47 protein-coding genes, 2 pseudogenes and 3 riboswitches (1 of these 52 running past the window's edge) are annotated in these 53893 nt (G+C 67.5%); of the genes and pseudogenes, 22 read left to right on the top strand and 27 right to left on the bottom strand.

Going from position 1 to position 53893, the window contains the following annotated elements:
• Nucleotides 1-306, bottom strand: partial view of a M24 family metallopeptidase gene (locus tag AWC25_RS18655; protein ID WP_085167254.1) — the 5' end (the start) only. It extends 861 nt beyond the left edge of the window; 306 of the gene's 1167 nt are visible here — the first part of the coding sequence; the start codon lies at nucleotides 304-306; the stop codon falls past the left edge of the window.
• 469 nt (nucleotides 307-775) lie between these two features.
• Here AWC25_RS18655 and AWC25_RS18660 point away from each other — a divergent pair, with 469 nt between their 5' ends.
• The 10 genes from AWC25_RS18660 (at nucleotide 776) to AWC25_RS18705 (ending at nucleotide 13943) form a co-directional block, all read left to right on the top strand.
• Nucleotides 776-1570: a creatininase family protein gene (locus AWC25_RS18660; RefSeq protein WP_069401806.1), complete on the top strand. Its 795-nt coding sequence runs from the start codon at nucleotides 776-778 to the stop codon at nucleotides 1568-1570.
• Complete coding sequence (locus AWC25_RS18665) at nucleotides 1557-2939, top strand: glutamate--ammonia ligase (RefSeq protein WP_085167255.1); 1383 nt, start codon at nucleotides 1557-1559, stop codon at nucleotides 2937-2939. The genes AWC25_RS18660 and AWC25_RS18665 overlap by 14 nt, the downstream gene beginning before the upstream one ends.
• A 13-nt stretch (nucleotides 2940-2952) precedes the next feature.
• Complete coding sequence (locus AWC25_RS18670; protein ID WP_158089764.1) at nucleotides 2953-3573, top strand: TetR/AcrR family transcriptional regulator; 621 nt, start codon at nucleotides 2953-2955, stop codon at nucleotides 3571-3573.
• A gap of 73 nt (nucleotides 3574-3646) precedes the next feature.
• Nucleotides 3647-4354 (top strand): TetR/AcrR family transcriptional regulator, encoded by a 708-nt coding sequence (locus AWC25_RS18675; protein WP_069401803.1) that lies wholly within the window; start codon nucleotides 3647-3649, stop codon nucleotides 4352-4354.
• Nucleotides 4355-4882: 528 nt separating this feature from the next.
• A complete protein-coding gene (locus AWC25_RS18680; protein WP_069401802.1) occupies nucleotides 4883-6235 on the top strand; it encodes a PPE family protein in 1353 nt (450 codons plus the stop codon).
• A gap of 8 nt (nucleotides 6236-6243) precedes the next feature.
• On the top strand, nucleotides 6244-7617 hold the full coding sequence (locus AWC25_RS18685) for a PPE family protein (protein WP_085167257.1): 1374 nt from the start codon (nucleotides 6244-6246) through the stop codon (nucleotides 7615-7617).
• A 159-nt stretch (nucleotides 7618-7776) separates the two neighbouring features.
• A riboswitch (guanidine-III (ykkC-III) riboswitch) is annotated at nucleotides 7777-7839 on the top strand.
• Between the two features lie 110 nt (nucleotides 7840-7949).
• Nucleotides 7950-9113 (top strand): agmatinase family protein, encoded by a 1164-nt coding sequence (locus tag AWC25_RS18690; protein ID WP_069401800.1) that lies wholly within the window; start codon nucleotides 7950-7952, stop codon nucleotides 9111-9113.
• A gap of 538 nt (nucleotides 9114-9651) precedes the next feature.
• Complete coding sequence (locus AWC25_RS27710; protein ID WP_085167258.1) at nucleotides 9652-11013, top strand: PPE family protein; 1362 nt, start codon at nucleotides 9652-9654, stop codon at nucleotides 11011-11013.
• Nucleotides 11010-12389: a PPE family protein gene (locus AWC25_RS27715; RefSeq protein ID WP_280523411.1), complete on the top strand. Its 1380-nt coding sequence runs from the start codon at nucleotides 11010-11012 to the stop codon at nucleotides 12387-12389. Before AWC25_RS27710 ends, AWC25_RS27715 begins: the two co-directional genes overlap by 4 nt.
• Nucleotides 12390-12488: 99 nt before the next feature.
• Nucleotides 12489-13943, top strand: coding sequence for an APC family permease (locus AWC25_RS18705; protein WP_232327192.1), 1455 nt, complete (start codon nucleotides 12489-12491; stop codon nucleotides 13941-13943).
• 18 nt (nucleotides 13944-13961) lie between these two features.
• On the opposite strand, the gene AWC25_RS18710 is transcribed toward AWC25_RS18705, so the two are convergent.
• The 5 genes from AWC25_RS18710 to AWC25_RS18730 are packed head-to-tail and all read right to left on the bottom strand — an operon-like array spanning nucleotide 13962 to nucleotide 17420.
• Nucleotides 13962-14597: an urease accessory protein UreF gene (locus tag AWC25_RS18710; protein WP_069401796.1), complete on the bottom strand. Its 636-nt coding sequence runs from the start codon at nucleotides 14595-14597 to the stop codon at nucleotides 13962-13964.
• A gap of 7 nt (nucleotides 14598-14604) precedes the next feature.
• The gene (locus AWC25_RS18715) at nucleotides 14605-16338 is read right to left on the bottom strand and encodes an urease subunit alpha (protein ID WP_069401795.1); all 1734 of its coding nucleotides are present in this window, start codon (nucleotides 16336-16338) and stop codon (nucleotides 14605-14607) included.
• On the bottom strand, nucleotides 16338-16649 hold the full coding sequence (locus AWC25_RS18720; RefSeq protein ID WP_069401794.1) for an urease subunit beta: 312 nt from the start codon (nucleotides 16647-16649) through the stop codon (nucleotides 16338-16340). Before AWC25_RS18720 ends, AWC25_RS18715 begins: the two co-directional genes overlap by 1 nt.
• Nucleotides 16646-16948: an urease subunit gamma gene (locus tag AWC25_RS18725; RefSeq protein WP_069401793.1), complete on the bottom strand. Its 303-nt coding sequence runs from the start codon at nucleotides 16946-16948 to the stop codon at nucleotides 16646-16648. Before AWC25_RS18725 ends, AWC25_RS18720 begins: the two co-directional genes overlap by 4 nt.
• A gap of 49 nt (nucleotides 16949-16997) precedes the next feature.
• On the bottom strand, nucleotides 16998-17420 hold the full coding sequence (locus AWC25_RS18730; RefSeq protein WP_069401792.1) for a PaaI family thioesterase: 423 nt from the start codon (nucleotides 17418-17420) through the stop codon (nucleotides 16998-17000).
• A gap of 376 nt (nucleotides 17421-17796) precedes the next feature.
• Here AWC25_RS18730 and AWC25_RS18735 point away from each other — a divergent pair, with 376 nt between their 5' ends.
• The 9 genes from AWC25_RS18735 (at nucleotide 17797) to AWC25_RS18775 (ending at nucleotide 30631) form a co-directional block, all read left to right on the top strand.
• The gene (locus AWC25_RS18735) at nucleotides 17797-18213 is read left to right on the top strand and encodes a BlaI/MecI/CopY family transcriptional regulator (protein ID WP_069401791.1); all 417 of its coding nucleotides are present in this window, start codon (nucleotides 17797-17799) and stop codon (nucleotides 18211-18213) included.
• Nucleotides 18214-18227: 14 nt separating this feature from the next.
• A complete protein-coding gene (locus tag AWC25_RS18740; RefSeq protein WP_069401790.1) occupies nucleotides 18228-19178 on the top strand; it encodes a M56 family metallopeptidase in 951 nt (316 codons plus the stop codon).
• A gap of 99 nt (nucleotides 19179-19277) precedes the next feature.
• Nucleotides 19278-20756 (top strand): NADP-dependent phosphogluconate dehydrogenase, encoded by a 1479-nt coding sequence (gene gndA / locus AWC25_RS18745; RefSeq protein ID WP_069401789.1) that lies wholly within the window; start codon nucleotides 19278-19280, stop codon nucleotides 20754-20756.
• Nucleotides 20757-20804: 48 nt separating this feature from the next.
• The gene (locus AWC25_RS18750; protein WP_069401788.1) at nucleotides 20805-22253 is read left to right on the top strand and encodes a GuaB1 family IMP dehydrogenase-related protein; all 1449 of its coding nucleotides are present in this window, start codon (nucleotides 20805-20807) and stop codon (nucleotides 22251-22253) included.
• A gap of 221 nt (nucleotides 22254-22474) precedes the next feature.
• Nucleotides 22475-23842 (top strand): hemolysin family protein, encoded by a 1368-nt coding sequence (locus AWC25_RS18755; protein ID WP_069401787.1) that lies wholly within the window; start codon nucleotides 22475-22477, stop codon nucleotides 23840-23842.
• Entirely contained in the window at nucleotides 23839-24879 is a 1041-nt protein-coding gene (locus AWC25_RS18760; RefSeq protein WP_085167259.1) for a hemolysin family protein, read from the top strand. The genes AWC25_RS18755 and AWC25_RS18760 overlap by 4 nt, the downstream gene beginning before the upstream one ends.
• A 307-nt stretch (nucleotides 24880-25186) precedes the next feature.
• Nucleotides 25187-27394, top strand: a complete 2208-nt coding sequence (locus AWC25_RS18765; protein ID WP_069401785.1) for a malate synthase G — start codon at nucleotides 25187-25189, stop codon at nucleotides 27392-27394.
• A 63-nt stretch (nucleotides 27395-27457) separates the two neighbouring features.
• Entirely contained in the window at nucleotides 27458-29599 is a 2142-nt protein-coding gene (locus AWC25_RS18770; protein WP_084229472.1) for a substrate-binding domain-containing protein, read from the top strand.
• Between the two features lie 171 nt (nucleotides 29600-29770).
• Nucleotides 29771-30631, top strand: a complete 861-nt coding sequence (locus AWC25_RS18775) for an alpha/beta fold hydrolase (protein WP_069401783.1) — start codon at nucleotides 29771-29773, stop codon at nucleotides 30629-30631.
• Between the two features lie 9 nt (nucleotides 30632-30640).
• Here AWC25_RS18775 and gcvP read toward each other — a convergent pair whose 3' ends face one another.
• The 12 genes from gcvP to AWC25_RS18835 all read right to left on the bottom strand — a co-directional run bounded on the left by gcvP (nucleotide 30641) and on the right by AWC25_RS18835 (nucleotide 44154).
• Entirely contained in the window at nucleotides 30641-33478 is a 2838-nt protein-coding gene (gene gcvP, locus AWC25_RS18780; RefSeq protein WP_069401782.1) for an aminomethyl-transferring glycine dehydrogenase, read from the bottom strand.
• Nucleotides 33479-33511: 33 nt separating this feature from the next.
• Nucleotides 33512-33633, bottom strand: a riboswitch (glycine riboswitch).
• A riboswitch (glycine riboswitch) is annotated at nucleotides 33634-33731 on the bottom strand.
• A 42-nt stretch (nucleotides 33732-33773) separates the two neighbouring features.
• On the bottom strand, nucleotides 33774-34406 hold the full coding sequence (locus AWC25_RS18785) for a MerR family transcriptional regulator (RefSeq protein ID WP_069401781.1): 633 nt from the start codon (nucleotides 34404-34406) through the stop codon (nucleotides 33774-33776).
• Between the two features lie 287 nt (nucleotides 34407-34693).
• Nucleotides 34694-35188 (bottom strand): bifunctional nuclease family protein, encoded by a 495-nt coding sequence (locus AWC25_RS18790; RefSeq protein ID WP_061555641.1) that lies wholly within the window; start codon nucleotides 35186-35188, stop codon nucleotides 34694-34696.
• Nucleotides 35189-35305: 117 nt separating this feature from the next.
• Complete coding sequence (ftsR, locus tag AWC25_RS18795; RefSeq protein WP_069401780.1) at nucleotides 35306-36058, bottom strand: transcriptional regulator FtsR; 753 nt, start codon at nucleotides 36056-36058, stop codon at nucleotides 35306-35308.
• Nucleotides 36058-36531: a glycogen accumulation regulator GarA gene (gene garA / locus AWC25_RS18800; RefSeq protein ID WP_276048400.1), complete on the bottom strand. Its 474-nt coding sequence runs from the start codon at nucleotides 36529-36531 to the stop codon at nucleotides 36058-36060. The genes ftsR and garA overlap by 1 nt, the downstream gene beginning before the upstream one ends.
• Before the next feature lie 275 nt (nucleotides 36532-36806).
• Nucleotides 36807-37205, bottom strand: a complete 399-nt coding sequence (gcvH, locus tag AWC25_RS18805) for a glycine cleavage system protein GcvH (RefSeq protein WP_069401778.1) — start codon at nucleotides 37203-37205, stop codon at nucleotides 36807-36809.
• A 26-nt stretch (nucleotides 37206-37231) separates the two neighbouring features.
• Entirely contained in the window at nucleotides 37232-37996 is a 765-nt protein-coding gene (locus tag AWC25_RS18810) for a DUF881 domain-containing protein (RefSeq protein ID WP_276048399.1), read from the bottom strand.
• Between the two features lie 134 nt (nucleotides 37997-38130).
• The gene (locus AWC25_RS18815; protein ID WP_044505870.1) at nucleotides 38131-38463 is read right to left on the bottom strand and encodes a small basic family protein; all 333 of its coding nucleotides are present in this window, start codon (nucleotides 38461-38463) and stop codon (nucleotides 38131-38133) included.
• Nucleotides 38464-38494: 31 nt separating this feature from the next.
• Nucleotides 38495-39424: a DUF881 domain-containing protein gene (locus tag AWC25_RS18820; protein WP_069401776.1), complete on the bottom strand. Its 930-nt coding sequence runs from the start codon at nucleotides 39422-39424 to the stop codon at nucleotides 38495-38497.
• Nucleotides 39417-40016, bottom strand: coding sequence for a CDP-alcohol phosphatidyltransferase family protein (locus AWC25_RS18825; protein ID WP_069401775.1), 600 nt, complete (start codon nucleotides 40014-40016; stop codon nucleotides 39417-39419). The genes AWC25_RS18820 and AWC25_RS18825 overlap by 8 nt, the downstream gene beginning before the upstream one ends.
• A 128-nt stretch (nucleotides 40017-40144) precedes the next feature.
• Nucleotides 40145-42475: an accessory Sec system translocase SecA2 gene (gene secA2 / locus AWC25_RS18830; protein ID WP_069401774.1), complete on the bottom strand. Its 2331-nt coding sequence runs from the start codon at nucleotides 42473-42475 to the stop codon at nucleotides 40145-40147.
• A gap of 35 nt (nucleotides 42476-42510) precedes the next feature.
• On the bottom strand, nucleotides 42511-44154 hold the full coding sequence (locus tag AWC25_RS18835; RefSeq protein ID WP_069401773.1) for an acetolactate synthase: 1644 nt from the start codon (nucleotides 44152-44154) through the stop codon (nucleotides 42511-42513).
• 96 nt (nucleotides 44155-44250) lie between these two features.
• On the opposite strand from AWC25_RS18835, the gene bacA reads away from it, so the two are divergent.
• Nucleotides 44251-46170: a vitamin B12 ABC transporter pemease/ATP-binding protein BacA gene (gene bacA, locus AWC25_RS18840; RefSeq protein ID WP_069401772.1), complete on the top strand. Its 1920-nt coding sequence runs from the start codon at nucleotides 44251-44253 to the stop codon at nucleotides 46168-46170.
• 82 nt (nucleotides 46171-46252) lie between these two features.
• On the opposite strand, the gene AWC25_RS18845 is transcribed toward bacA, so the two are convergent.
• The 3 genes from AWC25_RS18845 to AWC25_RS18855 all read right to left on the bottom strand — a co-directional run bounded on the left by AWC25_RS18845 (nucleotide 46253) and on the right by AWC25_RS18855 (nucleotide 49130).
• The gene (locus AWC25_RS18845) at nucleotides 46253-47746 is read right to left on the bottom strand and encodes an FAD-binding protein (RefSeq protein ID WP_069401815.1); all 1494 of its coding nucleotides are present in this window, start codon (nucleotides 47744-47746) and stop codon (nucleotides 46253-46255) included.
• A gap of 49 nt (nucleotides 47747-47795) precedes the next feature.
• Nucleotides 47796-48299 carry a VOC family protein gene (locus AWC25_RS18850; protein WP_069401771.1) on the bottom strand — a complete coding sequence of 168 codons (504 nt, stop codon included), beginning with the start codon at nucleotides 48297-48299 and terminating at the stop codon, nucleotides 47796-47798.
• 147 nt (nucleotides 48300-48446) lie between these two features.
• Nucleotides 48447-49130: a TetR/AcrR family transcriptional regulator gene (locus AWC25_RS18855; RefSeq protein WP_198166697.1), complete on the bottom strand. Its 684-nt coding sequence runs from the start codon at nucleotides 49128-49130 to the stop codon at nucleotides 48447-48449.
• Between the two features lie 102 nt (nucleotides 49131-49232).
• On the opposite strand from AWC25_RS18855, the gene AWC25_RS18860 reads away from it, so the two are divergent.
• Nucleotides 49233-49694 (top strand): nitroreductase family deazaflavin-dependent oxidoreductase, encoded by a 462-nt coding sequence (locus tag AWC25_RS18860; RefSeq protein WP_085167261.1) that lies wholly within the window; start codon nucleotides 49233-49235, stop codon nucleotides 49692-49694.
• Between the two features lie 4 nt (nucleotides 49695-49698).
• On the opposite strand, the gene AWC25_RS18865 is transcribed toward AWC25_RS18860, so the two are convergent.
• Both AWC25_RS18865 and AWC25_RS18870 read right to left on the bottom strand, forming a co-directional pair.
• Nucleotides 49699-50376: an Rv1815 family serine proteinase gene (locus AWC25_RS18865; protein ID WP_069401768.1), complete on the bottom strand. Its 678-nt coding sequence runs from the start codon at nucleotides 50374-50376 to the stop codon at nucleotides 49699-49701.
• 107 nt (nucleotides 50377-50483) lie between these two features.
• On the bottom strand, nucleotides 50484-51428 hold the full coding sequence (locus AWC25_RS18870) for a sterol desaturase family protein (RefSeq protein ID WP_069401767.1): 945 nt from the start codon (nucleotides 51426-51428) through the stop codon (nucleotides 50484-50486).
• Between the two features lie 62 nt (nucleotides 51429-51490).
• Between AWC25_RS18870 and AWC25_RS18875 the strand changes: the two genes are divergently transcribed.
• Entirely contained in the window at nucleotides 51491-52684 is a 1194-nt protein-coding gene (locus AWC25_RS18875; RefSeq protein ID WP_069401766.1) for an NAD(P)/FAD-dependent oxidoreductase, read from the top strand.
• 3 nt (nucleotides 52685-52687) lie between these two features.
• Here the strand turns inward: AWC25_RS18875 and AWC25_RS18880 are convergent, their stop codons facing one another.
• The 4 genes and pseudogenes from AWC25_RS18880 to AWC25_RS18895 form a co-directional block, all read right to left on the bottom strand.
• A complete protein-coding gene (locus tag AWC25_RS18880; RefSeq protein ID WP_069401765.1) occupies nucleotides 52688-53398 on the bottom strand; it encodes an MgtC/SapB family protein in 711 nt (236 codons plus the stop codon).
• Nucleotides 53399-53498: 100 nt separating this feature from the next.
• A pseudogene (locus tag AWC25_RS27880) lies at nucleotides 53499-53612 on the bottom strand (DUF732 domain-containing protein); the annotation flags it as partial.
• Nucleotides 53599-53781 (bottom strand): DUF732 domain-containing protein, encoded by a 183-nt coding sequence (locus AWC25_RS27885; RefSeq protein ID WP_084229470.1) that lies wholly within the window; start codon nucleotides 53779-53781, stop codon nucleotides 53599-53601. The gene AWC25_RS27885 and the pseudogene AWC25_RS27880, both read right to left, overlap by 14 nt.
• A gap of 31 nt (nucleotides 53782-53812) precedes the next feature.
• A pseudogene (locus AWC25_RS18895) lies at nucleotides 53813-53893 on the bottom strand (DUF732 domain-containing protein); the annotation flags it as partial.

Below are 53893 nucleotides of genomic sequence, written 5' to 3' on the forward strand. Positions count from 1 at the left end.
GACCATCGGCGACCACGAGGGCATCGGATGGATCTTGCTGATCCAGGGCAGGTCTGCGACGGGCGCGGCGTGCGTCTCGTCGATCCACGGTGCAAAGATCTCGGTCCGGCCGTCGCGATCGACGACGGCGGCGAACCAGTCGAACGCCTCGGCGATGATCTGCGTGCGGTAATCCGTCGCGTAGCGGATGTGATCGAACCCCGTCAGCAGCAGGTGTGATAGCCCGTGTCGGCGCATCAGATCGGCGACCGCTTCGCGGCGATCGCTGCGCAACCGATCGATGTCGACGGTAGACCAGTCGTACATGGTGATGTCCTCTCGGTGCGACCGCGGATCGCGGGAACAATTGCGATTGAACAAGACTCGGCACAGATAGCGAGCTCGACGCCATACTTGCAGAAACGTTCCGGCATGTCTACCGCGGCACCGCTGGTGGCGGTGCCCGTGCGGGCAAATCTGCGAAATGTATTGGTATTCCCCCGGTCACGCCGCACTCGGCATCCGCTGGGGGTCTTCGGTTACATCGCGGACACTTCTCGGAAATGGCGTCGACACGAAAGCCGCCTAGCGTCCACCTCAGATCCCCGACGGGGGTCCGCGCCTAGGGTTCCGCTCGCGAGAGGCCTGGACCGAGGGGGGCACCCGCACACGCTCGTGCGGTACACCAGGGGACAAAAGCCCGGAAGGATCACGGAGCCTGCGCTCCGAATTATCGGAGGGCACCAGTGCCTCTGGTAACACCCGGTAGCTGGTACCCCGGCCGGTCTGCGGTCTGATGAGATGGGGCGAATGTACGTCGACGCGGATCGGACGGCTCGAGCTGGACGGCCGCGTCGGTCTCGTGCCGGTGGGCGCGACCGAACAGCACGGGCCGCACCTGCCGACCGACACCGACACCCGGATCGCGCAGGCGATATGCGATGCTGCCGCCGCCAGCTGTGCTGCCACCATCGTGTTGCCGCCGGTAAGCATCGGCTGCAGCCTGGGTCACGGCACGGCGTTCCCCGGCACGCTGTCGCTGTTTCCGGAGGAGCTGGCCAGGTTACTGATCCGGATCGCCGAGTGGTCGGCGCTGAGCGGTCTGCGGAAGCTGATCTTCGTCAACGCGCACATGGGAAACGTTGCGGCGCTTGGGATGGCAACCGACCGGCTGCGCTTTGTGCGGCCCGACCTGAGATCGACGTGGGTCGACTGGTGGGATGCCACCCCGGCGATCACCGCCGAGGTGATGGCCGATGGTGCGGACATCCACGCCAATCGTGCGGAGACCTCGCTGGCGTTGCACTTGTTCCCGGAGCTGGTCGACCGGCCGGCCATGCTCGATGCGGATGATCCAGACCGCACCGGCGCGTTGATCTTTCGTTACACCGCCGAGGTGCTGTCGGGCAACGGTGTTACCGGTGAGCCATCGCGAGCCACGGCGTCGCTGGGCAACAGCCTGTTCGACGCTGTCGTCGAGGTGGTCGTCCACAAGGTTCTGGCCGGAGTCTCCGAAGAGCCGCCGTTGCCACGGACACTGCATCCGCCGCGCGCACTTCGATTCGAGGAGGCAACCGATGGACACCGTTAACGCCGTGGAGCCCGCACACCGGGAGATCGCGGAGGCGTTGGGACGCCAAGGGGTGAAGTACGCCATGAGCTCGTGGATCGATGTCCATGGCCGGCCCAAAACGAAGGTGGTGCCCATCGAGCGGCTCCCCGAGATGCTGGCCGGGTCCGAGCGATTCACTCCCCGAGGCATCACCGGCTTCGGCGCAATGGACCCGCACGAAGAAGAGTCCGTGGCGCTGCCGGACCTTGCGACGCTCCGGCAGCTTTCCTGGGACAAGCGATTCGTGTGGATGGCCGCCGATTTGCTGCTGGGCGGCACCACGGCGCATGACCAGTGTCCGCGCAGTATCTTGAAGGCCCAACTGGGTAGAGCGCGAGAACTGGGTTTTGACTTCAAGCTGGGCGTCGAGACGGAAGTCTTCGTGTTCGACCCGGCGCAGCCCGGCGGCGGTACCGGCTACCTGAATCCGCTCGCCCGGACCGGCGGACTGAAGCCCAGCCCCGCCTACGACGCCGAAGCCACGCTGGACGCCGCGGGCTTCCTCGACGACTTCGTGAGTGCCCTGCAAGACAGCGACTTCGGGGTGTTCAGCTTCGACCACGAAGGTGGTGACGGCCAATACGAGTTCGACTTCGCCTACGACGACGCGCTCGAGATGGCCGACCGGATCACCTACTTTCGCGTGATGATTCGGCAGATCGCCAAGCGGCACGGGCTGGCCGCCACCTTCATGCCCAAGCCATACACCGAGGCATGGGGATCGGGCCACCACTACAACATGAGTCTCGTGTCGTCCAGCACGGGGAACAATGTGATGTGCGACGCCGCCGATCCGCGTGGATTGGGTTGGAGCCCAACGGCATATCAGTTCATTGCGGGTCTGATGCGGCACGCGGATGCCCTCGCGGCGGTCGTGACACCCACGGTGAATTCCTACAAGAGGCTGAACCCCCGCCTGGCCGACGGTACGGCGTCGTGGGCACCGGCCTGGTCGGCTTACGGCGTACAGAACCGGTCGTGCATGCTGCGACTACCGAAAAACCGTCCAGCGATCGAAAACCGCGCCGTCGACTCGGCAGCCAACACCTACCTGGCGGCGGCCTTCCTGCTGGCGGCCGGCCTCGACGGCCTGGAACATGCGAGGGATCCCGGAGATCCGGTGGACGTGGCATTGACAGACACCCGGCCGAATCCCTCGCTCAACGCGGTCCGGTTGCCGCGCAACCTACTTGAGGCCACGGAGGCGTTTGCCCAGAGCGAACTCGCCGGTCGCGTCTTCCCCAAGCGCTTCGTCTCCGAATACGTCGACATGAAATACGCGGAGTGGGATTCCTACCACAGCACGGTCACCGATTGGGAACGTGACCGCTATCTGTATTCGCTCTGAGACGGGGTGGACCGTGGCACACTCTTCCGGATTGTCGACGCGCTCCCAACATCGCCGCCGGGCGGTGTTGCGGTCCACCGTGGCCGTGCTGCGGCGACGTGGATTCGACGCGGTCACCAGCCGGGCCGTCGCCCAGGAAGGGGGCCTGCCGGAACAGACCGTGCGGGCCTTCTACGCATCGCGTGACGACCTGCTGGCCGCCGGCTTGAAATTCATGCTGAACGGGTGGATCGAACAAGCCAACGATTTCGTCAAGCGGCTGCCCTGCCAGCTCGGCCTCAACGAAACGGCCCGTCTGATCACCGAGGTCGCGACGGTGCACCCCGCCGAGGACGGATCGTTGACCCGCGCAACGATCTCGGGCGTGTACGAGCGCTACCTACAGGCGGGGAAGCACTCCGAGCTGACCTCGTTGATCGGTGCTTACAACGAGATCCTGGCCGGCCTGGTTGCACAGGTGCTGGCCCGTAACGGCCGCTCCGTCGGTCCGCAGGTGGCCCGTGCCGTCCTCGCCGTTGCCGACGGCACCGTTCTCTACGAACTCGCGGCCGGCGAGAATCCCGTGCCCCGGGCCATTGAGATGCTCGAGTTCGCCATACCGCGGCTGTGTGCGCCGGCGTCCTCGGCACCGTGACGTGCCACGCCAGCTAGGCGTAGTGCCCAACCCACCGAGCAATTCGCGGCCAGTTGATGGCATCCTCTTGTGAATGACAGCAGTCCGCCGCGGACGTCCCAGGATCATCGATCAGCGCAGACCTGGTGAGACCCCACGAGAGGAAATCCTCGACGCCGCCGCCGAGCTGTTTACCGCGTGCGGATACACCGCAACATCGACACGGGCGATTGCCGATGCCGTGGGCATCCGGCAAAGCAGCATCTATCACCACTTCCAGACAAAGGACGACATCCTCGACAACCTGCTGGTCCGCACCGTCGACGCCTCGGCCAGGCTGGCACAGCGACTGTCCGACTACCCCAGCTCCCCGGCGAGTCGCCTCTATGTCATGGTCTGGTACGACTCGCATCAGTTGCTGGCGGGCCGTTGGAATCTCGGTGCGCTGTTTCAGCTTCCGGAGATCCGCGGTACCAAATTCCCCCATTTCGAATCTCGGCGCGAATACCTGCGGGAGTGTTACCGCACGCTTGCCCGGCAGACGTGCTCCGACTCGAATCTGTGGAAGAACAAGCACCAGGTCGAGATGACCGTCGCGACGGAGTTGCCGTTCCACTTCGTCGAGACCTCGATCCAGATCCGCGCGGATAACCCCGAGTGGGTGGCCGAGGCCGGACCCGGCGCCATCGCCGCAGGCATCGCCGACTCCTGCCTTCGTGCGCTCACCGCGGGATGTACGGCCGCTTTGAAGGTGAAGGCCCACCGCATCCGCGACGAGCTGGCGCTCGACATGGCCGGGTAGCGCGCAGACAATGTTTGCGGCAGGCCGGTTTTGAACCACCGGTCGCGCCGTCACGCTGGATGTATGACGGGCATTGCGGCGCCTGACCGATTTGCCGCTGAGGTCCGAAGTTTCGATTGCGGCACCCGGGCTCGTCGTCCACTGCCGGTGCGGCTCCGCACCTTTGGCGTCGTACGCGCGCGGTGTTTTTGAAACGCGATCGAAACACGATACTCATCAGCATGATCCAAATGACTCCTACTATTCCTATCAACCGATAGAAATAGTGACACGAAGTCGAAACACGCAGTCCGGCAGCGTGAGTCGGCGTAAGTCGGGGGGCTGGTACGGCAGCTCGGCGCTGTCGGTCGGTGCAGTGCGCAACCGTCGCGCAAACGCCGGCACGGGGGCGAGGCGGCTGTTTTCGCCGATCGCGCGTGGCGGCGCACGGTAGCCCAAAAGCCAACGCGCACAACCAGCCTGCCGCGCCATCGACTTGGCTCGGGGCCGTTTCGTTCGGCGCCGCGGTGACTGTTACGGAGGTGTTCAGTGGATTTTGCGGCTCTGCCGCCCGAGGTGATTTCGGGTCGGATGTATGTGGGTGCGGGGTCGGGTCCGTTGGTGGGGGCGGCTGCTGCGTGGGGTGCGTTGGCGCAGACGTTGAGTTTTGCGGCGTCGTCGTATCGGGCGGTGGTGTCGGAGTTGGCGGGTGGGCCGTGGTTGGGTCCGTCGTCGTTGTCGATGGTGGCTGCGGTTTCTCCGTATGTGTCGTGGATGAGTGGTACTGCGGAGTTGGTGGGGCGCACGGCTAGTCAGGTGGGGATGGCGGCGGCGGCGTATGAGGCGGCGTTTGCGGCGACGGTGCCGCCGGCGGAGATTGAGTTGAATCGGGCGTTGTTGGCGTCGTTGGTGGCTACCAACGTGTTTGGGCAGAACACTCCGGCGATTGCGGCGACTGAGGCGCAGTATGGGCAGATGTGGGCTCAGGATGTGTCGATGATGCAGGGGTACGCGGAGGCGTCGGCGGCGGCGACGAGGTTGACGCCGTTTAGTGCGCCGTCGCAGACCACGAGTTCGGATGGGACGAGCAATCAGGGGACGGCCGTGGGCAAGGCCGCCGCCTCGGCCGCGGGCCCGGGTGCGCAATCGGCACTGTCGCACGTGCCTGAGACGCTGCAGAGCCTCGCCGCCGGGTCGTCCAACCCGTTGTCGCCGATCAGCCCGGGAGGCATCTTCAGCAGTGACGGCGGCTCCGGACTCAACACCTTCACCGAGAACCTCGGAAACTGGGCGTTGGTCCTCAGCGGACCGTTGTTCACCGCATCCGGTATCACACCCATCCTGGGCGGTCTGTACGGGCTCGCAGTCCCGACGGCCGCGGCGGTGGCCGGCGACGTTACTCCCGCGGACGCGGGTCTTGGCACACTGGTGAATTCGCGCAGCGCCGGAGCGGGTGCGGTGTCGGCGGGTGTCGGTACGGCGGCCACCGTTGGTGAGTTGTCGGTGCCACAGTCCTGGGGCACCTCCCCCGCGATTCGGTTGGCCGGCAGCGCAACTGCGTTGCCGGTCGCCGGCCCGCCGGCGGTGCCGCAGGTCGAGGGGGCGGCACCATTCTTCGGCGGCATTCCGCCGGTGGGCAGCCTGGTCAATGCCCCCCGAGGGGAGCAGACACGCATTCGATCGGGCCCGGCACAGAAAGTGGTGCCGTCGTTGCCCGGAGAACCGGACGTGGCCGAGCGCCCACCCGTCCCCACCGGCCAACCTCGCCCGGCCCGCCGGCATGTATCGAGCGCGTTGAGCGAAAGCGAGCGCGAGGAACTCGCCAAGCTGCGCAAGGAACTCGCCGAGGTGTCGACCGAACGAGATGCCGCGGCACGCCTGATCAAGGAAGCGATGTTATGAGTGGCCTGATGGATTTTGCGGCTCTGCCGCCCGAGGTGATTTCGGGTCGGATGTATGTGGGTGCGGGGTCGGGTCCGTTGGTGGGGGCGGCTGCTGCGTGGGGTGCGTTGGCGCAGACGTTGAGTTTTGCGGCGTCGTCGTATCGGGCGGTGGTGTCGGAGTTGGCGGGTGGGCCGTGGTTGGGTCCGTCGTCGTTGTCGATGGTGGCTGCGGTTTCTCCGTATGTGTCGTGGATGAGTGGTACTGCGGAGTTGGTGGGGCGCACGGCTAGTCAGGTGGGGATGGCGGCGGCGGCGTATGAGGCGGCGTTTGCGGCGACGGTGCCGCCGGCGGAGATTGAGTTGAATCGGGCGTTGTTGGCGTCGTTGGTGGCTACCAACGTGTTTGGGCAGAACACTCCGGCGATTGCGGCGACTGAGGCGCAGTATGGGCAGATGTGGGCTCAGGATGTGTCGATGATGCAGGGGTACGCGGAGGCGTCGGCGGCGGCGACGAGGTTGACGCCGTTTAGTGCGCCGTCGCAGACCACGAGTTCGGATGGGACGAGCAATCAGGGGACGGCCGTGGGCAAGGCCGCCGCCTCGGCCGCGGGCCCGGGTGCGCAATCGGCACTGTCGAACCTGCCCAGCATGCTGCAGCGCGCGTCGGCGGGGACCTCCTCCGAGTCGTCGCAAACATCGTCGGCGCCCGCCTCGATCCTGGACTTGTTCAACAATTTCAGTGCGAATACCGTTGGCTACCAGATTCTTTCGGAAGGCTTGAACTTCGATGCGTCGGGGGCCCTGCTGACCCTCGACCCCCCGGTCGCCGCGGCCTGGAATCCGTTGGTCAGTGCACTCTCGGCGCCGGCCACCGCCGCGTCGGCGGCATCTGACGTGTCGGGCTCGGCGCTGGCGTCGAGCAGCGGGGTGGGCGGCCCCGCCGCGGCGGGCCTGGGCAACGCGGTATCTGCCGGTCTGGGCCAGTCGGCGTCGGCCGGCGGGCTGTCGGTGCCGCAAACGTGGGACACGTCCACCCCGATTCGGTTGGCTGCGTCCGAATCGTCCGGCGCGGGACTGGATGCGCTGCCGCGGACGGGGGCTTTCTATGGCGGTATGCCGACGATGGGCCCGGTCGCCAGCGTCGTCAATGCGCCGCGCGGCGACCAGGGTCGGCTGCGGGCAGGTGCACGCCACAAGATGATTCCGGCAGTCGCCGGAGCGTCGGGGATGCACGACGATCCCGCCGGCCGGTGGATCGAACCGACGGAGCCCGACGACGACCTGATCAGCGAGCGCGACGAACTCAACCAGCTGCGCAAGGCGATCGTCGATGTGACCAGACAGCGCGACGTCCTCAAGCGCACGGCCGCGACCTTGATTCAGGAGGCAACCCACAAGTAGCCCCACAAGTAGCCCTATGCGGCACCGGTCATGACGCTGCTCAACGACATGACGCTCACCCGAATCATCGCGTCGCACTAGACATTGCCAGGAAAGTCACAGCTGTCTGACAACGGCGCAATCTTGCCATTCATGCTCGGGTGGGTAGCTTGTATAGCGGCGTAGCCATATGGGCCGCCCGGACGAGCTCGCCGTACCCGGACAGCGACAAGACGGCGAATACGGGGTGTGTGGCGCGCCGGTGCCCAGAGCGGGTGTTTGAGTTCACTGCTGATTTGCCGGTCGCCGAGTCATCCTCTGCCGTATTTGGTACTCGACGAGAGGAAGCAGTGATGTTCAATCCGTTCGCCGGTCAGGCCGACATCCCCAACCGGGAGGGTGCGTGGGCCCAGCAGGCCGAGGCGGAACTGTCCACCCGCCGTCACCGCGAGGAGATCGAGCGCTGCCTGGCCCACGGGCTTGAAGCCGCGCCGACCATCAACGACCGCACGCTGTCGACGTTTGCGCGCGGTGAATTGCCGCACTTCGCCGGGGAGCGTGGGACGTTTCTGAAGTGCCCGTTTCTCGAGGATGTGCATGATGTGGGCGACGCCGAGGTGGCGGTCTTCGGGGCACCACTAGACGCGGGGACCACCTATCGGCCGGGCACGCGGTTCGGCCCGATGGGAATTCGCCGCTCTACCAACCTCTTTGGCACGTATTGTTACGAGCTCGGTGTGGATCTGCGCGAGCAGCTCAACATCGTCGACATCGGCGACGTCGTCACCATTCCGGCCAACATCGAGAAGTCGTTCGACCAGATCAGCACCGCGATGTCGCACGTGGTGTCGCAGGGCGTGTTTCCGGTGATTCTGGGTGGTGATCACTCGATCGGGTTCCCGACGGTGCGCGGGCTGGCCCCCCACATGGACGGCAACGTCGGCATCATCCACTTCGATCGACATGTCGACACCCAGGAGACCGATCTCGACGAGCGGATGCACACCACACCGTGGTTCCACGCCACCAACATCAAGAACGCGCCCGCCACGAACCTGGTGCAGATCGGCATCGGCGGGTGGCAGGCCCCGCGGGCCGGTGTCCAGGTGGGCCGGCAGCGCGGCAGCACCGTGATCACGGTCGGTGACGTGGAGCGAGTGGGCATCGAGAAGGTCGCCGAGATCGCCCTGGAGACCGCTTGGAAGGACGCCAAGGCCGTGTATCTGTCGTTCGACATCGACGTGATCGATGCGGGTTTCGTGCCCGGTACCGGCTGGCCCGAGCCGGGCGGCCTGCTGCCCCGGGAGGCGCTCAACCTGATCCGGCTGATCTCGGAGCCCGGGTTGAATGGCATCGAGGTGGTGGAGTGCTCACCGCCGTATGACTGGGCCGAACAGACCGCGTTGATGAGCAGCCGGGTCATCCTGGACAGCCTGGCGGTAATGGTGCGCGCGGGCAAACTGGGCAAAAAACCGGCCGCCCTCAACCGGCACGCCTGGGGACCCTACACCGATTAGCGGCGCCGGCGGTCGCGTGATCAGCCCTCGGCTAACCGCCCCATCCGTGCCCACATGCGATGAACATGCCTGCGGTGCAATGGATCTGAGGGAGGCGCCCCTCATCGCGTAACCCCGTGACCGCGGACATCCAGGCCGCTAGACATGGCCGCCCTGAGGTTGCTTGGCGGTCATGTAGCGAATGATTATTCCGAGGTGGTGCGGCCCTTCTCTGGGCGCCTGCCGGAAGTACGCGCCACCCGTTCCGATGGCTGACACGCCACCGCTGGAACATCCGAACCCCCATGATAGGCCTTGTCCTACAGCATGATTCAACCGACAGCGTTGCGCGATGCGGGCGCCGCCGGGGCCGGGCCCTGACGGGTCTCGACGGCGTCGACAGACGCCGGGGGCACGGCCTCTCAGCAAATTGCCAGTGATTAACCATAGTTATTACAGGCGCACTGGTGGATATTGCTACTCATGCGGCGGTCACAGTCCAATTCGATCCGGCCGCAGGCGATTTGGCGGCTGGGGGGCGTGTGACGGGGGTTCGGTGATGGATTTTGCGGCGCTGCCGCCGGAGGTCAACTCCGGCCGCATGTACGCCGGCGCGGGAGTGGGGACGCTGCTGGCCGCAACGTCGGCGTGGGACGCACTGGCGGCGGAGTTGAGTGTGGCGGCGGGGTCGTATCGGTCGGTGGTGGCGGAGTTGACGGGTGGGCCGTGGGTGGGTCCGTCGTCGACGGTGATGGCGGCTGCGGTGGCTCCGTTTGTGTCGTGGCTGAGTGGTGTTGCGGTGCAGGCGCAGCAGACGGCGGGTCAGCTTGCGGCGGCGGTGGCGGCCTATGAGGCGGCGTTTGCGGCGACGGTGCCGCCGGCGCAGATTGAGGTGAATCGGGCGTTGTTGGCGTCGTTGGTGGCCACGAATGTGTTGGGGCAGAACACGCCGGCGATTGCGGCGACCGAGGCGCAGTACGGCGAGATGTGGGCGCAAGACGCCGCGGCGATGTATGGCTATGCGGGGGCGTCGGCGGCGGCGACCAGGGTGACTGCCTTCAGCGCGCCACCACAGACCACCGACCCATCGGGCACCACCAACCAAACCAGCGCGGTCGGGCAAGCCGCCGGATCCGCGGTTGGGCCCGGCGCACGCTCGGCGCTCGCGAACGTCCCCAACCTGCTGCAGAATCTTTCGGCGGGCTCGATCGCCACCCCGGCGGACCTCGACCCCGGCCTGGGCGGCCTGCTCGACGCCCCGAGTGGCGGCCCCACCGGACTCAACCTGTTCACCCAGAATGTCGGGAACTGGGCCCTGGTCCTCAGTGGGCCGTTGTTCACCGCATCCGGGATTACGCCGCTGCTGGGCGGACTGTACGGGCTGGCGTTGCCCACAGCCGCGGCCGTGGCCTCCGACGTTTCGCCGGCGGACGCCGGACTAGGCAACCTGGTGAGTTCCGCCGGCCCGGCCGCCGGTTCGGTATCGGCGAGCGTGGGCAAGGCGGCCACGGTTGGCGAGTTGTCGGTCCCCCAAACATGGGGCTCCGCGCCCTCGGTTCGGTTGGCCGCCAGCGCATCTGCGCTTCCGGTGGCCGGGCCCGCCGGCGTGCCGGCGGGTGCGGCGGTGCCGGGCGGATTTTTCGGCGTTCCCCCGATCGGCAGCCTGGTCAACGCGCCCCGGGGCGAGCAGACCCGGGCGCGCAGCGGCTCGGACCAAAAAGTCATTCCGGCAATGCCCGGCGAGCCCGGGCCCGCCGAGCAGATTGCCGCGCCCACGCGGCCGCAACCGGCCCGCCGCCACGTGGCCAGCGAGCTCAGCGAAGCCGAGCGCGACGAGCTGGAGAAGTTGCGCAAGGGCATCGCCGAAGTCGCATCGGAGCGCGATGCGGCAGCCCGCCTGATCAAGGAGGCGATGCTGTGACCGCGCCGATGGATTTTGCGGCGCTGCCGCCGGAGGTCAACTCCGGCCGCATGTACGCCGGCGCGGGAGCGGGCTCGTGGGCGTCGGCCGGCGCCGCCTGGACGAAGCTGGCGGCGGAGTTGAGTGTGGCGGCGGGGTCGTATCGGTCGGTGGTGGCGGAGTTGACGGGTGGGCCGTGGGTGGGTCCGTCGTCGACGGTGATGGCGGCTGCGGTGGCTCCGTTTGTGTCGTGGCTGAGTGGTGTTGCGGTGCAGGCGCAGCAGACGGCGGGTCAGCTTGCGGCGGCGGTGGCGGCCTATGAGGCGGCGTTTGCGGCGACGGTGCCGCCGGCGCAGATTGAGGTGAATCGGGCGTTGTTGGCGTCGTTGGTGGCCACGAATGTGTTGGGGCAGAACACGCCGGCGATTGCGGCGACCGAGGCGCAGTACGGCGCGATGTGGGCGCAAGACGCCGCGGCGATGTATGGCTATGCGGGGGCGTCGGCGGCGGCGACCAGGGTGACTGCCTTCAGCGCGCCACCACAGACCACCGACCCATCGGGCACCACCAACCAAACCAGCGCCGTTGTCAGGCAAGCAGTCTCGGGGTCCAACCAAAGCGTCCAGTCGGCGCTCTCCCAGGTGCCCAATCTGCTCCGACAAGCCGGGGCGGGACCGCAGTCCGGGACACCCGCGACGCCCTCCGGGGGCTCGCTGCTGGACCTGTTCAACAACTTCAGCGCCAACACCATCGGATACCAGATCCTGTCCGAGGGGTTGAACTTCGACGCCTCCGGTACCTTGCTGACCCTGGCGCCGCCGGTCGCCGCGGCCTGGAACCCGTTGGTCAGTTCGCTGTCGGCCCCGGCGACCGCCGCCTCCTCGGTGACGGGATCCGGTTCGGCCCTGGTCAATTCCTCCGCTGCCGCGGGCTCCGGCGGGGTGTCCGCCGACGTGGGGCGAGCCGCCACGGTCGGCCAGTTGTCGGTGCCGCAATCGTGGGCCAACTCCCCCGCCGTCCGGCTGGCCGCTACCCAGTCGTCTGGTGCCAATCTGAACGCGCTCCCGCCGGCCGGGCCGATCGGGCCGGGTTTCTACGGTGGCGTGCCGCCGATGGGGCCGGTGGCCAGTGTGGTCAATGCGCCGCGAAGCGACCAGGGCCGGCTCCGAACGAGCGCACGCCACAAGGTAATTCCCGCAGCAGGTGTGGAAGCTGATCGGGAACGGGATCCCGCGCGGCACTGGGTCGAGCCCGCGCCGTCGGCCGAGGGCGACGGCGCGGTCAGCGAGCGCGACGAGCTGATCGCACTGCGCAAGGCGATGGCCGACGTCACCCGACAGCGCGACGTCCTCAAACGTACGGCCGCGACGCTGATCAAGGAGGCAACGCAGAAGTAGCGACAAACGCACTGTGCGCGTCTCGTTTTGGCCATCGACGATTGGAACTCAGAGCAGATGTTCTCCACCAAACCGGAAACCCGTTGCGCGGCAGACATTGTGACCCCCGACGACGAGGACCAGGCGCAACTCGCGGCCCTGGGATTCCAGTCCGACTTCAAACGGGACATGAGTCCCTGGGCGAACTTCTCGTTGGGGTTCACCTATCTGTCGCCGGTGGTCGGGATCTACACGGTGTTCGCCTTCGCGCTGGCGACCGCGGGCCCGCCGATGATCTGGAGCCTGCTGATCGCCGGGGCCGGACAGCTGCTGGTCGCGCTGGTGTTCAGTGAAGTGGTGGCGCAATTCCCGGTGGCCGGCGGAGTCTACCCGTGGGCCCGCCGCCTGTGGGGACGCAAGTGGGCGTGGATGACCGGCTGGGTGTACATGTTCACGCTGCTGGCGCTGTTGGCCGACGCGGCCTACGGCGCCGGTCCGTACGTGGCAGATGTGTTCGGCTTCAAGCCATCTGCGCACGCCACCGTGCTGTGTGCACTCGTCATGCTGGCGTTGGCCACGACGATCAACATGACCGGAACCAAGATACTGGGGTACTTCGCCATTTTCGGGTTCAGCGCGGAGTTGATCGGCGCCGTCGTCGTCGGGGTCTGGCTGCTGTGTACCCAGCGCCACCACAACCTCGGCGTACTTTTCCACAGCTTCGGCGCGCAAGGCCACCACAGCTACACCTACGCCTTCCTGGCCGCCAGTTTGATCGCGCTCTACCAATTCTTCGGTTTCGAAGCCTGCGGCGACGTCGCCGAGGAAGTCCGCAACCCCGGCGTTCAAATCCCAAAGGCCATGCGCCGCACCATCTACGTCGGCGGCTCGGCGGCCACCTTCGTCTGCTTGAGCCTGATCCTGTCGGTCACCGATTTCGGCGCGGTGATCAGCGGCAAGGACGCCGACCCGATCGACACCATCCTGAAGACGGCGTTCGGCGGCCTGGGCGCCAAGGTCGTCCTCTGCATCGTGCTGATCTCGTTCGTGTCGTGCGCACTGAGCCTGCAGGCCGCCGCCAGTCGGCTGATCTACTCCTACGGCCGCGACGACATGATCATCGGTTCGCGACTGTTGGCGCGGTTCGATCACAAGCGGCACGTGCCGCCGTACTCGCTGCTGATCGCTGTGATCATTCCGGCGGTGTTGATCGTCGGTTCGCTGATCTCCAGCGATGCGCTGACCAAGCTCGTCAGCTTCGGCTCGGTGGGCGTCTACATCGCCTTCCAGATGGTCGTGCTGGCCGCCCTGCGCGCCCGGGTCAACGGCTGGGTACCCAGCGGCAAGTACCGTCTGGGCCGGTGGGGAATGCCGGTCAACATCGGTGCGCTGGTCTACGGCGTCGCGGCGATAGTCAACCTGGCCTGGCCGCGCGAGCCCTACCAGCCCTGGTATGACGACTACATCATTCTGCTGATGTCGGTCACCATCATCGGGCTCGGCATCGGGTACCTCGCCCTGACCCGGGCGCACACCAAAAGCGATGCGCCGCACGCCGATGCTATCCCGAAATAGTCAGTGCCCGAACAAGGTTCACGATACGAACAGCGGCTGCTCGCGCCGCGCATGGCGTTCGGCCAAGGTGTCGAGCAAGGGGTCGGACAGATCGGCCAGTCCGGCGGCCGCCTGCGCCGCGGTGCTCTCGCACAGCTGGGCCAGCCGAAACGTCAACGCCGACACGTCGGCCGGATCGAGGGCCAGCAGCCGCTGCGCCGCGGTCGCCGAAGTCGTCATCGTGGTGTAGACGATCGCGAGGGCGTTCTGTTGCGGATCCAGGCCGCTGACTGCGCCGACCCGTCCGGATGCGACGGCAAGATGCGGCCGGGCACCCAGGTCGGTCCAGCAGGCGGTCGGCCACACGCGCCGCGCCAGTCGGATCAGCCCGCGGCCCTGGCTGCGCGATGCCTGCCGGGCCGCCAGTGCCGGTGTGCGGGCATCGGTTTCGTGCTCGGCCCGCTCGATGCCCAGCTCGCCGCGCTGGACCGCCACCGCAATCGAGGCGGTCACCAAACCATGGCTGCGGATCCTGCGGCGTAAGAAGGCCTCGAGGGTCTCGACGTTGACCACCAGGGCGCCGGCTATGGCCTCCTCGACGCCGCCGGAGTGCGCGTGCGAGCCGGCCGGTAATCGAGAATCGGCCAGGGTCAGCAGCGTCGCCAGCACGGACATGAAGATCTCAGAACAGGAAATAGCGTTGTGCCATCGGCAATTCGGCCGGCGGCTGTTCCTGCCAGACTTCACCGTCGATGCGCACGGTGAAGGTGTCCGGGTCGACCTCGATGACGGGCAACGCATCGTTGAGCGGCAAGGCCGCCTTGCCGGTCGCACTGGTGTCGCCTACCGGGACCAGTCGCCGATCGACCGCCAGTTTCTCGGCCAGGCCGGCCTCGATCGCTTGCGGGGCAACGAAATGGACCGAAGTCGCGGCCGCGGCCGCCGGCGCCGCCCCGAACATCGGCCGTGGCAGCACCGGCTGCGGGGTCGGAATGGACGCATTCGCGTCACCCATCGCCGCCCAGGCGATCATGCCGCCCTTGATCACTGCATGCGGGCGAACTCCGAAGAAGCGCGGCTCCCAAAGCACCAGGTCCGCGAGCTTGCCCACCTCCACCGATCCGATTTCGGCGTCGAGGCCGTGTGAAATAGCCGGGCAGATGGTGTATTTCGCAACGTAGCGCCGCACCCGCAGGTTATCTGCGGCTCGAGGACCAGAGCGGTCGCCGGGTAGCGCGCCGCGCCGGCGTTTCATCACGTGCGCGGTCTGCCAGGTCCGCAGCACCACCTCCCCGATGCGGCCCATCGCCTGGGAGTCGCTGCCGATCATCGAGATCGCGCCGAGGTCGTGCAGCAGATCCTCGGCCGCCATGGTGGACGGCCGAATGCGGCTTTCCGCGAACGCCAAATCCTCGGGCACCTGCGGGTTGAGGTGATGGCAGACCATCAACATGTCCAGATGCTCATCGAGGGTATTGACCGAATGCGGGCGGGTCGGGTTAGTGGAGCTGGGCAGCACGTTCGGTTGCCCGGCCACCCGAATGATGTCGGGGGCGTGGCCGCCGCCGGCGCCTTCGGTGTGATACGTGTGGATGGACCGGCCGGCGATCGCGGCCAGGGTGTCCTCGACGAAGCCCGTCTCGTTGAGGGTGTCGGTATGCAACGCCACCTGGACCCCCGCGGCGGCCGCCACGGTCAGGCAGGCGTCGATGGCCGCGGGCGTCGACCCCCAATCTTCGTGCAGCTTGAAACCCGAAGCGCCGCCGCGTAATTGCTCCCACAGTCCCTCGGCGCTGATGGTGTTGCCCTTACCCAGTAGTGCGACGTTGACCGGCCAGCCGTCGAGCGCCTCGAGCATCCGGGCCAAATGCCACGAACCCGGGGTCACCGTGGTGGCCTTGCTGCCCTCGGCGGGACCGGTGCCGCCGCCCACGATCGTGGTGATTCCGGATCCGAGCGCCTCGGACATCAGCTGTGGGCAGATCAGGTGGACGTGACAGTCCACGGCGCCCGCGGTCACGATTCGCCCGTTGCCGGCGATGATCTCGGTGGACGGCCCCACCACCAGCCCCGGATGCACGCCGGTCATGATGTCGGGATTGCCGGCCTTCCCGATGGCGACGATGCGGCCATCGCGAATACCGATGTCGCCCTTAATGATTCCCCAATGGTCGATTATCACCGCCCCGGTGATCACGGTGTCGGGCGCGCCGTCGGCCCGAGTGGCGCGGCCTTGGCCCATCGACTCGCGCAGTACCTTGCCGCCGCCGAACACCGCCTCGTCGCCGGCCAGTCCCGGTCCCCCGCTGCGGTCTTCGGTGATCTCTACCAACAGGTCGGTGTCGGCCAGCCTGATCCGGTCACCGGTGGTGGGACCGTACAGCTGGGCGTATTGCTCCCGCGATAGGTGTGCCATCAAATATCCAGTCGTCCAGGGGGATTCAGGGTCAGACCGGGCACCTCGCGGTCCCCACGCAGCGGAACCAGATCGACGGTCTTGACGACGCCGGGCTCGAAACGCACCGCGGTCGCCGCCGGGATGTCGAGCCGGTACCCCCGGGCCGCGCCACGATCGAAGGACAACGCCGAATTGGCCTGCGGCAGGTGGACATGGCTACCCACCTGGACCGGACGGTCCCCGGTGTTGACGATCCGCATCTCGATCCGGGGGACGTCCGCGTTGATCTCGATATCGCCGCTGCCGTAAAGGATTTCGCCGGGAATCATGAGATCGGGCGGTGCACGGTGACCAGCTTGGTGCCGTCCGGAAAGGTCGCTTCCACCTGGACATCGTCGAGCATCTCCGGCACGCCCTCCATCACGTCGTCGCGACCGAGAACCTCACAACCGCTGGACATCAGCTCGGCGACCGTGCGGCCATCGCGCGCTCCCTCGAGGATGTGGTCGGTGATGATCGCGATGGCTTCGGGATGGTTGAGGCGCAGACCGCGGGCGCGGCGTTTGCGGGCCAATTCGGCGGCGTAGGAAACCAGCAGCAAGTCCTGCTCGTGCGGCGTCAGGCGCATGGTTTGGGATCCTGCCACGCCGGCCTAAAGAATTCCTGTGCAGCAAAACTCAGCTCTGCCGAGGCTCAAGATTCTGCAGCCGCACCTGCCCGCGAGCGACGACGCGATCCCGGTCGTCGGTGATCGTGACCAGCCACAACTGCTGGCGCCTGCCCCGGTGAATCGGCTCCGTAACGCCGTAGACCGTGCCCGACCCGATCGACCGTAGGAAGTCTGTGTTGTTGTTCACGCCGACGACCTCGCCGCCGCCCTGGGTGGCGAGCCAGGTGTAGGCGGACACGCTGGCCATGCTCTCCACCATCGAGCAGTACACACCGCCGTGCACCAGGCCCATCGGCTGCAGCAGTTTCGGGGTGACCTCGAGCTGAGCGCGGGCGCCGTCCGGGGTGAGCTCGGTGAATCGAAGGCCGAGCTGGTCGTCGAAGGGGGCGGTGAATCCGGCCGGGATCACCGCATCGGGAATCGATGGCACGCTCTGTGTTTACACCATGGCGGGTGTGCGTCATGCCGGATCTGCACACCGGCGGCGGCTGCTCTGTGAAAACCGCACGGAAAAACCCCGGTGAAACCCACGCGAAAAACAGGCGAGCCCCGTGCGCTGTGGCACGGGGCTCGCCGATCGAGAAGACCGGGGGTCACTGCAGCCCTCAGGACGCTCCGACGGTCTGTTGCGCTCGACCTCCATGAGTGTAGGCAAGGCTGCCCTAACTTCGCAAGGGGTAGCCTGGAATCGGCTTTGCGGTCACGGAATCCGCCGCGGCATTCGACGCGGATTCGGCCGCCGCTTATACGACCGTCGGTAGTAAGCCGGAGTACGCTGGTGACGAGCCTCAGGAGATGAAGGAACTATGGCCAAGGTGACACGGCTGGGGGACCTCGAACGCGCGGTGATGGATCACCTGTGGTCCACACCGGAACCGCAAACGGTCCGCCAAGTCCACGAGTCCCTGTCGGTGCGCCGCGACCTCGCCTACACGACGGTGATGACCGTGCTGCAGCGGTTGGCGAAGAAAAATTTGGTGTCGCAAATTCGCGACGACCGGGCCCACCGGTATGCACCCGTGCACGGACGCGACGAACTGGTCGCGGGACTCATGGTCGACGCGTTGTCCCAAGCCGAGGATTCCGGCAGCCGTCAAGCCGCGCTGGTGCACTTCGTCGAGCGTGTCGGCGCCGACGAGGCGGCGGCGCTGCGCCGCGCGCTGGCTGAATTGGAAGCGAATCAACGTGATACGCGATCGGCTGGAATTTCACCGGACGCCTGAGGGACACTAGCTATGTGTCCGCGTTGGCCTTTACCTTCCTCGCGGTCCTGCTGATTGGTCCCGCGCCAGCCCTGTTAGCGCGGGCATCCTGGCCACTGCGGGCCCCGCGCGCGGCGATGGTGCTATGGCAAGCCATCGCCGTGGCCGCCGTTCTGTCGGCGTTCAGCGCGGGGATCGCGATCGCGACCCGCATCCTCATGCCCGGCCCGGACGGTCGTCCCACGGCCAGCATCATCGGTGCCGCCGATCGGCTGGGCTGGCCGTTGTGGACCGCGTACGTCACCGCGTTCGCGTTGACCGTGCTGGTCGGGGTGCGGCTGGTGGTCGCGGTCGTGCGGGTGGCCATCGCCAACCGCCGCCGGCGGGCACACCACCGCATGGTGGTCGATCTCGTCGGCGTCGGGCACGACGCGGCACGCGCCGAACCGTGTTCGCGCACCCCGGACCTGCGCGTTCTCGACGTTGCGGAACCCATCGCCTACTGCCTGCCCGGCGTGCGCAGCCGGGTCGTGGTCAGCGAGGGGGCGCTGAGTCAGCTGACCACCGACGAAGTCGCGGCGATCCTCAGCCACGAACGGGCGCATCTGCGCGCCCGCCACGATCTGGTGCTGGAGGCCTTCACCGCGGTGCACGCCGCGTTCCCGCGATTGGTCCGCAGCTCCAACGCGCTGGGCGCCGTGCACCTCCTGGTGGAGTTGCTCGCCGACGACGCCGCGGTGCGCGCGGCCGGGCGCACTCCCCTGGCCCGGGCGCTGGTCGCCTGCGCGGCGGGGCGGGCGCCGTCGGGTGCGCTGGCCGTCGGCGGTGTCAGCACGGTGGTGCGGGTCCGGCGGCTATGTGGGCGGGGCAACAGCGCGCTGCTTGCCGCGGCCGCCTATCTGACCGCGGCGGCCGTGCTGGTGATGCCCACGGTGGCGCTGGCACTGCCCTGGCTCACCGAGCTCCGCCGGCTGTTCAACCTTTAGCGCGGGCATGACGAATCCTGCGGGCGCATCAACACTGCGCCTGTGCCACAGTGTGACGGAAACGAGAAGCAGAAGTTCTCCAACATGAGAGGCGAAGACATGAGTGCCCCGGACTCCAAGGATGCTCAAGCCGGTTCCACGACTGGCACCGCGCAAATCGGCGTCACCGGCCTGGCCGTCATGGGGTCGAACATCGCCCGCAATTTCGCGCATCACGGTTACACCGTCGCGTTGCACAACCGTTCGGTTGCCAAAACCGATGCGCTGCTGCGCGACCACGGTGACGAGGGCAAGTTTGTGCGTTCGGAAACCATCGCCGAATTCCTGGACGCGCTGGAGAAGCCGCGCCGGGTGCTGATCATGGTCAAGGCGGGCGACCCCACCGACGCCGTCATCAACGAGCTCGCCGACGCCATGGAAGAAGGCGACATCATCATCGACGGCGGCAACGCCCTCTACACCGACACCATCCGCCGCGAAAAGGCGATGCGGGAGCGCGGCCTGCACTTCGTCGGCGCCGGCATCTCCGGGGGTGAGGAAGGCGCGCTGAACGGGCCGTCGATCATGCCGGGCGGTCCGGCCGAGTCCTACAAGTCGCTGGGCCCGCTGCTCGAAGAGATCTCCGCGCACGTCGACGGCGTGCCGTGCTGCACCCACATCGGCCCCGACGGTTCCGGCCACTTCGTGAAGATGGTGCACAACGGCATCGAGTACTCCGACATGCAACTCATCGGCGAGGCCTACCAGCTGCTGCGTGACGGGCTCGGCAAGACCGCCCCCGAGATCGCCGACGTCTTCGCCGAATGGAACTCCGGCGACCTGGACAGCTACCTGATCGAAATCACCGCCGAGGTGCTTCGCCAGACCGATGCCAAGACCGGCAAGCCGTTGGTGGACGTCATCTTGGACGAGGCCGAGCAGAAGGGCACCGGGCGCTGGACGGTGAAGTCGGCGCTGGACCTGGGCGTGCCGGTCACCGGCATCGCCGAGGCCGTGTTCGCCCGCGCGCTGTCGGGTTCGGTGGTCCAACGCAAGGCCACCACCGGGCTTGCCTCCGGCGAGCTGGGTGCGCGTCCCGCGGACGCGACGCAATTCGTCGAGGACGTCCGGCAGGCGCTGTACGCGTCGAAGATCATCGCCTACGCCCAGGGCTTCAACCAGATCCAGGCCGGCAGCGCCGAGTACGACTGGCACATCACGCCCGGCGATCTGGCCACCATCTGGCGCGGCGGCTGCATCATCCGCGCGAAGTTCCTCAACCGCATCAAGGAGGCCTACGACGAGGATGCCGAGCTGCCGACGCTGATCGTGGCGCCGTACTTCCGCAGCGCCGTCGAGGCCGCCATCGACAGCTGGCGCCGCGTGGTGGTGACCGCGACGCAGTTGGGTATCCCGGTCCCCGGGTTCTCCTCGGCGCTGGCCTACTACGACGCGCTGCGGACCGAACGCCTGCCCGCCGCGCTGACGCAGGGGCTGCGGGACTACTTCGGCGCGCACACCTACGGGCGCATCGACGACGAGCCGGACAAGCGTTTCCACACGCTGTGGAGCGCCGACCGCACCGAGGTGCCCGCCTAGCGGGACAACGAGCGTTACGAAGGGGCTGTGCAGGGTGGGACGACCGCGATGAAATTTCTCAACGAACACCGGCCCGGCTACGACCTGACCTACGACGACGTGTTCATTGTGCCGAACCGGTCCGAGGTCGCGTCCCGGTTCGACGTCGACCTGTCCAGCAGCGACGGCTCCGGCACCACCATCCCGGTCGTCGTCGCCAACATGACGGCGGTCGCCGGGCGGCGGATGGCCGAGACGGTTGCGCGGCGCGGCGGCATCGTGATCCTGCCGCAGGACCTCCCGATCACCGCCGTGCAGCAGACGGTCGAGTTCGTCAAAAGCCGCGATCTGGTGCTGGACACCCCGGTGGTGCTCGAGCCCGACGACTCGGTATCCGACGCGCTGGCGCTGATCCACAAGCGGGCCCACGGGGCCGCGGTGGTGGTCTTCGAGGGCCGACCGATCGGGCTGGTCACCGAGGCGTCGTGCGTCGGCGTGGATCGTTTCGCCCGGGTGCGCGACGTGGCCGCGACCGACTTCGTGTCCGCGCCGCTGGGCACCGAGCCGCGCAAGGTCTTCGACCTCCTCGAGCACGCCGCGATCGGCGTCGCCGTGCTCACCGCCGCGGACGGCAAGCTCGCCGGCGTGCTGACCCGCGCCGGGGCGCTGCGTGCCGGTTTGTACACCCCGGCCACTGACGCCGTCGGCCGGCTGCGGATCGCTGCGGCCATTGGCATCAGCGGCGACGTCGGGGCCAAGGCCCGGTCGCTGGTCGAGGCGGGCGTCGACGTGCTGGTCATCGACACCGCGCACGGACACCAGGCCCGGATGCTGGACGCGATCGAGACGGTGGCAGAGGTCCTTTCCGAGCTGAACCTCGGTGTACCGCTGGCCGCCGGCAACGTGGTGTCGGCCCAGGGCACCCGCGACCTGCTCGGCGCGGGTGCCGACATCGTCAAGGTCGGCGTGGGGCCCGGCGCGATGTGCACCACCCGGATGATGACCGGCGTCGGTCGTCCACAGTTCTCCGCCGTGCTTGAATGTGCCAGCGCGGCAAGAAGTCTCGGCGGCCACGTGTGGGCCGACGGCGGGATCCGGCACCCGCGTGACGTGGCGCTGGCACTGGTCGCCGGGGCGTCGAACGTGATGATCGGATCGTGGTTCGCCGGTACCTACGAGTCCCCCGGTGACCTGATGCGCGATCGCGAGGACCGGCCGTACAAGGAGAGCTACGGCATGGCATCCAAGCGGGCGGTCGCCGCCCGCACCGCCGCGGACAGCGCCTTCGACCGCGCCCGGAAAGCATTGTTTGAGGAGGGCATTTCGACCTCCAAAATGGGCCTGAACCCCGACCGCGGCGGCGTCGAGGATTTGCTCGACCACATCACGTCCGGGCTGCGCAGCACCTGCACCTACGTCGGCGCCTCGACTTTGACCGAGTTGCACGAGAACGCCGTCGTCGGAGTGCAGTCCGCCGCGGGTTTCGCCGAGGGTCATCCGCTGCCGTACGGCTGGTGACCGCGGCGACCGAGGCGGGCACGTCACACCTGGTCCGACCAGATCTCTTCGCTACCATGTGAATTTACGGATCTCCTCCGCACGCAGCAGCGTGACATCAAGCGAAAGGGATGACGTGCCGCAGGCACCCGTCGAGCCCGTCGGTTTCCGGGCGAAGCGGCTACCCACAGCTACCCCGGCTCGATCCTGGCCTGCGGGGCCGTCGCGATAGCCAGCCCGTCATGAACATCACCGTCATCGTCAGCGTGCTCGCTGTTGCGGTGCTCATCTTCGGTAATGCCGTGTTCGTGGCGGCCGAGTTCTCGCTGACCGCGCTGGATCGCAGCACCGTCGACGCCAACGCTCGCAAGGGTGGCCGGCGCGACCGGTTCATCCAGCGCGCCCAGCACCGGCTGTCGTTCCAGCTCTCCGGCGCTCAGCTGGGCATCTCGATCACCACACTGGTGACGGGTTATCTGACCGAACCCATGGTCGCCGACCTGCCGCACCCGTGGCTGGACGCGCTCGGGGTGCCGGACCCGCTGGCCGACGGCGTCACCTCGTTCATCGTGATCGTGGTCGTGACGTCGGTGTCCATGGTGTTCGGCGAACTGGTTCCGAAGTACCTTGCCGTGGCGCGGCCGCTGTCCACCGGCCGTGCCGTCGCGGGTTTTCAGCTGTTCTTCTCACTGCTGCTCACACCCGTCATCCGGCTGACGAACGGCGGAGCGAACTGGCTGGTACGCAAGCTGGGCATGGAACCGGCCGAGGAGCTGCGGTCGGCCCGTTCCCCTCAGGAATTGCTGTCGCTGGTGCGCAGCTCGGCGCGCAGCGGCGCCCTCGACCAGGCCACCGCGGCGCTGGTGCGGCGCTCGTTGCAGTTCGGTGGCCGGACCGCCGAGGAGCTGATGACGCCGCGGTCGAAGATCGTGGCGCTGCAGACCGACGACACCGTCGCCGATCTGGTCGGCGCGGCGGCCGAATCCGGGTTCTCCCGCTTCCCCCTCGTCGACGGCGACCTCGACGAAACGCTGGGCATCGTGCACGTCAAGCAGATCTTCCGGGTGCCGCGCGAACAACGCGCCCGCACCCTGCTGACCACGCTGGTGCAGCCGGTTCCGGTGGTGCCGTCGACCCTGGACGGGGACGCGGTGATGGCCGAAATCCGGGCCAATCCGCTGCAGACCGCGATGGTCGTCGACGAATACGGCGGCACGGCAGGCATCGTGACCGTCGAGGACCTCATCGAGGAGATCGTCGGCGATGTCCGCGACGAACACGACGACGCCACACCGGACGTGGTGGTCGCCGGCAGCGGTTGGCGGGTGTCGGGGCTGTTGCGCATCGACGAGGTGGCGTCGGCCATCGGGTTTCGGGCTCCCGAGGGGCCCTACGAGACGATCGGCGGTTTGGTGCTGCGCGAGCTCGGCCACATCCCGACCGTCGGAGAGACAGTGGAGCTGACCGCGCTGGACGGCGATGGCTTGCCCGACAACGGAGTTCGGTGGCGCGCCACGGTGGTGGGGATGGACGGCCGGCGCATCGATGTGGTCGAGCTGACCGAACTGAGCAGCCACCGCGAAACGCCGGCGGAACAGGGCCGGCGATGAGCGACACCCTGGGCGTGCTGCTGGCGATCCTGCTGATCGGGATGAACGCCTTCTTCGTCGGCGCCGAGTTCTCGCTGATCTCGGCCCGCCGCGACCGGCTCGAGGCCCTGGCCGAACAGGGCAAGAAGCGGGCGGTGACGGTGATCCGCGCGGGTGAACAGCTGGCCTCGATGCTGGCCGGGTCGCAGTTGGGGGTGACGGTGGCCTCGCTGCTGCTGGGCCGTATCGGCGAGTCGGCGGTGGCCAGCCTGCTGCGCTCGGCGTTCGGGTTGACCACGATCCCGCCGGCGATCCTCGACACGCTGTCGTTCGTGCTGGCGCTGGCGCTGGTGGTGACCCTGCACGTGCTGCTGGGCGAGATGGTGCCGAAAAACATCGCCCTGGCCGGGCCGGAACGCACGGCAATGCTGCTGGTACCGCCGTACCTGGCCTACGTGCGTGTGGCGCGCCCGCTGATCGTCTTCTACAACAAATGCGCCAACGCGGTGCTGCGGCTGCTGCGGGTGGAGCCCAGAGACGAACTCGACATCAGCGTCTCGCCGGTCGAGCTCAGCGCGATGATCGCCGAGTCGGTGTCGGAAGGTCTGCTGGACCAGGAGGAGCACACCCGGCTGACCCGGGCGTTGCAGATCGGCAGCCGGGTGGTCGGCGACGTGGCCGTACCGCTCGCCGACATCCGGGCGGTGCCGGTGGCCGCGCCGGGCTCGGGGCCGACGATCGGCGCCGTCGAGAGCGCCCTGGCCGAGACGGGCTACTCCCGCTTCCCCGTCGCCGCGGCCGACGGACGCTTCATCGGCTACCTGCACATCAAGGACATGCTGCCGCTGGGTGACGATCCGAAGACCGTCACCGATCTCACACTGGTGCGCCCGCTGCCGCGGGTTGCCATCTCATTGCCGCTGGCCGATGCCCTTTCCCGGATGCGTCGCACCAACAGCCACCTGGCGCTGGTGACCGACGGTCTGCGGGTGGTGGCAATGGTGGCGATGGAGGACCTGGTGGAGGATTTGGTCGGCAGCATGCGCGACGCGCAGTGAAAGCCGTCGCCGGGCGCTGCCAAAGTGGGCCTCGTCCAGCCCGTATGATTGAACGGCGCCGGTCCAGGACAGGGCGGGGCGCCAGCGCGTGGCGGCGGATCAGCTGTGTTGCCGGACGGCGCTCCCCACGGCCCATCGGGAAGCCCGCGGCGATGCCCGCCAAGCGCGTCGTGACCTGCTGTTGCGGGGTGAACGGATGCCATCGTTCGGGCCGTCGGTCGGTAGGCTGACGTGGTAGCTGATTGAGGCTGATTGGGGCCGGTCGGGAGTCGAGTGGGAACCAATGAGGCAACTATGGAGGAGAAAGATGACTGACCGCGTGTCAGCCGGGAATTTGCGTGTTGCCCGGGTGCTCTACGACTTCGTCAACAACGAGGCGCTGCCCGGCACCGGCATCGACCCGGACAGCTTCTGGGCCGGCGTGGACAAGGTCGTCACCGATCTCACCCCGCAGAACCAGACCCTGCTGAACACCCGCGACGAGCTGCAGGCGCAGATCGACAAATGGCACCGCCAGCGCGTGATCGAACCGCTCGACCCCGAGGCCTACCGGCAGTTTTTGGCCGACATCGGCTATCTGCTGCCCGAACCGGACGACTTCACGATCACCACGTCCGGGGTCGACGACGAGATCACCACGACCGCGGGCCCGCAGCTGGTGGTGCCGGTGCTCAATGCGCGGTTCGCGCTCAACGCCGCCAACGCCCGGTGGGGTTCCCTCTACGACGCCCTGTACGGCACCGATGTGATCCCGGAAGACGACGGCGCCGAAAAGGGCACCAGCTACAACAAGGTGCGCGGCGACAAGGTCATCGCGTACGCGCGCAAATTCCTCGACCAGGCGGCCCCGCTGGCGTCGGGCTCGTGGGCGGACGTGACCGGGCTGAGCATCGCCGACGGACGGCTGCAGATCGCGCGCGGCGCGGAGTCCACCGAGCTGGCCAGCCCGGAGAAGTTCGTCGGATACAGCGGCGAGCTGGGCTCGCCCAGCTGGTCGGTCCTGCTGGTCAACAACGGCCTGCACGTCGAGATCCTGATCGACCCGGAGTCGCCGATCGGCAAGACCGACCCGGCCGGCATCAAGGACGTGGTCCTGGAGTCCGCGGTCACCACGATCATGGACTTCGAGGACTCGGTCGCCGCCGTCGATGCCGAGGACAAGGTGCTGGGCTACCGCAACTGGCTCGGCTTGAACAAGGGTGACCTGGCCCAAGAGGTCAGCAAGGACGGCACGACGTTCACCCGGGTGCTCAACCAGGACCGCACCTACGCCACCCCCGACGGCGGCGAGCTGACCCTGCCCGGCCGCAGCCTGTTGTTCGTGCGCAACGTCGGGCATCTGATGACCAACGACGCCATCGTCGTCGGCGAAGGCTCCGGTCCCGAACAAGGCGCGCACGAGGTGTTCGAGGGCATCATGGACGCGCTGTTCACCGGGCTGTGTGCAATCCACGGGCTGAAGTCGAGCGACGCGAACGGCCCGCTGGTCAACAGCCGCACCGGCTCCATCTACATCGTGAAGCCGAAGATGCACGGCCCCGACGAGGTGGCGTTCACCTGCGAGCTGTTCAGCCGCGTCGAGGACGTGCTGGGCTTGCCGCAGGGCACGCTGAAGGTCGGCATCATGGACGAGGAGCGCCGCACCTCGGTGAACCTCAAGGCGTGCATCAAGGCCGCCGCCGACCGGGTGGTCTTCATCAACACCGGCTTTTTGGACCGCACCGGCGACGAAATCCACACCTCGATGGAGGCCGGTCCGATGATCCGCAAGGGTGCGATGAAGAACACCACCTGGATCAAGGCCTACGAAGACGCCAACGTCGACATCGGTCTTGCCGCCGGCTTTACCGGCAAGGCGCAGATCGGTAAGGGCATGTGGGCGATGACCGAGTTGATGGCCGACATGGTCGAGCAGAAGATCGGCCAGCCCAAGGCCGGCGCCACCACCGCGTGGGTGCCCTCCCCGACCGCCGCCACGCTGCACGCGATGCACTACCACCAGGTCGACGTGTTCGCCGTGCAGCAGGAGCTCGCGGGCAAGAAGCGCACGACCATCGACGAACTGCTGACGATTCCGCTGGCCAAGGAACTTGCCTGGGCTCCCGAGGAGATCCGCGAGGAGGTCGACAACAACTGTCAGTCGATCCTGGGCTACGTCGTGCGCTGGATCGACGAGGGCGTGGGGTGTTCGAAGGTGCCCGACATCCACGACGTCGCCCTGATGGAAGACCGCGCCACGTTGCGGATCTCCAGCCAGCTGCTGGCCAACTGGCTGCGCCACGGCATCATCACCAGCGAGGATGTCCGCGCCAGCCTGGAGCGGATGGCTCCGCTGGTCGACCAGCAGAACGCCGGCGACCGGGCATACCGTCCGATGGCGCCCAACTTCGACGACAGCGTCGCGTTCCTGGCCGCCCAGGAGCTGATCCTGACCGGCGGGCAGCAGCCCAGCGGCTACACCGAGCCGATCCTGCATCGCCGCCGCCGCGAGCTCAAGGCCCGCGCCGGTGCCTGATTCGGGCGCGACGAGTCCAGCCGAGAACGATGATGGGCCGACGGAAGGGTAGCGGGCGCCGGTATGGGTAGGCACAGCATGCCCGACCGCGGCAAGTCACCCGACGAGCCGTCCGACGAGTCCGACACCGCCCGATTCACCGCCCGCGACCTAGTCTCCCGCTACCGGGAGGAACGGGACGATCCGCGCGGATTCACGGCGAACGACGCCGACGCGCCGGTCGCCGGCCAGGACTTCGGTGACGACTTCGTCGAGGAGTTCACGGACGACTTCGACGACGACTCCACGGACGACTTCACGGACGAAGAGGACCCCGCCGACCGCTACGGCGCCCTCGGCGACCCCGACGACCCCGACGCGCAGTTCGCCGACGACGACTATCCGGAGTTCCCGCGCCGCGCGGAGGCCGACCCGTCCAGCCCATCCGATCCGCGGCCGGGCCTGACCGCGACCGGGCGTCGTGTCCTCGGCGAGTGGCGGGGTGGCCACCGCAGCGCCAGCGGCCGCCGCGGCGTCAGCGTCGGCGTGATCGTGGCGTTGGTCGCGGTCATCGTGGTGGTGGGCACGATCATCCTCTGGCGATTCTTCGGCGACGCGTTGTCCAACCGCTCGCACACGGCCGCGGCGCGATGCGTCGGCGGCAAGGAGGATGTGGCCGTCATCGTCGACCCGTCGATGACCGACCTGGTGCAGCAGTTCGCCGAGGGCTACAACTCCACCGCCGGTCCCGTCGGCGACAAATGCATGGTCGTCAACGTCAAACCCGCCGGCTCCGACGCCGTCATCAACGGCTTCATCGGCAAGTGGCCGGCCGAACTGGGAGCCCGGCCGGCATTGTGGATCCCGGGCAGTTCGGTGTCGGCCGCCCGATTGACCGCGGCCGCCGGACAAAAGACGGTCAGCGACAGCCGTTCGCTGGTGACGTCCCCGGTAGTTCTGGCGATCCGGCCCGAGCTGCAACCGGCGCTGGCCGATCAAACCTGGGGCGCGCTGCCCGGCTTGCAGACCAACCCGAACTCGTTGGCCGGTTTGAAGCTGCCCGGCTGGGGCGGGTTGCGGTTGGCCATCCCGACGAGCGGCAATGGGGACGCCGCTTACCTGGCGGGCGAAGCGGTCGCGGCGGCGTCGGTGCCGCCCGGCGCGCCGGCCACTCAGGGCACCGCCGCGCTGCGCGCGCTGACCGCCGCCCAGCCCAAGCTCTCCGACAACTCGCTGATCGAGGCGCTAAACGCGCTGCTCAAGCCCGGTGATGCGGCGACCGCGCCGGTGCACGCCGTGATCACCACCGAGCAGCAGCTGTTCCAGCGCGGGCAGTCGCTGTCGGATGCCAACAAAACTTTGACCGGCTGGCTGCCGCCGGGACCCGCACCGGTCGCCGACTACCCGACCGTCCTGCTCAGCGGCTCCTGGCTGACCTCGGAACAGACGTCGGCGGCGAGCGAATTCGCCCACTTCATCCGCAAACCCGACCAACTCGCGAAGCTGGCCAAGGCCGGGTTCCGGGTCAACGGCGTCAAGTCGCCGAGTAGCCCGGTGACGAGTTTCGCGCCGGTGTCCGCCACGCTGTCGGTGGGCGACGACGCCATGCGCGTCACCCTGGCCGACGCCATGTCGGCGCCGTCCAGCGGCGTGGCCGCGACGATCATGTTGGATCAGTCGATGCCGGGCGACGAGGGCGGAAAGTCGCGGCTGGCCAACGTCATCGCCGCATTGCAGGACCGGATCAAGGCGCTGCCGCCGACCGCGACCGTGGGCCTGTGGACGTTCGACGGCCACGAGGGCCGCTCCGAGGTGACGACCGGCGCACTGACCGACCCCGTCAACGGCCAGCCGCGCTCGACCGCCCTGAGCGCCGCCCTGGACAAGCAGTATTCGTCGGCCGGCGGTGCGGTGTCGTTCACCACCCTGCGCCTGATCTACCAGGACATGCAGACCAATTACCGTGCCGGGCAGAACAATTCGATCCTGGTCATCACGGCCGGTCCGCATACGGACCAGACCCTGGATGGGCCGGGGCTGCAGAACTTCATCCGCACCAGCGCGGATCCGGCCAAACCGATCGCGGTCAACGTCGTCGACTTCGGCGCCGATCCGGATCGGGCAACCTGGGAAGTGGTGGCCCAGCTCAGCGGCGGCAGCTACCAGAATCTGGCGACATCGGCCTCGCCCGACCTGACGACGGTAATCCGCACATTTTTGAGCTGAGGCGGCGACTTCGGCGGCCACCGGCCCGCGCTGACAACACCGAACGTCGTTGCTGATCCGTTTTGCGCAGACCCTGTCGGTGTGCCTGCTGCGACGTATCGTCGACCTGTGATCAAGGCCCCACCGGAATAACCAATTACGATGCGCGAGTACCCATTTCAGGGCGTACGCATGCGAACCGTCAGGTCGATCGACGTCCAGGGGCGACGGACCCGAGTGCTCATCGACGGTCAGCCCGAACAACCGCCGATCCTGTTGCTGCACGGAATCGGTCGCAGTCTCGAGGACTGGCAGCCGCAATACGTCGCCCTGCACCGGGCCGGCTACCGGGTGATCGCATGCGACCTCCCCGGGTCGGGGTTGTCCGAACGCCTCTCGGCCGCCACCACCGTGCCCGGGCTGGCGCACGCCACGTTGCAGACCCTCGATGCGATCGAGGAGACCAGGCGTCTGCATGTGGTGGGTCATTCGATCGGCGGCGCGGTCGCGCTGCAGCTGCTGGCGCTGGCACCCGACCGGGTTGCCACCTTGACCCTGGTGAGCAGTGTCGGCTTCGGTGCCGAAACTCATCCCATGCTGCGGCTGGCGGCCACACCCGTCCTCGGTGCCCTAGCGACCCGTTACACCAGTCGCCGCAGTGCGCACCTGCTGGAACGTCAGCTTTACGTCGACCGCTCGCTGGTGACCGGGGAGCGGATCGACCGCGCGATGATGTTTGCCCGGCGACCCGAGACGGGTCTGGTGCTGCACGAGACCGCCCGCTGGTGTGGCAGCATTCGCGGCATCAGACCGCAATGGCGAAATGCATTGCTGAACCGGGTGTCCGATCACGTCCGCCCCACGCTGATCGTGTGGGGGCAGCGCGATCGCATCTTGCCCGCGCACCATGTCGGCGCGGCACGGCGCCACTTTCCGCACGCTCGGGTGCACGTGTTTTCCGGGGTCGGTCATCTCCCCCAAGTCGAAGCGGCGCAAGCGTTTACGGAGCTGACGCTGGATTTCCTGCGCTCCCAGCCCGCGGCCTGCGCCTGACGACTGCGTCTAGGCGAACGCCTCGACCGGCGGGCACGAGCACATCAGGTTGCGGTCGCCGTGGGCCCCGTCGATACGACGCACCGGCGGCCACACCTTGGGCCGGAACGCCTTGCCGAGCGGATAGGCGGCCTCCTCCCGCGTGTACGGGTGGTTCCACTGCGCGACGAGCAGGCAGTCGGCGGTGTGCGGGGCGCCGCGCAGCGGATTGTCCTCAACTGGCCACACTCCGGCCGCCACTTTGTCGATCTCGGCGCGGATGGCGATCATGGCGTCGCAGAACGCGTCGATCTCGTTGCGGTCCTCGCTCTCGGTGGGCTCCACCATCAAGGTGCCGGCCACCGGGAAGCTCATGGTCGGAGCGTGAAAGCCGTAGTCCGCCAACCGTTTTGCGACGTCGTCGACCGTCACTCCGGTCGACTTTGTGATGCCACGCAGATCCAGGATGCACTCGTGGGCGACCATGCCGGTCGCGCCGGTGTAGAGCACCGGGAAGTACTCGTCGAGCCGACGGGCGATGTAATTGGCCGACGCGATCGCGGTCAGCGACGCCGCCCGCAGTCCGTCGCCGCCCATCATCCTGATGTAGGCCCAACTGATTGGCAGAATCGATGCCGAACCGTACGGCGCCGACGAAACCGGGTGCCCGCCGGGCAGTTCGGGCGCGTACGGGTGGCCCGGCAAAAACGGTGCCAGGTGCGCCCGCGCGGCGACGGGACCCACCCCCGGTCCGCCACCACCGTGCGGGATGCAGAACGTCTTGTGCAGGTTCAGGTGGCTGACGTCACCGCCGAACTTGCCCGGGCGCGCCAGACCGACCAGCGCGTTGAGGTTCGCGCCGTCGACGTACACCTGGCCGCCGGCGTCGTGCACGGCCGCGCAAATCTCGGCAATGTCCTGCTCGTACACCCCGTGCGTGGACGGGTAGGTCACCATCAGGGCGGCGAGCCGATCGGCGTGCTCGGCGACCTTGGCGCGCAGGTCATCCAGATCGACGTCGCCGTTGTCGTGACACCCCACCACGACCACCCGCATCCCGGCCAGGGCGGCCGACGCGGCGTTGGTGCCGTGCGCGCTGGACGGAATCAGGCAGATGTCGCGGTGCGCCTCGCCCCGGCTGGCGTGGTACTCGTGGATCGCCAACAGGCCCGCGTACTCGCCCTGCGAACCGGCATTGGGTTGCAGCGACACCGCGTCGTAACCGGTGATCGCCACCAGCCAGCTCTGCAGGTCACTGATCAGCCGGCGCAGCCCGGCCGTGTCGTCGGCCGGGGCGAACGGGTGCAGCCGCGAGAACTCCGGCCAGGTGATCGGCTCCATCTCGGCGGCGGCGTTGAGTTTCATCGTGCACGACCCGAGCGGAATCATACTGCGGTCCAAGGCGATGTCTTTGTCCGCCAGCGTCCGCAGATACCGCATCATCGCCGTCTCGGTGCGGTACTGGGTGAACGCCGGATGGGTCAGGAATGCCGTTGTGCGCGTGCCGATGCCGGTGGGTACGGGTTCGGCGGCCGACACCCCGAACGCGTCCAGGACCTCCTCCACATGGCTGTCGGTGGTGCACTCGTCGCACGCCACCGACACGTGGTCCTTGTCGACGCGCCAAAGGTTGATGCCCTTGGCCTTGGCCTTGGCGACCACCTCGTCCGCGCAGCCCGGCACATGAGCCAACACGGTGTCGAAATACTCTTCGTGCACCAGCGCGTCGCCCAGCGCGGCGGCGATAGAGGTGGCGTGCCGATGCACCCGGCGCGCGATGGCGGTGAGCCCGTCGGCGCCGTGGTAGCTGGCGTACATCGCGGCCATCACCGCCAGCAGCACCTGCGCGGTACAGATGTTGCTGGTCGCCTTGTCGCGGCGGATGTGCTGTTCGCGGGTCTGCAGGGCCAGGCGGTAGGCCGGAGAACCGTCGGTGTCGACGGAGACGCCGACCAGCCGGCCCGGCAGCTGCCGTGCGTGCTTGGCATGCACCGCCAGATATCCGGCGTGCGGACCACCGAATCCCATTGGCACACCGAATCTTTGGGAGCTGCCGAAGGCCGCGTCGGCGCCGATCTCGCCGGGCGGGGTGATCAACGTACACGCCAGCAGGTCAGCGCCGATCGCCACCAGCGCACCCCGCTCATGCGCCTCGGCCACGAGCGCCGACCAGTCGGTGACCCGGCCGCTGGCGCCGGGCAGTTGCGCGATGACGCCGAAGAAGTCGCCGTCGGGCAGACCGTTGCGCAAATCGGCGGTGACGATCTCGATGCCCAGCGGCCGAGCGCGGGTCGCCAGCACGGCCGCGGTTTGGCCGAACAGGTCGACGTCGACGGCCAACCGGTTCGTTCCCGTACCGGCGCGCCGCGTCGCCGAGCGGTGCAGCAACGTCATGGCCTCCGCGGCGGCGGTGCCCTCGTCGAGCATCGAGGCGTTGGCGATCTCCAGTCCGGTCAGGTCGGTGATCATGGTCTGGAAGTTCAGCAGGGCTTCCAGCCGGCCCTGGCTGATCTCCGGCTGATAGGGCGTGTACGCGGTGTACCAGGCCGGGTTTTCCAGGATGTTGCGCAGTAACACCGGCGGGGTCAGGGTGTCGTAGTAGCCCTGTCCGATCATCGACACGGCCACGGTGTTGTTGTCGGCGAGCGCGCGCAGTTCGGCGAGCGCCTCGGCCTCGGTGGCCGCCGGCGGCAGCGAGTCCAGGCCGGGTGCGGTGCCGTCCGCGGCAAGTTTGTCCAGAATGCGGTGCGGAACCGCTTTGCCGGCCAGCTCGTCGAGCGAGCCGACACCGATCACGTCCAGCATCGCCGAGACGGCCGCGGCGTCCGGTCCGATGTGTCGGGCGGAGAAGGGTGCTTGGGTGGGCATCGGGACTCCTGACATAGGCAGAGGGACTAATGGCCCTCCCCCTCTGTCCTCCACCCAGTCATCGGGCGCCTGAGAGATTCGGCGCGTAGTCCCCCCTGCGCCTTTCCCCATCGGCGGGTGGACCGAGACGGTCGCACCGCTTTCCAGAGGCATCGTCACCGGACGCGGTCCTGGTGCCTGAGAGGTTGACGGAGAGGTATTGCTCCTTCGGCGTCCGTGACTGGCGGCCACGAAACTCTCCCGCGCGGGCTTGATGCGGAGTCGAGTTTACCCTCCAGTAACCCGAAAAACGGGGTTATCCGATTTTGCGGTCGCGGTGCTTGCGCCGGGAGGCGAGCTCGTCCTCCGGGGCCGCGATCGATTCGCCGCCATCGGCGCGCTCACCTGGGAAATCGGCGATCACGCCGGTCAGCTCGCGCATGGCGCCGGACACCGCGATGCCGAACACGCCCTGCCCGCCCTGCAGCAGGTCGACGACTTCTTCGGCCGAGGTGCACTCGTAGACGGTGGTGCCATCGGAGAACAAGGTGATGTTGGCCAGGTCCTCGACCCCGCGCTGGCGCAGGTGGTCGACCGCGACCCGGATGTTGTGCAGCGAGATGCCGGTGTCCAGCAGCCGCTTGACGATCTTGAGGACCAGGATGTCCTTGAACGAGTACAGCCGTTGGCTGCCGGACCCCGCCGCGCTGCGGATCGAGGGCACTACCAGCGAGGTCCGCGCCCAGTAGTCCAGCTGGCGGTAGGTGATCCCGGCGATTTGGCACGCACTGGGGCCCCGGTAGCCGACCAGCTCGTCGGGCACCGAGTCGTCAGGAAACAGCCCCGGCTGCACGGGTCCGCTGGCCACGGTGATGCTCGGCTCACCGGGGTTCGCGGCATCCGAGTGGCCGGCAAGATCCAGCTGTTCTTGACGTGGCTGGTCGCTCACAGTGGTTCCTCTCGCCGATCGCGCTCTTGTCACTAGCTGCGTCCATTGGCTGCCTGCACAGCCACGTTGGCTAAGGCCCGAGTGCTAGAGAGCTTACGCTGTTCGATCGCTACCGTGCCTTAACTCGTTCTCAAAGTATGGCCGCCGCAACGGCGAGGGGCGCGCTATCCGTCAGGCGTGTCGAGATCACCGTGTCAGATGAGACGCATCCGTGATGTCGACGTCCACCTTAACGCCCGGCCGCCGCTGTGCTGACCCGCAATTTCCCACCGACGCCTCCGATGCGCTCAGGTGGCCTTGAAATCGTCGGGAGACACGCTGTCGAGAAATTCCTTGAACTTCTCCACCTCGTCCTCGCGCACCGCGCTGTTGGATTCCTCGTCGCTCTCGTCCGGGATCAGCAGACCCGCCTGGGCCAGCACGGCTTCCTCGACGTAGATCGGGACACCGACGCGCAGCGCGATCGCCACCGAATCCGACGGCCGGGCGGACACCGTGATGTTGCGGTCGAACACCAGGTCAGCGTAGAAAGTGCCTTCCTGCAGATCGACGATCCGCACTTCCTTGAGCGAATGTCCAAGCGCCGCAATGAGATCACGGATCAAGTCGTGGGTCAGCGGGCGGGGCGGCTCGACGCCTTGCTGTTCGAGCGCGATGGCTGCAGCCTCAGACTGCCCGATCCAAATCGGCAGGTAACGGTCACCGTTGGCCTCGCGCAGCAACAGCACCGGCTGGTTCTGCGGCTGCTCGACGCGAATGCCGACAACACGTACTTCACCCATTTGTGTCTGCCCTCCGCATATGCCGCCGTGTCCGACTCCTACTCGGCGCGACGACCCGTGGTCCACCGTTCCTCTCCGTGCCGCCGAACACCAAGCTGTTCAAACGAAGTCTAGTCCTCAGCGTCGCAGAACGTCGCGAACGGCCGACTTGATCAACGACGTGTGCAAGGTAATTGCCAGCGCGGCGACCTCGCGCGCGAGATCGTCGGCGCGATCGCGGGCGCCGGCCTTGTCGGCCTTGATCAACGGTCCTGCGATCTGGGCGATCAGGTCGGACTGCCGGTCGGCGGCCGAGCGGAAGGCGCGCAAATGCCGCGGTTCGACGCCGTAGTCCGACAATGCCCGGGCGCACTGCAGGATCACCACGGTGTGCTCGTCGAAAAACCCGCCCGGGCCGCGGCTGATCACCCCGGCTTTGAGCAGGGCGGTGAGCAGGTCTTCGTCGACCCCCGAACGTTCCAGCACCTCTTCGCGACTCAGCCGCACCCGGGTGGGCGCAACCGCGGCGGCATCGGGGGTGGTCACGTGGCCGGTGGCGGTGTCGCCGTCGGCCACCGACACCAATCGTGGTACGCCGTAAGGCGATCCGAACGGCGGCAACTCGCCGTCAGGCTGGGCGTCCAGCTGCGCCCGGATCACCTTCAGCGGCAGGTAGTGGTCGCGCTGGGCGGTGAGAATGAAACGCAACCGCGCGCAGTCGTACGCGGTGAATCTGCGATACCCCGACGCGGCGCGCTGGGGCGTCACCAGTCCTTCGGCTTCCAAGAAACGAATCTTGGAAATCGTGACATCGGGGAAATCCGGTCTCAGCAGGTCCAAGACCGCCCCAATCGACATCCCGGCCAAGGCCGGGCTATCGGGTGCGCTCACTAGCCTCCAGATCCTCCGTCGTCATCACCCTTGGGGCCGGTCAAGAACACCAGCCGGAACTTGCCGATCTGTACCTCGTCGCCGTTGGCCAGCACCGCCGAGTCCACCGGCTCGCGATTGACGTAGGTGCCGTTGAGGCTACCCACATCGACCACGTGGAATTCGTTGTTTTCCAACCTGAATTCGGCGTGGCGGCGGCTGACCGTGACGTCGTCGAGGAAGATGTCGCTGTCCGGATGCCGGCCGGCCGAGGTGATGGGCTGGTCGAGGAGGAAGCGGGACCCCGCATTGGGGCCTCGTTTGACGACCAGCAACGCTGAGCCGGCCGGAAGTCCCTCGACCCCAGAGACCGTGCTTTCGGCGCCCGATTGGGCGGGCGCGTCCAATTCGTTGAGGAAGTCGGCGCGGAAGACCGATGTCGTTTCCACGGTGACTTCGTCAGAAGTCTGGTCTTGCGAACTTCCTGAGTCCATGTCCGTCACCCGCTGCTCCTCACTGGCCGCTGTGGCGTTGTCTGACCGGGCCGCTCGGCCGGCTTCCCCACTAGGTTGTCGACCCTGTATTGCCGATTACTGCCTTTTGACGCTTTTGACGCTTTGTGTTGACCGTACCGCGCGGGGGTTCCGAATGCGCCAACCACCGGCAGGATCGAAACCGACGGTCGGCGGGCCCCCGTTGTCCCCGCCGCGTGCCGTGTCGTGGCAGATGATGCGGCCACCGGCAGGGCTGGCAGGCACATTAGCAACCGTCACTCGGTCAGCGTGCCGCGGTAGGCCTCCGCATCCAGCAGAGCCGAAACCGCCGAAGCCAACTCCCCGCCGTCAGCGACCTGGACGTCGACCAGCCAGCCGTCGCCGTAGGGATCGGAGTTGACCAGCTGCGGGCTGCCCTCCAGGTCGGCGTTGACCGCGATCACCGTGCCGGTCACGGGCGCGTACAGGTCGGATACGGATTTCGTCGACTCGACCTCGCCGAAGGATTCACCCGCGGTCACCTGGGCGCCCACCTCGGGCAGCTGGACGAACACGACGTCGCCCAGTGCCGATTGCGCGAAGTCGGTGATCCCGACCCGCACGGTATCGTCACCGCTCTGGCGAACCCACTCGTGTTCGGCGGTGTAGTGCAGATCGGCCGGGATATCGCTCACGGGAATCCTGTTCTGGTCGGTGTGGCTCACTTGACGGGCTGAGCGTATTGGTGCGGTTTTGGTTGCCGCAAGGTGCGCACGTCCACGCGGTCACTCTGCTGCACCGACATCCGGCCACCGACGCGCTTGATGCTGTCCTCGGCGCCGCCGGGGATGTTCATCGCAGCGGCCAGCGTGGGCGGATCGCCAATCGCCAGAATCGAATACGGCGGCGAGAGGGTCTTGGTGTCCAGGGTCAGCGAGCCGGCCGAGCCGACCACCCAGGTGTCCACCCCGACCCGCACGGACTCGCGTCCGCCGTTGATTTCGATGGCTTCGGCGCCGGCGGCCCGCAGCTCGTTGATCACGTCCAGCATCACCTCGGGTGATACGCCGGGACCGGGGTCTTCGATGGTGATGGTGACGCCGGGCCCGGTGGCGCCCACCGCGCCGACCAGAATGGACAGCGCCGCCAGCCGCGCCTGGGCGCTTTTGATCGCGGCCTGGTCGGTATTGCCCGACGCCTGCAGGGAATTCAGGGTGTTCTGCAGTTCGTTGACTTCGCTGTTGAGCGTCGCCTCGCGTTGGCGCAGCGAGTCCAGCAACACCAGCAGGTCCGCCGGGCGCGCCGAGTCCAGGGAGTCGCCGGAGCGCGTCTGCCGCACCTGGGTGACGATCGCGATACCCAGCAGGAGGCATAGCAGGATCGCCAGTGTGCCGAACATCAACCGCGAGCGCCCGCCGCGCAGCAGGGCGGACAATCCGGTACGGCCCACCGGCCCGATCTCGGGACGCGGGCGGCTGTCCGGCAATTCGTGGCGGCCATGCTGCCCGCCGGATTCCGTGGCGGCCGGCGCCTCCTCGTGCTGCGTTGGGGCGTCACGACTTTTGCCGGCCGCGCCGGTCGGCTGATCCTGGCTCACGCTGACCCCATCTCGCTGTGCTCCTACGCCCCGAAGAGGCGGCGCCGCAAGGCGGCGGCATTGCCGAAGATCCGGATCCCCAACACGACGATGATGGCGGTCGACAACTGGGTACCGACACCCAGCTGGTCGCCGACGTAGACGATCAGCGCCGCCACGAAGACGTTGAACACGAACGACACCACGAAGACCTTGGGATCGAAGATCCGCTCGAGGTAGGCGCGCAGGCCGCCGAAGACCGCGTCCAGCGCCGCGACAACCGCGATCGGCAGGTACGGCTGGACGATCTCGGGCACGGCGGGGTGAAAAACCAAGCCGAGCACGATGCCGACCGCCAGCGCCGCGATACCGATCATGCGCGGGGTCCCGTCCGGGGCAGCTGTGTGGTCACGAAGGCCCAATCTCCTTGGCGTACTTGACTTCTCGGATCGATCCGGCTGGCAACGAGAGACCATCGGAGACGGTCACCGTGATGCCGACACCGTAGGAAACCTCTAGCAGCCTAAGACGCTGCAACCCGGGACTGTTGTCGAACACGTCGCGCATCGCGTGTGGCGGCCCGACGGCCAGAATCGTGTAAGGGCTGCTGGTGGGGTTGTTGTCGACCAGGATGGCTCCCCCGGCCTGACGGATGGTCACGTTCGGCCCGATGCGCACGCCGCCGACCGAGATGGCCTCGGCGCCACTGGCCCACAACGAGTTGACGACGAGCTGCAGGTCGCGGTCCAGGATGATCTGCCGGCTGCCATTCACCCGTTGCTTGGACACGTCGGACAGGTTCGGGCTGGCGCCGGGATCGGTCACCTTGACGGTCAGGCCGGGGCCGAGGATCGCGGTGCTGGCCGCCGCCAGGCTCAGCCCGTCCAGCTGACCCAGCAGCCGTCGGCCTTCGGCGTCGTCGGCCAGGGCGAGCCGCTGAACGTCGTCGACCCGGCGCGACAGCGTGCTGCGTCGCTGGGCCAACGCGGTCGCGGCGCCTTCACTGGCCCGAACGCTGCGTGCCAGCAGTTGTTGGGCGCTGCGCACGCCGGGTTCCACCGAACGTGCCTGGGCGACTGCGGCGGCGAACACGGTGGCAACCAGCATCGCCGCCAGAGCCTGCCATAGCCAGGTGAACACCCGCGCCCGGCCGACCGGTGGTGTGGTGCCGGCATGGGCACGCCGTTGCGCGGCGGCGGCGTAGCCGGGATCGAGATGCTCCGAAAGCAGCGCGCGCAGCAGCGACGGCACGGGGATGAGTGTCGGACTTGCCGCTGCGTGCGCGCTGCGGCCCGCGTTTGGGTCGTAGCCGCCGAGCAGGCGATCCGGCTCAGCCATGCTCAGCCGCCCGGGTGACCTTCGGCATTCGGCGCAGCACCAGGACCATCTGCACCGCGTACAGGACGAACGACCACAGGTAGGCGTACAGGCCCCAGATCAGAAAACCCCACCCGCAGGCGCCGATGACGCGGCTCCACAATGCGTTCCACGTACCCAGCAAGACCAGCGGGAAGCCGGACATCAAGGCGAACGTGGCCGCTTTGCCGACATAGGTGACCGGCAGCGCCGTCAACCCGCGGCTGCGCAGCAGCGGCAGCGTGGCGGCCAGCAGCCCGTCGCGCACCAGCAACGTGATCACGAACCACCACGGCACGATGCCGCTCAGCGCCAGCACGACGGGCACCGTCACCATGTAGAGGCGGTCGACCGCAGGGTCCAGCAGGACACCCAGCCGCGACGACTGGTTCAGCGTGCGCGCAATTTTGCCGTCGGCCCAGTCGGAGGCGCCGCTGATCATCAGGATTGCCACGGCCCAAGCGTTGGCGTGGGCGAATGTCAGCAGGTAGATGAACACGGGGATGAGCAGCAGGCGGACGACGCTCAAGACGTTGGGTACGGTCAGCACCCGGTCCGGCGGCTCCTGCTCCATGAGCCGTGACATTAGCCCGCTGACGATGCGCTGCGCGATGTGGAGCGCGGAGGAGGCGGGCAATCTGGTCGAGCCCGCTGACGATGCGCTGCGCGATGTGGAGCTCGGAGGAGGCGGTGGGTCAGCGGTTAGCGGAATACGCCGGGCAGGCTCAGCGTCGACAGCGTGTCGTCGGACAGCGGATTGTCGTTGACCATGTACGTCCACGTCGAGGTCGGCCGCGCCAGCTTGGACAGATCCAGCCCCGGCTCCTCATCGAGGACGTTCGCGGTTTCGAACGTCTGCTGAGCCGCCTCGATTGCATCGGCGGCCAGCGACGCGAAGGCGTCGACGGCCAGCCGGTGGAATTCGTCGAGCGGGTTTTGCCGGCCCAGCGCCCGCAGGTGGATGCTTTCCCGGATATCGGCGAGGTAGGCCAGATGGTCGGCCCAGCCGCGGTCCAGGTGATAGAGCATGATCTGGCGGCAGATCGTCTCCAGCCGCTCCTCGGAGATTCCCTCGGTCTCCGCCAGCTCCTGGTACCGCTTCGGCGCCAGCTCGGCCAGTTCTTCACGCGCAGTTGCCGTGCGCAGCAACGTGTTTCGCCGGTCGACAATGATGGCGCGCTGCTGGGCGGTCAGCTGGTTGTAGCGCCAGGTGTTCGCGTGCACGTCGAGCATCCTGCCTTCGGCGACGCGCTGCGCGTGGTCGAGCAGCCCGGCCGCCTTGGGGCTGAGGATCTTTCCGTCCTCGTCGGTCTGCTCGGGCAGTTTGTTGCGGTCGAGGTTGGCGGCGACGACGTCGTCCTCCCAACTCGAAAAGAACACCGACGAACCCGGGTCGCCCTGCCGGCCCGCGCGCCCGCGCAGCTGGTTGTCCAGGCGTTCGGTGTGATGGCGGCCGGTGCCGACGACGTGCAGCCCGCCCAGCTCCGCAACGCGGTCGTGGTCGGCCTCGTCGGAGCCGCCGAGGCGGATATCGGTTCCGCGCCCGGCCATTTGGGTCGAGACCGTGACCACGCCGTACTTGCCCGCCTCGGCGATCACCTGAGCTTCTTCGGCGTCGTTCTTGGCATTGAGCACGACCGCGGGCACACCGCGGCGCACCAGCCGCTCGTGCAGCTCCTCGGACTCCGCCACGTCGCGGGTGCCGACCAGCACCGGTTGTCCGGTCTCGTGCACCGTCGCGATGTGCTCGACGATCGCGTCGTTCTTGGCGGCGGCCGTGATGTAGACGCGATCCGGTTCGTCCTCGCGAATGTTGGGAGTATTCGGCGGAATTGGCGAAACGCCGAGCCTATAGAACTGTCGCAACTGCTCACCGGCGGCCAGCGCGGTACCGGTCATTCCGCAGACGGTGGTGTAGCGGTTGATCAGCGCCTGCACCGTGATGGTGTCGAGCACTTCGCCCGTCTCGGTGGTCTCGATGCCCTCCTTGGCCTCGACGGCGGCCTGCAGGCCGTCCGGCCAGCGTTGCAGCTGGGCGATGCGCCCGCGGGAGGAGTTGATCAGGTGCACCGCGTCGTCGCGCACGATGTAGTGCACGTCGCGCTGCAACAGCACGTGCGCGTGCAGTGCGACGTTGATCTCGGTGAGCGTGGTGACGACGTGTTCCTCGGAGTACAGGTCGATGCCGCCGAGCGCCTTCTCGACCTTGCGCGCACCGGCCTCGGTCAGGTGCACGTTGCGGCTGTCGGCGTCGGTGTCGTAGTCCGCACCGGCCTCGAGCTCGCCGACCAATTTGACGATCTCCAGGCGCGGCGTTTCGCGGTGGGTGGTGCCGGCCAGCACCAACGGCACCAGTGCCTCGTCGACCAGCACCGAGTCGGCCTCGTCGATCAGGGCCACATCGGGATTGGGTGACACCAAGTCCTTGACGTCGGTCACCAACTGGTCGCGCAGCACATCGAAACCGATCTCGTTGACCGAGGCGTAGGTGACGTCGCAGCCGTAGGCCGCGCGACGCTCCTCGCTGGTCGACTCCCCGGTGATCCAGCCGACCGTCAGCCCGATGGCCTGCAGCAACGGACCCATCCACTCGGCGTCGCGGCGGGCCAAATAGTCGTTGATGGTGACCACATGAACGTGTCGCCCGGCGAGGGCGTAGCCGGCTGCCGCGATCGCGCCGGCGAGCGTTTTGCCCTCGCCGGTCGCCATCTCGATGACGTCGCCGTCGAGCATCCGCAGCGCGCCCAGCAGCTGAACATCGAAGGGCCGCAGGCCCGTCGCGCGTTCGGCGGCTTCCCGGGCCAGCGCCAGGAACTGCGCAATGTCCTCGGAGTCGGCGAGATCGTCGAGGTTGAGCAAGCCCGCTGCCTTGCGTAACTGTTCGTCGGAGAGATCGGCGGCTTTCTCGTCGTATTCCGACGAGGCGCTGACCTGGGACAGCGAGCGTGAGCGGTTCTTCTCCATACTTGCGCCGAGCAGTCGCCAGAATCTGCTGCTCAGGCGGCCGGGTTGGGTGCGGCTGGTCTTTGGCACAGGTCAACGGTACGCGGTGAGCAGAAGACGATTCATCAGGCGAGGTTCGATCGACGGGGATAGGCATCTGTCGGGTCGGTGAGCACGTTGACCACCGACGGCAGGCCGCTGGCAAACGCGCGCTCCAGCGCGGGCCCCAGCTCGCCGGGTGCGGACACCAGTTCGCCGTGACCGCCCAGCGCGCGTGCCACCTCGTCGTAACGGGTGCCCGGGCGCAGTTCAGCCACCACCGAATACCCGTAGATCGCCTCCATCGGGTGTTTCTCCAAACCCCAGATGCCGTTGTTGCCGATCACCGACACGACCGGGATCTGGTGGCGCACCAGGGTGTCCCATTCCATGCCGCTGAACCCGAAGGCCCCGTCGCCCTGCAAGAGCACAACCTGACGCCGCGGGTGGGCCAGCTTGGCGGCCAGCGCGTAGCCCGGGCCCGAGCCGAGGCAGCCGAACGGGCCGCTGTCCAGCCAGCAGCCCGGCTGATAGCTGTCGATCACCCGGCCCGCGTACGAGCCGAAGTCGCCGGCGTCGATGACGATGATGGCGTCGCGGTCCAGCATGGGCGCCAACTCGGCGTAGATCCGCATCGGGTGCAGGGGGATTCGATCGTCGCCGAGCTCGCCCGCTTCCTGGCGGCGGGCCGCCGCCTCGGTAGTGCGCAGCGCGTCGACCCAGTCCCGATGGTCGGCTCCGCTGGGCACCTGCAGCGACGTCAGCGTGCCGGCGAGGTCGCCGTAGAGGCCGGCGGCGATCGGTCGCGGATGCTCGCGCTCCGGTTGCGCACGGTCGGCGACGATCAGCTGCGTCTCGGGCCCGAACACCTTGCCGAAGCCGAGCCGGAAATCCATCGGTACCCCGACCACCAGGGCGACGTCGGCTTCGGCCAGCGCCGTCGACCGGGCCCGCGAGAACGCGAGCGGGTGATCGGCGGGCACCACGCCGCGCGCCATCCCGCTCATCAGCACCGGGATCTGGCGCTGCTCGACCAGTTGCAGCAGCGCCGTCTCGCCGTGCCCCCACCAGACGTTGGTGCCGGCCATGATCACCGGGCGCCGGGCCCCGGACAGCAGCGCGGCGGCGCGGTCCAGTGCCGCTCCGTCAGGCCCCTGAGCCGCGGGCAGCGTGCGCAGCGCCCCGGGACGGCCGTCGTCTTCGGACACGCCGAACACGTAATCCATCGGGAAGTCGACGAATGCGACGCCGGACGGCGCCCCGACCGCCGCCTGCAACGCCTCGTCGACGAGCCGGCCCGCATCCTCGGGAGACTGCGCGGTGGCGGCGAAGCGGCTCAGCGGCGCCACGACCGGAACGTGGTCGATCTCCTGCAGCGATCCCATCCCCCAACGCTGCGCGGGTGCCCGGCCGCCGAGCACGACCAGCGGTGACCGATTTTGCTGCGCGGCCGCCATCGCGCTGACGCCGTTGGTGACGCCGGGGCCCGCGGTCAGCGCGGCCACACCGGGCACCCGCGTCACCTTCGACCAGCCCTCGGCGGCGAAGGCCGCCGTCTGCTCGTGGCGGGTGTCGACGAGTCGGATGCCTTCTTCCCGGCAGCCGTCGTAGATGGAGAACAGGTGGCCGCCCGACAAGGTGAACAGGATGTCGATCCCGCTGCGTTTGAGCCGGCGGGCGACCAGACGACCGGCGTGAACGATTTCGCTGGACGGAGCGTCGATGCTCATAGCCGCAGCCTATCGGCCGGTCTCGGGTACCTTCGCGGGGAAGCATTCGCCCAGAGGCTCTCCTCGCGAGGCCTCGATAGCCAGGAGACGTCGAAGTTGGGTCCGACGGTATTCAAGCCATCTATCGATTGGTCGTCGGCGCTGACCGATTCCTTGCGGTGGGTCGCCATCGCGTGGGTGGTGGGCGCAGTCTGCCTGCTGATCGTGCTCGCCGCGTTCAGGTATTTCACGCCGTGGGGCCGGCAGTTCTGGCGAATCACCCGCGGCTACTTCGTCGGCTCGGCCAGCGTGAGGGTGTGGCTGATGCTCGGCGTGCTACTCCTTTCGGTGCTGCTTGCGGTGCGGCTGACCGTGTTGCTCAGCTACCAGGGCAACGACTTGTACACGGCGGTGCAGAAGGCGGTCCAGGGCCTGGCCGCGGGCGACGATGCCGTCAAACAGTCAGGCGTTCATGGCTTTTGGATGTCACTGGTGGTCTTCAGTGTGCTGGCGACGCTGTACGTCGCGCGGTTCATGGCCGATATCTACCTGACGCAGCGCTTCATCATCGCCTGGCGCATGTGGCTGACCGCTCACCTCACCGACGACTGGCTGGACGGGCGGGCCTACTACCGCGATCTTTTCATCGACCACACGATCGACAACCCCGACCAGCGTATCCAGCAGGACATCGACATCTTCACCGCGAATGCCGGTGCGACCCCGAACATTCCGTCCAACGGGACGGGCAGCACCCTGCTGTTCGGGGCGGTCAACGCGGTGGCCTCGGTGATCTCGTTCGCCGCCATTCTGTGGAACCTGTCCGGGGATCTGACGCTGTTCGGAGTGACGTTGCCGCGCGCCATGTTCTGGACGGTCCTGGTCTATGTGCTGATCGCGACGATCGTCGCATTTTGGCTTGGGCGCCCGCTGATTTGGCTCAGCTTCAACAACGAAAAGCTCAACGCCGCGTTCCGTTATGCGCTGGTGCGGCTGCGCGATGCCGCGGAGGCCGTTGGCTTCTACCGCGGTGAGCAGGTCGAGCGCAGGCAGTTGTGGCGGCGCTTCACCCCGATCATCGACAACTACCGCAGGTTCGTTCGCCGGACCATCATCTTCAACGGCTGGAACTGGTCGGTGTCGCAGGCAATTGTCCCGCTGCCGTGGGTGATTCAGGCCCCGCGGTTGTTCGCCGGCAAGATCGACTTCGGCGACGTGGGCCAGACGGCGACCGCGTTCGGCAACATTCACGATTCGCTGTCGTTCTTCCGGAACAACTACGACGCGTTCGCCTCGTTCCGCGCGGCCATCCTGCGTCTGCACGGCCTGGTGGACGCCAACGCCCAAGGCCGTGCGCTGCCGGCATTGTTGGTCAAGCCCAGTGAGGACACGGCCGTAGAACTCGCCCATGTCGAGGTCCGGACGCCGGACGGCGACCAATTGATCGATTCACTCGACGTGCAGCTGGACACCGGTGATTCACTGGTGATCACCGGTCGATCCGGCGCGGGCAAGACCACCCTGCTGCGCAGTCTGGCCGAATTGTGGCCGTACGCCTCGGGAACGCTATGCCGACCGGACGGCGAGAATGCGACGATGTTCCTGTCCCAATTGCCGTACGTGCCGCTGGGTAGCTTGCGAACCGTTGTGTGCTATCCGAATTCGCCGGACGATGTCCCCGAGGACCTGGTCGCCGAAACGCTGACCAAGGTGGCGTTGGCCCCGCTCATCGAGCGGCTCGACGAAGAGCGCGACTGGGCCAAGGTGCTCTCCCCCGGCGAGCAGCAGCGTGTCGCGTTCGCCCGCATCCTGCTGACCAAGCCGCGTGCGGTTTTCCTCGACGAGGCCACGTCCGCCCTCGACGAGGGGCTGGAGTTCGCCCTGTATCAGTTGTTGCGCAGCGAATTACCCGACTGCGTGGTGGTCAGCGTCAGTCATCGCCACACCGTCGAGCAGCACCACGAACAAGAGTTGCAGTTGCTCGGCGGGGGTCAATGGCGCCTCGGGCCGGTCGGCTCCCAGCCCGCGAACGTCTAGCGCGCTGCCGCTGCCGCGTGCGCTCCGGCTGTGTTTTCAGCGCGCCTGCGCTGCCGCTGCCGCGTGCGCTCCGGCTGTGTTTTCAGCGCGCCTGCGCTGCCGCTGCCGCGTGCGCTCCGGCGCGGCGCCCGAAGAACGAACCCTCGCCCAGCTGCGTGCCACTGGCGTAGCCCTTGCCGTCCTGGGCGATGTTGGACGCGCACGCCGCGGCCGCATAGAGGCCCGGCACCACGGTGCCGTCGGCCCGCAGCACCTCGCCATCCACCGAGGTGGCCAGCCCGCCGATGGTGAACCCCGAATACATGGCCCGCCCCAACGACAGGTCGAAGACCGCCCAGGGCCCATGGTCTTGGGGCGCAAGGAATTCCGGCTGCTTATGAAAATCCGGATCCTCGCCATTGGCCGCGAATTCGTTGTAGCGATCCAGCGTCGCCGCGAGGTTGCCGCTGGGAATGCCCAGCGCCTCCTCCATTTCGGCGATGGTCTCGTAGCCGTCCAGGAATCGGATCAACGGCATCTCGGGCATCTCGGTGTGCGCCTCATCGACGATCAAGTATGCGGTCTGGTCCGGCTGCTCCAACACGAACGCCGAGGTGCGCGAGTGATAGGAGTCCTCGGTGACAAACCGCTTGCCCTCCTTGTTGACGATCACACCCGTGAGCAGCACGGCGGGTGGATAGGCCGCCGCGGTGATGAACAGCTCATCCATGTACTTGGCCGCGCCGCCCGCCGACATGCCCATCCGAATGCCGAGCCCGTCGTCGTTGGGGTTGCCCAGGATGTAGGGCGCCACGGTGCCGTGGTGCTTGGTCTTCCGCTCCTGAGCCAGCGCGGGCGTGTGCTCGGCCACCATCTCCGCGTTCATCGCGAAACCGCCCGCGGCAATGATCACCGACTTTGCTTTGATCGCACCGGTTTCGGCGAAATGCTTCCACACGACACCGACCACCGCGCCGTTGTCGTCGAGGACCAGATTCGTCGCCCCGGTCTCGTAGCGCACTTGCACACCCAGATCGGCGGCCCGCTTGACCAGCAGGTCGATGACCATCGCCGCGCCGCCCAGTTCGCCCGGCACCGGCACCGAGTGCCCGCGCGGTGCCGGCTTGGCCTGTTCGCAGAAAGGCCACACCTTTTCGTTGCCGGTGTAGCTCAGGCCCTCGGTCCCCGGCGGCACGACCACCTTGCCGGGGTAGTAGCTGCGCTCGAACTGGAAGCCCAACTCCTCCAGCCAGTTGAAATGCTCGACGCTCCCGTCACAATAGGCGCGAATCTTTTGGTGGTCGGGTTCGCGCGACACCGCGACCAAGTACTTGTACATCTCTTCGGGCGTGTCGTCGTGCCCGGTGGCCTGCTGTACCGCCGTGCCCCCGCCCAAGTAAAAGTGGCCGCCCGCCATCGCGGTGGTGCCACCGGCGGCGGCGGCGCGTTCGAGAACCACTACCCGCGCACCCGCGGCCGCGGCGCTCACCGCTGCGCATCCGCCCCCGATGCCGAAGCCGATGACCAGGACGTCGACGTCATCCGACCAGGACGGCACACTGTCGGCGGGAACCGTTGCTGGAATTTCGGTGCTCATCGGCGCCATTCCTCCTTATCGCTGCGTGCTGCGTCGTCGTTGGGGCGTCTCACCGCTGCTGCTCCTGTTTGATGTAGGCGTAGAACGCCTTCATGTCGGGCGAGATGTAGGCGATCTCCAGGTACGGGACCCCGCCCTGTGGGGCCGAGACGTAAGCGAATTGAATCCCGCCCGGCATCACGCCCTGCTGCACCACCGCGGCGCCCCGGGTGGCGGCCTCGGCCAGCGCCGCCGCGAAGTGCTCGGGGGTGTCGGCTTCGACACAGATGTGGTGCAAACCCGGCCCGGACTCACGCAGAAAGTCACTATAGACGTTCTCACCGCGGACCGGCTCGATGAGTTCGAGCTGCATGTCGCCGAGATAGCTCAGGGAGATGTGCGCGACGAAGTCGGCGGGCTTGCCACGGTAGCTGCAGACGTCCGGAGCAAAGTGCACGTCCGGAATCCGCACCCACTTCCGGACGCCTAACAGGCCGGTGAGAGCCTTTTCGGTGGCGGCCAGGTCGGCGGTCACCCACGCGATCTGTATCGGCGACTGAACGGGAAGCGTCATCGCTTGGCAGGATAGCCCAGGCTGCCGGCGGCCAGAAGGGGACGTAAATTCTTTGCCGCGCGCCAACCCTCTGGCACCGGCAGGCCAAGGGTGAACACGTTCTAATTTGTCGCGCCAGGCGGGTTCCCGGGGGTAATCACGGTTGGGTCAGTGCTGGGCCAGCATCTCCACCAGCAGCCGCAGCTGGGTGTCGAAGACGGCTTCCGGATCGGTCAGCGTGCCGGCACCGTACTGGCCGAACACCTCGAGGCTGATCGCGCCCAGCACCCCCGCCCAGAACACGAAGCATTTGGCCATGACCGCGTCGTCGCCAGGAAAGCCGAACTCGTGCCGGATTCGGTCGAAATCCGACGACATCGGTTGTGGCACAACGACACTCGTCAGTCGTATATCGCCGGTGGTGATTCCCGCGGCGATCGCGTCGAAGATGGCGCCGATCACCCGGGTGCCCACCGCGACGGTGCGCTCGGGCGGTGCGTGATATCCGGGGACCGGGCTGCCGTAGAGCAGGGCCCACTGCGCGGGATGCGCGACGGCCCAGCGCCGCGCGGCGCGTGCGATGGCGACGATGTCGTCGCTCCACAGTTCACCCTGGGTGTCGCGAGCGCGGTCCACAGTGTCGGCGAGGTCGGAGTAAGCGTCGACCAGTAGCAGGGTCAGCAATTCGTCGCGGCTGGCCACGTACCGATACACGGCCGAGGAGACCATGCCCAGGTCCCGTGCGATGGCGCGCAGCGACAGCCCGGCGGCGCCGCGGTCGGCCAGGTGATGCCGTCCCAGCTCGACGATGCGCGTCTGGACCTGCTCCCGCGTCTGCTGGCGTTTGCCCACACCGCCAGTCTGGCACAACCGAGAACAGTGCTCTTGCTTTTGCGGACGGCGTGTGGCAGCGTATCCAGCAAAGAGAGCAGTGCTCTCTCAATGTGCTGATGCCTGCGGAAAGGGCCCCCGACGTCCACGCGCTACGAAGAACCCAACCGGGCTGCCCGGGCCGGCAACGCCGTCATTCGATGGCTCGCCGAATCCGGCGTCAGCATCGTCGGGACGCGCGCCCTTCGGGTCCGCGGCCGCAAGACCGGCCAGCCGCGTGGCGTGGTGGTCAACCTGCTGACCGTCGACGGCGTGGACTACCTGGTCTCCCCGCGCGGCAACACCCAATGGGCACGCAACGTCCGGGCCGCGGGCGAGGTCGAAATCGGACCGCGCTGGCGGCGGCAACGTCTGCGGGCCGTCGAGGTCGACGATGCGGCCAAGCCGGAACTGCTGAGGCGCTACCTCGATCGGTGGTTCTGGCAGGTCAAGGGGTACGTGGGCGGATTGACCCCCGAATCGACCGATCAGCAGTTCAATGCCGCGGCGCCGACGATCCCGGTGTTCGCGCTGGCGTCCCGATGAGGCGCTAACCTTCGTTGACGCGGCCGGCGAGATCTTGGTGGACCTGCTCGGAGGTGGTCCGCCAGGACACCGCGGCGGGCAGATCTCCCCACACGCTGTTGAAGATTCCGACGATCTGCCCGGGTCCACCCGGCGGGGCCAGATACACCGGCCCGCCCGAGTCGCCCGGGTGGCTTTGGACACCGTGCGACATAGTGAACCAACCGTTGTTCACGGCCTCGACGGTTCCGCACGTCTCGCCCGTCGACACCCCGAAGTGGCACACCGACTGTCCGGGCGCCACCACGACGCTCGGGCTGGACACCAGCGGACGTCCGCCCGGCAAGATGTTGTTCGCCGGGATGTTCGGGTCGAGGATGATCGCCTCGTAATCGCTGATCGCTTGGTCCACGGCCACCGTCGAGCCGCTGGGTGTGTCGTCGCGGAAGGTCGCCAGGTGGCCGATGACGTTGCGGTTCTTGTCGGTGACGACGGTGGCCGAGCCGCTGCGGCAGTGCCCGGCGGTATAGGCGAGCCGCTGGCCCGGGTCGACGTAACCCAGGGTGCACAACCGATTTTCCTGCAGAATTTCCATGCCCGGGTACACCGTGACGGGGTCGGCGTGGGCGGCCGGCAGGCCGGGGCCGAAGCCCAGCACGGCAAGAGACGCGGCGGCGACGCGAAAAGCCAGGCGAAACATCATGGACGGACTCCGTTTCTCCGTCGAGGCCGACGCGGGCGTCGACCACAAGTTGAGATTACGTCGTTACTGTTTCGACATCGGTCTGTTCGCCGCAGCCGGGGCCGGCGTTACATCGACGTGGCCAGGCGCACGCTTGCGTCGGGCCGAGCGGTCGGGCGCGGCGTCCAGCCCGGCGGCCCGAACACGTAGCCCAGCCGGTCACGTAACCGGTCCGCCGAGCGCCAATCCCGCGCGATCGCGACGTACTCGTGGGTCTGCAGGGTCCAGATGTTGAAGGTGTCCACCTGTTTGGTGAGGCCGTAGTGCGGACGGAACACCTCGGCCTGGAAGCTGCCGAAGATTCGGTCCCACAGGATGAAGATCCCGCCGTAGTTCTTGTCCAGGTAGAGCTGGTCCATGCCGTGGTGGACCCGGTGGTGCGACGGGGTGTTGAAGAGGAACTCGATCGGGCGCGGCAATTTGTCGATGCGCTCGGTGTGCACCCAGTACTGGTAGATCAGGTTCAGCGACCAGCTGAAGAACACCATCCACGGCGGAAGCCCCAACAGCGGCAGCGGGATCCACAGCAGGATCTCGCCGCTGTTGTTCCACTTTTGCCTCAGCGCGGTGGCGAAGTTGAAATATTGGCTGGAGTGGTGGGCCTGATGTGTCGCCCAGACCAGCCGCACCCGGTGGGCGATGCGGTGATAGAGGTAATACAGCAGGTCGACGCCCAGAATCGCGACGACCCACGTGTACCACCGGTTTACCGGTAGGTGCCAAGGCGCCAGGTAGGTGTAGATCGCCGCGTACCCCAACAGTGCCAGCGCCTTCCACCCGCCGGTCGTGGCGATCGACACCAGCCCCATCGAGATGCTCGCGATTGAGTCGCGGGTCAGACAGGACCTCGACGCTGGGCGGGCGGTGTGGTTTGCTGCCTGCTCGAGGCGCTCCAGCTTGCGCGCCGCGGTCCACTCGAGAGTCAGCAGCAGCAGGAAGAATGGGATCGCGAACAGCACGGGATCCCGCATCTGCGGCGGCAGCCCGGACCAGAACCCGGTGACGGCATTCACACGGATAGGTTACGACGGTCGGTCGCGGATGCCGCCGCCCCGACGGATTCAGGGGTGCATACGTGGCCGCTGTGCTGGTGGTCGGGGCCGGATTCGCGGGGCTTTGGGCGGCGCTTGGCGCGGCTCGCCGACTCGACGAACTCGGGGTGCCCGCGGGACGCGTCGACATCACGGTGCTGAATCCGAAACCATTTCACGACATCCGGGTCCGCAACTACGAGGCGGATCTGAGCCCGTGCCGTATCCCGCTCGCCGACCTGCTCGATCCGGTCGGGGTGGCGCACGTCGCCGCCGAGGTGACCGCGATCGACGTCGACGCGAAGACGGTGGGTACGTCGGCCGGTGCGACGTTCCGCTACGACCGGCTGGTGCTGGCGGCGGGCAGCCGCGTGGTCAAGCCCGCCATCCCCGGGCTGGCCGACTTCGGCTTCGACGTCGACACCTATGACGGAGCCGACGCGCTGCGACGGCATCTGCACCGGCTTGCCGGTGCGGCTGTGACGTCCGCGGCGGCGACGGTCGTCGTCGTGGGAGCCGGGCTGACCGGTATCGAGGTGGCCTGCGAACTGCCGAACCGGTTGCGCGCGTTGTTCCCGCGGGTGGCCCCGCGGGTGATACTGGTCGACCACAACCCTGCGGTCGGATCCGGGATGGGCGCCTCGGCGCGACCGGTCATCGAACAGGCGTTGTCCGACAACGGGGTCCAGACCAGGACGGCAGTGACCGTCACCGCGGTCAGTCCGGGTGGGGTATCGCTGTCGTCGGGCGAGCGGCTCGAGGCGGCCACCGTGGTGTGGTGCGCCGGGGTACGGGCCAACCCGTTGACCGGGCAGCTGCCGGTGGCGTGCGACCAGCTCGGCCGGCTACCGGTCGACGATTATCTGCGGGTGCTTGGTGTCGAGTCGGTGTTCGCCGCCGGTGACGTGGCGGCCGCCCGCATGGACGACGAGCACCTGTCGGTGATGTCGTGCCAGCACGGCCGGCCGATGGGCCGCTACGCGGGCTACAACGTGATCGGCGACCTGCTGGACGAGCCGATGCTGGCGCTGCGGATCCCTTGGTACGTCACGGTTCTCGACCTCGGCCCCGCGGGCGCCGTCTACACCGAAGGGTGGGATCGCCAGGTGATCGCCACGGGTGAGGACGCCAAGACGACCAAACGCACCATCAACGCCGAGCGGATTTATCCCCCCCTGACCGGCGTGCGGGCCGACCTGCTGGCCGCCGCCGCGCCGGCACTGCAGGCCCGTCCATAGCCCTCAGTCCGGCTGCACTTCGTCGGCGGCGTACCACTGCACCGCGCGAACTCCGGGCTGCAGCGACAGCTCGGCGACCAGCCGCTCGAGCTTGGTCGGGGTGTGGCCGTCGACGAGTACGTGCGCGGTCAGGGTGATCTCGTCGTCGCCGGCATGGCCCGTGTGAATGCCCCGCAGCGTCACGTCGTTGCTGCTGGCGTGCTGGACCAACTGGGCGCGGGCATATTTCTCCGCCTTGGGTCGACAGGTCGCCTGCACCAGAAAGGGTTGACGGCCCTCGTCGTCCTCGGTGTTGTCGTCGTGGTCGATCACCCGGCCCAGCGGCCGGCCCACCAGGTGGATCACGATCACGGTGCCGGTGGCGATCAAGGTGAACAGGAGATGCCCGGAAGCGGCCAGCACACCTATCGCCGCCGAGCACCACAGCGTGGCCGCGGTGTTAAGGCCTCGCACGTTCACGCCCTCCCGCAGGATCACCCCACCGCCGAGGAACCCGATCCCGGAAACAACGTAGGACGCGACCCTGGTCGGGCTGCTGTCCTCGGTGGCCACGGCGTACAGCACGAACAATGTGGCACCGGCGGCGACCAGCGCATTGGTGCGCAGACCGGCCCGTCGGGCCCGCCACTGCCGTTCGACGCCGACCAGCGCGCCACACCCCACCCCGACACCCAGGCGGAGCGCGAAATCGGCGACGCTCAGCGTCTGCGTCATGGTGCACCCCTCTCCGTCGGCATGGTTCACGCGGCGCGGCCAGCCAACCACGCCGAGGTGAACAGCAGATGGCCCGCCGGGCGAAGGAGGCGCCCGGCAGCTACCCGGTAGCCAGTTGGCGTGGGCATAGGTATTTGGCCGAGATCGCCACGAATCGGGTTGCTTGTTCGGCGGTCAGCGCCGGGTTGTTCCGCTGCAAATCATCGACCACCTCGCTGGCGGGTTTGCCGGCGCCCGATCAATCCGCATGCCACTTCTCCGGCAGCGATCGCTTGCCCCGGGTTGGTATAACCGATGCCGGCGCCGCGCAAGGTCGCCAGGAAGGCGGTGTCGCTGGATCCCGGCGCGGTGTCGGCATGCGCGGGCGCGGCAAGGACGATCATCGTGCAAACGCCGAGCGGCGCCAGCTGGTGATCATGCTTTGGCGAGTTGTTGTGGGCAGTAGTATTTCGCGGAGATCAGGGCGAAGTTGGATGCCATTTCCATGTCCATGCC

This window comes from Mycobacterium sherrisii (assembly GCF_002102355.1).
In the GTDB taxonomy this organism is placed as follows: Bacteria; Actinomycetota; Actinomycetes; order Mycobacteriales; family Mycobacteriaceae; genus Mycobacterium; species Mycobacterium sherrisii.

What these genes read in the sequence shown, in the direction of transcription:
- AWC25_RS18665 (WP_085167255.1), top strand. Translation starts at nt 1,557, where the DNA reads ATGGACACCGTTAACGCCGTGGAGCCCGCACACCGGGAGATCGCGGAG.
- AWC25_RS18880 (WP_069401765.1), bottom strand. Translation starts at nt 53,398, where the DNA reads ATGACGCAGACGCTGAGCGTCGCCGATTTCGCGCTCCGCCTGGGTGTC.
- AWC25_RS18815 (WP_044505870.1), bottom strand. Translation starts at nt 38,463, where the DNA reads ATGATCGGTATCGCGGCGCTGGCGGTCGGCATCGTGCTCGGCTTGGTT.
- AWC25_RS18755 (WP_069401787.1), top strand. Translation starts at nt 22,475, where the DNA reads ATGAACATCACCGTCATCGTCAGCGTGCTCGCTGTTGCGGTGCTCATC.
- AWC25_RS18660 (WP_069401806.1), top strand. Translation starts at nt 776, where the DNA reads ATGAGATGGGGCGAATGTACGTCGACGCGGATCGGACGGCTCGAGCTG.
- garA (WP_276048400.1), bottom strand. Translation starts at nt 36,531, where the DNA reads ATGGACTCAGGAAGTTCGCAAGACCAGACTTCTGACGAAGTCACCGTG.
- AWC25_RS27885 (WP_084229470.1), bottom strand. Translation starts at nt 53,781, where the DNA reads ATGATCGTCCTTGCCGCGCCCGCGCATGCCGACACCGCGCCGGGATCC.
- AWC25_RS18720 (WP_069401794.1), bottom strand. Translation starts at nt 16,649, where the DNA reads ATGATTCCCGGCGAAATCCTTTACGGCAGCGGCGATATCGAGATCAAC.
- AWC25_RS18770 (WP_084229472.1), top strand. Translation starts at nt 27,458, where the DNA reads ATGGGTAGGCACAGCATGCCCGACCGCGGCAAGTCACCCGACGAGCCG.
- AWC25_RS18865 (WP_069401768.1), bottom strand. Translation starts at nt 50,376, where the DNA reads ATGATGTTTCGCCTGGCTTTTCGCGTCGCCGCCGCGTCTCTTGCCGTG.
- AWC25_RS18715 (WP_069401795.1), bottom strand. Translation starts at nt 16,338, where the DNA reads ATGGCACACCTATCGCGGGAGCAATACGCCCAGCTGTACGGTCCCACC.
- AWC25_RS18775 (WP_069401783.1), top strand. Translation starts at nt 29,771, where the DNA reads ATGCGAACCGTCAGGTCGATCGACGTCCAGGGGCGACGGACCCGAGTG.
- AWC25_RS18735 (WP_069401791.1), top strand. Translation starts at nt 17,797, where the DNA reads ATGGCCAAGGTGACACGGCTGGGGGACCTCGAACGCGCGGTGATGGAT.
- AWC25_RS18675 (WP_069401803.1), top strand. Translation starts at nt 3,647, where the DNA reads ATGACAGCAGTCCGCCGCGGACGTCCCAGGATCATCGATCAGCGCAGA.
- AWC25_RS18760 (WP_085167259.1), top strand. Translation starts at nt 23,839, where the DNA reads ATGAGCGACACCCTGGGCGTGCTGCTGGCGATCCTGCTGATCGGGATG.
- AWC25_RS18690 (WP_069401800.1), top strand. Translation starts at nt 7,950, where the DNA reads ATGTTCAATCCGTTCGCCGGTCAGGCCGACATCCCCAACCGGGAGGGT.
- AWC25_RS18750 (WP_069401788.1), top strand. Translation starts at nt 20,805, where the DNA reads ATGAAATTTCTCAACGAACACCGGCCCGGCTACGACCTGACCTACGAC.
- AWC25_RS18825 (WP_069401775.1), bottom strand. Translation starts at nt 40,016, where the DNA reads ATGGAGCAGGAGCCGCCGGACCGGGTGCTGACCGTACCCAACGTCTTG.
- AWC25_RS18725 (WP_069401793.1), bottom strand. Translation starts at nt 16,948, where the DNA reads ATGCGCCTGACGCCGCACGAGCAGGACTTGCTGCTGGTTTCCTACGCC.
- AWC25_RS18845 (WP_069401815.1), bottom strand. Translation starts at nt 47,746, where the DNA reads ATGAGCACCGAAATTCCAGCAACGGTTCCCGCCGACAGTGTGCCGTCC.
- gndA (WP_069401789.1), top strand. Translation starts at nt 19,278, where the DNA reads ATGAGTGCCCCGGACTCCAAGGATGCTCAAGCCGGTTCCACGACTGGC.
- AWC25_RS18790 (WP_061555641.1), bottom strand. Translation starts at nt 35,188, where the DNA reads ATGGGTGAAGTACGTGTTGTCGGCATTCGCGTCGAGCAGCCGCAGAAC.
- AWC25_RS27710 (WP_085167258.1), top strand. Translation starts at nt 9,652, where the DNA reads ATGGATTTTGCGGCGCTGCCGCCGGAGGTCAACTCCGGCCGCATGTAC.
- AWC25_RS18835 (WP_069401773.1), bottom strand. Translation starts at nt 44,154, where the DNA reads ATGAGCATCGACGCTCCGTCCAGCGAAATCGTTCACGCCGGTCGTCTG.
- gcvP (WP_069401782.1), bottom strand. Translation starts at nt 33,478, where the DNA reads ATGCCCACCCAAGCACCCTTCTCCGCCCGACACATCGGACCGGACGCC.
- AWC25_RS18850 (WP_069401771.1), bottom strand. Translation starts at nt 48,299, where the DNA reads ATGACGCTTCCCGTTCAGTCGCCGATACAGATCGCGTGGGTGACCGCC.
- AWC25_RS18710 (WP_069401796.1), bottom strand. Translation starts at nt 14,597, where the DNA reads ATGTCCGTGCTGGCGACGCTGCTGACCCTGGCCGATTCTCGATTACCG.
- AWC25_RS18820 (WP_069401776.1), bottom strand. Translation starts at nt 39,424, where the DNA reads ATGGCTGAGCCGGATCGCCTGCTCGGCGGCTACGACCCAAACGCGGGC.
- AWC25_RS18685 (WP_085167257.1), top strand. Translation starts at nt 6,244, where the DNA reads ATGGATTTTGCGGCTCTGCCGCCCGAGGTGATTTCGGGTCGGATGTAT.
- AWC25_RS18765 (WP_069401785.1), top strand. Translation starts at nt 25,187, where the DNA reads ATGACTGACCGCGTGTCAGCCGGGAATTTGCGTGTTGCCCGGGTGCTC.